A 57,671-nucleotide genomic window follows, 5' to 3' on the forward strand; every position below is an offset into this window, starting at 1 on the left:
CCCGTTATCCCGACCGTTCACTACAACATGGGCGGCATCCCGACGAACCACCTGGGCGAGGCGCTCAACCCTCGCGCGGGCGATCCGGATGCGACGATCCCCGGCCTGATGGCCATCGGCGAAGCGTCCTGCGCGAGCGTGCACGGCGCGAACCGCCTCGGCTCCAACTCGCTGATCGACCTCGTGGTGTTCGGCCGCGCGGCAGCATTGCGCTGCGCCGAGACCATCGAAAAAGGCGAGCACTCGAACCTCCCGGCCAATGCGGGCGAGGAAGCCATCGCGCGGCTCGACCGCTTCCGCCACGCCAACGGCTCGACGCCCACCGCCGTGCTTCGCGGCAAGATGCAGCGCATCATGCAGAACAATTGCGCGGTGTTCCGTCAGGCGGACGTGCTCGAAGAGGGCGTGAGGCTCATCAAGGAAGTGTGGGACGGGATCGAGGACGTTCGCGTTACCGACCGCTCGCTCGTCTGGAACACGGACCTAACCGAGACGCTCGAATTCAACAACATGATCGGCCTGGCGCTCGCCACGGTTTCAGGTGCGCATGCCCGGCAGGAAAGTCGCGGCGCGCATGCCCGCGAGGACTTCCCGAACCGCGACGACGAGAACTGGATGAAGCACACGCTCGCCTATGGCGACGACGAAAAGCGCAGCGTGGCGCTCGAATATCGCCCGGTCCATACGCACACGCTGACAAACGATGTGCAGTACATCCAGCCGAAGGCGCGCGTTTACTAGGGCATTCGTGCCCGCTGCAAGCGAACGCCGAAAAGCTTCAGGCTTCAAGAATCATGGCCGGGGATTTCCCCGGCCATTATATTTTCGGCGGCGTGAAGCCTTCACCACCGTGAGCAGAGCAGGCCGCTCTTCCGGCAGATGCCGCAGCGGATCACCTCCGCAGCAGCCGCACGCCGTTGCCGGCCCGTGGCCTCCTACGCCCGTCCGAACCAGAAGCCCGCAGCCGCCAGACAAACCAGAGCCGCCACGTTCACGTAATATGCGTTCGAAACCGCGAACCAGGCCGGGCGGCCGACGAGCTTCCGGCCGAGCAGCCAGAGCGCAACGGGAAGCGTTAGCAGCGGCAGCAGCGTCGGCGCGAACAGCACAGCGCCCAGAGCGCAGAGCACAGTGGGGATCGCGTCGTCGATGAGGGCGTCGTATCGCGTCACGACCGCGCCGGGCGGATAGGTGCCGTCCTCGAATGGCGCGATGGCATTGCGCGCCTGTCGGATGAAGAAGAGGAAGAATAACACTCCCGAAATCGCGGCGGCGTCGACAACCCAAACCGGCGGTTTCGACGAAAACACGGCAGCGCCGAAGCCGACGAAGGGCTCCGTCACCGCCCGCCACGTCTTCAGGATCGGAATGGAGAGTTCGCCGAACGCGAGCCCGAATGCTCCCTCCAATATCGACAGAAGCGCCAGGCTCTCCACGAGGAAGGCGGCGCAGAACACAGCGTCGGCCGCGATTGCCCTCAACATATCAATCGTTCCCCCCTTCGACCGGCAATGATTAAAAGACGGTAAGACTTGCCCCACGTCCCTACCCTTCCCTTTTAGCGCGGGAATTTCTCCTGCATACTCCGGGACTGACCGGAGCGGAATCTCGATGCTGTCGAATTCGACACCACCACGCTTCTTTTGAATGGGCCGATGCACCATCGTGCACCGCATCGCGCAGGGTTTGACACGAAGGAGTGTTAAACCGGTAAGGGTCTTTCGTGGCAGGCTCGGCCGCTGGCGAGACGCCCGAACATGACGGCCGCGATGCGCACCGAGCGGCGGCGCTTTCACGCTTCCGGTCAGCCAGAGCCTAAACGGGGATTTTGATGTTTCGTAGAGTGTTAGCGGGCCTTGTGCTTCTCTCCGCAGCAACAGCGGTCGCGCTGATGGCGGGGCCGTCGCCGAAGCCCGCCCCGCAGGCCGCGCTCGCGCCAGCCGCCATCGCTGTCTCCACCGTGCCCGCGCGCGTGCGCGACGTGCCCGTGCTCCTGTTAGGCATCGGCGCGGTCGAAGCATTTCAGACCGTGCAGATCCGCTCCCGCGTGGACGGGACGCTCGACAAGGTAAACTTCGCGGATGGCCAATTGGTCAAAAAAGGCGACGTCCTCGCCATTATCGATCCTCGCCTCTACCGCGCGGCGCTCGACTCCGCCAAGGCCAAGCTCGCGCAGGACAAGGCGCAACTCGAATCCGACGAGAAAGACCTCAACCGCAGCCTACAGCTTTCGACACAGCGCTTCGCCTCGCAGCAGACGGTGGACCAGCTCACCGCGAAAGTCGGCATCGGGCGCGCGCTCGTGCAGGCCGACGAAGCCGCCATCCGCACCGCTGAAACCAACCTCAGCTACACCACGATAACCGCAACCTTCGACGGGCGCATCGGCATTTCGGCGGTTCACGTCGGCAACATCGTCCGCGCGAGCGACCAGACCTTCATCGCCGAACTCAAACAGGTTGACCCGATCTCGGTTGTCTTCACCCTGCCCGAGGCGAAGCTGCCCTTGATCCGCGAGGCGCAGAAGGCTGGGCCGGTTTCGGTGATCGCCCTCGATCACGACGCGAAGAGGCCCCTGGCGAAGGGCAAACTGACGGTCATCGACAACAAGGTCGATCAGACGACGGGAACGATCCGCCTCAAGGCGACATTCGACAACAGAAACGATGCGCTTTGGCCCGGCCAATATGCCTCTGTGCTCGTCGAGGCGGGCATGCTCAACAACGCCGTCACCGTGCCAGCCGCCGCAGTCCAGCGCGGTCCCAACGGCCTTTACGTCTGGGTCGCCACACCAAAGGGCAGCGCGCAGATGGCGGCGGTCGAAATCGGCCCGAGCCATGAGGGCGAGACGGTCGTCGCAAAGGGCGTGACCGAGGGCGATGTCGTCATCGTCTCGAACCATTACCGCCTGCGCCAGGATATCCAGATCGAGCCGAAGGCGAAGCCCATGGCCGCGAACGACGCCGCGGGCCGCACATGAGCATTTCCACACCGTTCATTCTTCGCCCCGTCGCCACCACGCTCATGATGGCGGCCATCGTGCTGTCAGGCGTCGCCGCGTTCTTCTATCTGCCCGTCGCGCCGCTGCCGCAGGTGGACTTCCCGACGATCCAGGTTTCGGCACAGCTTCCGGGCGCGTCGGCTCAGACCATGGCGTCCTCGGTCGCGACGCCGCTCGAACAGCAGTTCGGCCAGATAGCGGGCGTGACGCAACTCACATCCACGAGCACGCTCGGCAATACGCAGATCAACATCCAGTTCGAGCTGGACCGCAGCATCGACGCGGCGGCGCAGGACGTGCAGGCCGCCATCACCGCCGCCGGGCGGAAGCTGCCCACGTCGCTCAGCTCGCCGCCGAGCTACCGCAAATTCAATCCGGCCGATCCGCCGATCATCATCCTGTCGGTGACGGCGGATACGCTGCCCATCACCGAAGTCAGCGATCAGGCGGAAAACATCCTCGCGCAGCAGATCTCGCAGATCCGTGGCGTCGCGAATGTGAACATCGGCGGGCAGCAGAAGCCATCCGTACGCGTGCAGGTCGACCCGGAGCGGCTCGCGTCGCGCGGCCTCACCCTCGAAGACGTGCGCGCCATGCTCGGCACGATCACCGCCGATGCCGCAAAGGGCACCGTTCAGGGCGTGGAGCAGAGCTTCACCATCGCGGCGAACGATCAGATCGTGAAGCCCGAGGACTACGACAAAGTCATCCTAGCCTACCGCAACGGGGCACCGATCCGCGTTGCCGATGTGGGCCGCGCCGTGGCCGGGCCGGAGAACACGCTTTCGGGCGCATGGGCGAACGGCAAGCGCTCGGTGCTGCTCGTCATCTTCAAGCAACCGGGCGCCAACGTCATCGAGACGGTCGACGCGATCAAGGCGGCGCTGCCGAAATTCGCAAGCGTGATCCCGGCGGGCGTCAAGATCGACATCATGAACGACCGGACGGAAACCATCCGCGCCTCGGTCCACGAGGTCGAGTTCACGCTTTTGCTCACCATCGGCCTCGTGGTGCTGGTCGTTCTCCTGTTCCTGCGCAATCTCCGCGCGACGCTGATCGCGAGCGCCATCGTGCCTATCTCGCTCATCGGCACCTTTGCGGTGATGTATGTCGCGGGCTTCAGCCTCGATAATCTCTCGCTGATGGCGCTCGTCATCGCGGTGGGCTTCGTGGTGGATGACGCCATCGTGGTGGTCGAAAACATTGTCCGCCACATCGAGAACGGCGAGCCGCCGTTCCGCGCCGCGCTGAAGGGCGCGAGCGAGATCGGCTTCACCGTGATGTCGATCAGCCTTTCGCTCGTCGCCGTGTTCATCCCGCTCCTGCTCATGGGCGGAATCATCGGGCGGCTGATGCACGAATTTGCGATGACCGTCACCGTTACCATCGCGGTTTCGGTCGTCGTCGCGCTGACGCTCACGCCCATGCTGTGCTCGCGCTTCCTGACGCCGCATGAGGAGGAGCGGCCGGGCCTTCTTTCTCGCATGATCGGCCGCTTTTTCGAGGCGCTTCAGGCGGGCTATGCGCGCACACTCGACGTGGCGCTGCACTTCCGCCGCTTCACGCTCATGGTCTTCTTCGCAACGCTTGCGCTGACGATCTATCTGTTTGTCATCATCCCCAAGGGGTTCTTCCCCGTGCAGGACACGGGCTCCATCGTGGCCATCACGGACGCACCGCAGGACATTTCGTTCGACGAGATGGTGAGGCGTCAGAAGGTGCTGGCCGACATCATCGCAGAAGATCCCGACATCGCGACCGTCGCCTCCTTCCTCGGATCGTCGCCCGGCGCGACGCTGAACTCCGGCCGCATCTTCATCCGGCTGAAGCCATGGGGCGAGCGCAAGGCGAGCGCGCTTGAAATCGTCAACAGGCTGCGCCCGAAGCTCGCCGAGGTGCAGGGCGCGGCGGCGTTCCTGTCGCCCGCGCAGGACATCACCGTTGGCGCGCGGGCGTCGCGGGCGCTTTACCAGTACACGCTCCAGGACGCGAGCCTCGAAGAGCTGAACGAGTGGACGCCGCAGATCGTCGCGAAGCTCAGGACGCTGCCCGCCCTCGCTGACGTCTCGACCGACCTCCTCATCAACGCGCCGCAGCTCTCGGTGAAGATCGACCGCGACCGCGCCTCGCTTTACGGCATCACGCCGCAGCATATCGACGCGACGCTGAACAGCGCGCTCGGCCAACGTCAGGTCGTGCAGTATTATACGCAGCTTTCAACGTACAATGTGGTGCTCGAAATCCTGCCGGAGCTTCAGACGCAGCCGGATGTGCTGAACCGCATCTATGTGCGCTCGCCGAATACGGGGCAGATGTTGCCGCTCTCGACGCTCGCCACCTTCGACACCGACAAGACCGGCTATCTGTCGATCACCCACCAGAGCCAGTTTCCGTCCGCGACCGTGTTCTTCAACCTGAAGCCCGGCGTTGCGCTCGGCGAAGGTGTCACCGCGATCAACGCGGCGATGGCGGAGATCGGCGCGCCCAAGACGTTGGTGGGCAATTTCCAGGGCAATGCGCAGGCCTTTCAGGATTCGCTGCGCACGACGCCGATCTTGATCGTGGCGGCGCTCATAACCGTCTATATCATCCTCGGCATGCTCTACGAGAGCTTCATCCACCCGCTCACGATCCTGTCGACGCTGCCGTCCGCGGGCGTCGGCGCGCTGCTCATGCTGATGGCGTTCGGCTTCGACCTGTCGGTGATCGGCATCATCGGCATCATCCTGCTCATCGGCATCGTGAAGAAGAACGGCATCATGATGGTTGACTTCGCCATCACGGCGGAGCGGCAACGCGGGCTATCGGCCGAGGAGTCGATCCGCGAGGCGGCGCTGTTGCGCTTCCGCCCGATCCTGATGACGACGGCGGCGGCGCTGCTCGGCGGCGTGCCGCTGATGCTCGGCACGGGCTCCGGCTCGGAGCTGCGCCAGCCGCTCGGCTACGCCATGGTGGGCGGTCTCGCGCTCAGCCAGATCCTCACGCTCTACACGACGCCGGTGATCTATCTTTATCTCGACAAGCTGCAAACCCGGCTTACGCGCGGGGCAAAGGCACACGAAACCGCGCCAGATGAGCCGATGGCGCTGGAATCCGAACTGGCCGACGCGCTGACCGAGCGGCCGCGCAAGGCTGCGGAGTGACAAACGTCACACCGGCGCACGTCGCCCCCCAAAATGACGCTTACTGACGCTGGGCTTCCTGATCGCAAAGCTCTGCCAGTTCGCTCTCACCGTAGCTTCCCGCCGCGCCGCTTCTTGCGACATAACGCTTCGCGCAAACCCCGATGCGCGGCGGCGTGCGCGAGGCCTCGAAAAGGTCGTATCCCCGCTTGAGGTCGCGCCAGAACTCGCCCCACGGAGCCCTATCGTGGATGGCAAGATGCGCCTCGCTCATGCGAAATGGAAAGATGTGCGCGCTGAACCGCTTTTGCCCACGATCGAGCGCGGCGGTGACAAGCTCCCAGATCTCGTCAATGACCGGGTCCGTCATGGCATAGCAGCCCACAGAGAGGCAGGCCCCATGCACCATAAGGAACGAGCCCGTTCGGCCGTTGGCGGCGTCGTACAGATTGGGATAGCCGAGATTGAAGGAGCGGCGATAGGCGCTGTTCGGATTGAGTTGGCTGCGTCCTACCGTATAGAAGCCTTCGGGCGCCTGACGATCGCCTTCGCGAAGCTTCGGCCCCAGCCCGCCTGAATGACGGCAAACGGGGTAGGACGCGAACAGCACGAAGCCGTCCCCGCGCCTCATCCAGAGTTCGAGTTCCCGCTCGCGCTTGAAGATGCGGATGAAGACCGGCGCGCCGCGCGCGAGGCCCTTTTCGGCCAGTCGCTCGTTGAGGCGGCCAAGATCCGGCGTGCCTGGCAGCGGCCATCCGAGCTTAGCGTACAGGACGCGCTGCGCATCGTGCGCAGCAAGGCGGATGCGGGCAAGCCCTTCTTCGCCGCGCCCGATGAGGTCGGGCCATAGCGTTAGCGTGAGAACAGCCAGCGCTCCGGCAAGTGCGCCTGCGATCAAAACCCGGGAAATCGAGTAAAGAAACTGCATCGTTCTCCGACTATCCAGAGGCGGCGAGACGCAGACTTATAACATTTTCTGAAAAGCGGGAAGACGTGCTCGATCCCGGAGCGGCAGATGAAATTCGGAGCGTGAACGGGCCACGCTCCGAAGTCATCAATTCGACTACTCTTCCAGCAGCGAACGAAGCATCCACGCGGTCTTTTCATGCACGTCGAGGCGCTGCGTGAGCAGGTCGGCGGTCGGCTGGTCGTTCGCCTCTTCCAGAAGCGGGAACAGATCGCGCGCCGTGCGGGCCGTCGCTTCCTGCGCGTCGACGAGATGGCGCACCATCTCAAGCGCCTTCGGCACGCCCGTCACTTCCTTGATCGAGGTCAACTTGCCGAACTCGGCATAGGTGCCGGGAGCCGGGAAGCCGAGCGCGCGGATGCGCTCCGCGATAAGGTCGAGCGCGTTCCACTGCTCGGTATATTGCTGCATGAACATCACGTGGAGCGTGTTGAACATCGGACCCGTGACGTTCCAATGGAAATTGTGCGTCATGAGGTAAAGGCTGTAGCTATCGGCAAGAAGATGCGAGAGGCCGTTGGCGATCTTCTCGCGCTGTTCCTCAGGGATACCGATGTTGATTTGGGGTGCGCGTTTCATATGCGGTCCTTTCTAGTGAACGAAATCGGAGAAGGCGGATACACAGCGCCCGGCTCATGCCGCAAAACCAGGCACGGTAAACCCACCCAGGAGGCAAACCGCCTCCAAAGCTTAAACGCGAGTCCGTTTTCCGATCAGTCGGCCTGACCGGAACCAGCCTCGGAGCGAATATAATGCTCGCCGTGGTGCTTTTTGAGGTATCGCGGCTCATCTGCCAACGGAAACTTGGCCGCACGGGTGGCCCTGCTGCCAGCGCCAAGCGGCTCCAGTCACCAGGTCGCATCAACCGGCGCGCCGTCGAGGATCTCCGCGAGCCGCCGCTTCACCGGCGCGACTGTGCCATCCGGCAGTTCGTCTCGCGCGAAAAACCGGCTCTCCGCGATTTCGTGGTTCGGCTTCGGCACGCGCGGGCGCTCCCACTCGCTTGCAACGAAAAGCGCGACGTGATCGTTCGGCATGGCGGCGAAATTCGCGAAAAAGCCGTGGAGCCGCGCCGGAGCCTTCAGGATGACGCCCGCCTCCTCGAACAGCTCGCGGGAGAGCGCCGTCTCGGCGGTTTCGCGCCACTCGATGCCGCCGCCGGGGAAATGCCATCCGGGGCGATAGCCGTGGCGCACGAGAAGCACGCGCCCAACCTCATCGATGACGACGCCTTGCGCGCCGAGCGTTGCACCTCGCGTGTAGCGCCAGTAGGTGGCGATGACGCGCATCGGGATTTTGCGAAGCATGGGGGAGTGCGGCCGATGGTTGAGCTTGGCCGGACCATGCGGCGTGCCGCCGCGCTTTGCAAGCGCGATGTCGCAACAGAGGGGGCCGCCTCGTCCGCCTCGCGCGCGCCCATCACACCCCGATGATTTGCTTTGCCCGGCGCCTGCGATACAAGTGTTCCACAAATTGCGACGGATCGCGCCAGCGCCTGCCCCCGGATGGGGGCGCGGCCGATCCGGGAGATCCTCATGCGCCGCGTGCCCACCGTCAGCCTGCTCATCGCCTGCGCGGCCATCATGCTCGCCATCAACATGGGCATAAGGCAAACCTTCGGCCTCTATATGAAGCCGATCAGCCAGGATCTCGACCTCGACCGGCAGGTGTTCTCGTTCGCCATGGCGATCATGAACCTCGTCTGGGGCGTGGCGGGGCCGTTCGCCGGCGCGGTCGCGGACAAGTTCGGCTCGCTGCGCGTGGTGCTCGGCGGCACTGCATTCTATGCAGGCGGGCTCGCGCTGATGGCAACGGCATCGAGCGGAAACCAGCTCGTGCTTGCGGGAAGCCTCGTCGGCATCGGCATCGCGGGCACCGGCTTTTCCGCCGTCTTTGGCGCGGTGGCGCGCGCGGCAGCGCCGGAACGCCGCGCTTCGGCGCTCGGCCTCGTGACCATGGGCAGCGCAATCGGCCAGTTCATGGCGCTTCCTTATGCGCATGTGATCCTCGAAGCGACCGACTGGACCTCCACGCTCTGGATCATGGCGATCACCGCCGCGCTGATTGCTCCGCTAGGCTTTGCACTGACGAGCGGCGATAGCAACGCGCACCCGAGCGCGCATCCCGATCAACGTGTGGGCGCGGCGCTGTCCGAGGCGCTGCGCTATCCAAGCTTCCTGCTGTTGACGGCGGGATTCTTCGTCTGCGGCTTCCACCTCGCGGGCATTGGCGTGCACCTGCCCGCGTTCCTTGCGGACAAAGGCTTCGGCCCCGGCCTCGGCGCGCTCGCGCTCACGATTATCGGCGCGGCGAACATCCTCGGCACATGGGCGTTCGGCCGCATCGGCGACATCGCCCCGAAACACCTGACGCTCGCGGCGCTCTATTTCGCGCGCGCGCTGATCTTCCTCGCTCTCATTTACCTGCCGCTGACCGAAACAGCGGTCCTCATCTATGCCTTTCTGATCGGGCTTCTGTGGCTCGGCACAGTACCGCTGACGAGCGGGCTCATCGTGACGTTCTTCGGCCCGCGCTGGCTGTCGATGCTATACGGCGTGGTGTTCTTTTCGCACCAGGTCGGCAGCTTCATGGGCGCGTGGCTCGGCGGCTGGTTTTATGATACGACCAACTCCTACGATCTCTTGTGGTGGGCGTCGGTCGCGGTCGGGATGATCGCCGCGCTTCTGCATCTGCCGATCCGCGAAGGCCCTGCGCCGAGGCTCGCCGCCGCGCCCGCGGAGTGAGGGAGGGACATGCCGCAAGCCCTGAAATGGAGTTTCATCGCAGCCGTCGTGGCCCTTGTCGCGGGCGCGGGGTGGCTCATGATCACACGCGGACCGGCACTTCTCCTCGATCTCGGCGGCGCGATCGCGGGATGTTTTTGACCCCGACAGCAAAGCCTGTTCGGCGCTTCCGGCGACATACCCGCGCTGGTAGAACGCGAGCCAACGCGGCTCCGCTGAACCGCTGCGGGCGTTACACACATCCAAATAGAGAAACGCATCGAAAGCCGATGATTGCCCCGCCGTTGGTTGTCATCATGGCGAAGGCGCCGGTCTGCGGCGCGGTCAAGACGCGTCTCGCGCGCGACATTGGGTTTGTGCCGGCCGTGGCCCTCACGCGCGCGCTGACGGCGCGGGTCCTTCGCGAGCTTGCCCTCGATCCGCGCTTTCGGTGTGTGCTGGCCGTGTCGCCTGCAACAGCAACGATGGCGCGCTTTGCGGCGTGGTGTGCGGGACGAGGGCGCGTGCCTCGAATAGCGCAGGCGCGTGGCGACCTCGGCGCGCGCATGCAGGCCTTGTTCGACCGATGCGGAGCGGGGCCGCTCATCATCATAGGCACCGACATACCCGGCATCACGCGCGATATCGTCGCCGACGCCTTTCGCCAACTTCGGCGGGCCGACGCGGTTTTCGGCCCAGCGGAGGATGGCGGCTACTGGCTCGTCGGGCTGAGGCGGCGTCCGAAAATCCCCGCGCCGTTCGCGAATGTCCGCTGGTCGTCGCCCTACGCGCTCGCCGATACGCTCGCCAACTTTCAGCACATTCGCATTTCCTCGAACCGCAACAAAACTCGGGTTCCTTATCTTGACGCGCCCTCTTCAGGCGAAGCGATATCCATCTCGCTCGAAAATACTCGGGGAGGCCGCCGCATTGCGTTCTCGAAAACGCTGTTCGATATCGACACGGGAGCGGACTATCGACGCTACCGCCGACTTCTAAAGCCGCATGCGACCCCATAAATGTTTGTGAAAAATTTATAGAAAATTTGCTATAAAGGTGTGGCTTGCGTTTTGCGGCAAGCCCCTCTCGCAGCGTGCCCGCCCGACACTGGCATTGCTGCACATTTCGACCGGCTGGCTCCGCTTTCGCCGGTCGGAACGTGACACATGCGGGGGCTGCGCTGCGGACAAGGCCCACGAGCCAGATCAGCCTTGATTTGACGCAGAGAAGCTGATCGACAACCGAATTTGAAGCGTCGCGCCGCATGTGATTTACCGCGCGACACTGTAGACCTTTTGCGTCAAACGCGGCAGACCGGCAGAACAGGCGGACACAGTGGCCGATAATACACCCCCCAGCGGTACCGGTGCGCCGCCTCCAGGAAGCCCGGCGGCATCACCTCCTGCTGGTTCCGCAGGCGCGACGCCCGTTGCAAATCTTGCGGTCGCTTTTGCGCAGGCATTCGCACAAGCCTCGACGCCGGCACCCGCTCCTGCTCCGGCCACCGCGAAGCCATCCACTCCCGCAGAGGCCCCGATGAATCTGCGCCCGCTATCTCTACTTTTGCTGCCCATAGCTTTGTGGGATGTGTACACAACCTACCTCGGCTTCTCCTATTTCTTCGACCTGCCAACGAATCCAGCCATCAATCCGGGCCAGTTCACCTTCGGTATAGTGGTCACGCTGATCGTATTCATTTTCGTGCTCGCGACGACCGCGATCTACTCGATGCCGGCTCATAACAGCCCCATCCTCATACTCAAGGGCGCCTGGGCGACCGCCGTGGCAATCGACCTTTACACCGCCTGGGAAGGGACGCGGCGCATCGTATTCTATGGCGAGGAAGACGCGGCGAAGGGCGTGGGTGTCGCCATTGTCGCGGCGCTGATCGTGACGTCGACGATTTTCCTGTCGCAGTTGCTGCTTGGCAAAGGCTCCAAATCCTGATGCATCGTCATGAGGCGACCCGTATCGGCCAGAATTCCATAAGCTCTTTTGATGAATGCATCGGAATCCGTTCGGCAAAACGGCCTTCAGCTAAAGAGACGTGTTCGCAAATTAGGCGAATTGACTGACCGGAGTCGCATCTCGCTTCGAGCGATTGGGCCGGACGATTACACGTCGATGAATAAGCGAGACCGGCACGCAGCGCCGCATGCACACGTTCGCCCCCGTTCGAAAGCCGGAACTTCTCACTGCTCATCTTGCACCATCCACTATTACTAGCCGTACTGCTCGACCAGCTTCTCCGGCGGCACGCCGCGCAAATAGAGCGACAGGCACCACAAATTTCGCGCTGAACGCCGAAAATAGCCCTGCTCGCGAAACCTGTCTGCGCTCGTGACCGCGTTCGTCTTCAACATGGCAAGCCGCCCGCTGCCGAGCTTGCGGATGATTTCGACGTCTTCCATCAGCGGAATCGGGGCGAAACCGCCCACCTCGTCATACAGCTCGCGCGAGATAAGAAGCCCCTGATCGCCATAAGGAAGCCGGAACAACGCACATCTCAGCGCAACGAGGCGCTCCAGAAGGCGCGGATTGAAGCCGTCGTCCGCGAGCCGGAACCGGAAAGCCGCCGCGCCACTTCCATGCTTCATGAAAGCCAGCGCCTCGTTCGTCCAGCCCGCGTCGAGCGTCGTGTCGGCATGCAGAAACAGAAGCCACGGCTTCCGCGCCGCCTCCGCGCCTGCGCGCAATTGCTGGCCGCGACCGCGTTCGACCTCGATGAGGCGCGCGCCGGCCTCCTCCGCGATCTGCCGCGTAGCATCGGTGGAGCCGCCATCGCTCACGATGACCTCGCTGACGATGCCTTCGACGGCCGCGTCGAAGATCGAAAGAAAGGTCGCCGAGAGCGTTCGCCCCGCGTTCAGCGTTGGGATGACAACCGAGATCATGTCCGTTTGTTAACCGATCGCGAGCGCTGTGGAAAGCGAAAAATGTTCTTTATTTGTTCCAAAATGCACGCTAGGGTGGAGGCATGGGCTGGAAGGAAGCGAGATGCGCGACCGAGGAAGAACATGTCGCGGCCGAGCGCAGGCGTGGGCGCGGCGCGGTATCGAATGCCACGGGCCGCTTCGAGCCGGAGCGTCGCGAGGCGGTGGACGACGGCTGGGACAGTCTGGACGACCTGCCGCCCTTCAAGACGGAGGTTCGAGAGGAGCGCGTCAAGACGATCATCGCGCGGAACAGTTCGCCCGATATCGGTTTCGACCGATCGATCAATCCTTATCGGGGCTGCGAGCATGGCTGCATTTATTGTTATGCGCGTCCCTCGCATGCCTATTGGGGCTGGTCGGCCGGGCTCGATTTCGAAACGAAGCTTATTGCGAAGGTGAACGCCGCCGAGGCTCTGGAAGCGGAACTCGCGCGCCCCGGCTACGAGCCCGCAACGATCATGATCGGCGCGAACACGGACGCATATCAGCCTGTGGAACGCGAGCGGAGGATCACGCGGGCGGTGCTGGAAGTGCTGGAACGCACGTCTCATCCGGTCGCGCTAGTCACCAAATCGGCGCTGATCCTGCGCGACATCGACATTCTCGCCCGAATGGCGGAGCGCGAACTGGTGCGTGTCGCCGTTTCCGTCACCACGCTGGACCATCGCCTCGGACGTCGAATGGAACCGCGCGCCTCTACGCCGCTGAGGCGCATCGACGCCATCCGGAAGCTCGCAGCCGCGAACATCCCCGTATCGGTCATGGCCGCGCCTCTGATCCCCGCGCTCACCGACAGCGAACTCGAATCCATCCTGAAAGCCGCAGCGGAAGCGGGAGCTTCCGACGCCGGTTATGTGCTTCTTCGCCTCCCGCTCGAAGTGAGTCCGCTTTTTCAGGAGTGGCTGCGTGCGGAGTTTCCGCATCGCGCCGACCGAGTAATGTCGCTCGTTCGGCAAACACGCGAGGGCAAGGACTACATCTCTCGCTTCGGGGAACGGCACTGCGGCAGCGGTCACTACGCGGAGCAGATCGCCACGCGATTTCAGATTGCGCTGCGCCGTCTCAGCCTCGGCAAACGCGACCTGAGCTTGCGAAGAGACCTGTTCCGGCGACCTGGCGCCCAACTCAGCCTTTTCTGACGGAGGTGCGAGGTGTAATGAGAAAAGGCGCGACGGGAAAAAGCGTGGGTATCGCGGTCTGGACGCTTGATTGCACAAGCGTAGCAGTTCATGAACAGCCGATGCCGCCTCGCACGACACAAAAGCCCACGCGCCGTCCTGATCTCGCGCTCCAGCGAAAATACGGAGGACTCATCGCCGGTGTCGACGAAGCGGGTCGCGGACCATGGGCCGGGCCCGTTGTAGCAGCAGCCGTAATCTTTCATGGCAAGCCGCCCGCAGGCATCAACGACTCGAAGAAGCTCGCCCCGGCGGAACGCGAGAACCTGTTTTCAAAGATTTTCGCTGCCGCCCATGTGGGGATCGGCATCGCGCCCGTCGGGCTGATCGACGAGATCAACATCTACCACGCCACCCATCGCGCCATGTGCGACGCCATCGAAGCGCTTGCATTTGCGCCAAACGCCGCGCTGATCGACGGTAACCGCTGCCCGAAACTCGACATTCCGTCCGAAGCGCTCGTTTCGGGCGATGCGCTTTCGATCTCCATAGCGGCTGCGTCGATCATAGCCAAGGTGACGCGCGATCGGATGATGACGGAACTCGCGAGCACATTCCCGCCCTACCGCTGGGAGCGCAACAAGGGTTACGGCACCGCAGACCATGCATCCGCGCTCGGGGAACACGGCGTCACGTTGCACCACAGGCGGAGTTTCCGCCCGGTCTGGGAGCGTTTGATGATGGAGTCCGCCGCCTGAAGCGGGATGATACTTGTGCGGTTAGATCAATGCGAGCAACGACTTCAAGTTCTCCAGTTTTCGTCACAAGCGATCTCGCACCACGATGATCGCGAGGTTCCCTTCTGATGCGCTTTTCATTCCGACTGCAATGGTTATGTTAGCGTCTGACTCTCTCCCGACACAGGTGTACGGCATGGTGGCGTGCGTGATCGTTTCTCTCATCCGGGTTTTTTATGCGTAAGCTGGTCACCTGGATCATGATTTGCGCTTTGGCGCTGGGCCTGCCCATCCCTGCTTCGCGGGCTGCTTCCGCGCAGACGCCGCGCGTCGTCACCATCGACGAGTGCCGCAACCTCACCGACACCGAAGTGCGCGACCGCATCCGCGAACTCGCCACCACCAGCCTCAAGACCGAATTGACGGCAATCGATTACATGGCGCTCGTCAATCAATACTGGGCCAAGGCCGATGTGAATGCACGCATAGACCGAGAGATTGACGCCGCCGTCGATGCGGTGCGTGCCGACTCGAGCTGGGCCGACCGCGCCTACTCCACGATCAGCCAATCGCGCGCCACGCTTTACGCGACGGCGGTGGCGGAGCGCGCCTATACGTCGCAAACCTTCCGCGACGCGATCAATGAACTGGCGACAGGCGTTGCGAAAGAAGCCGGAGCGCGCATCGAAAAGGCGACATCGCGGATCTCCAACCCGATCATCGCCTGTGTGCAGACGGCGCTTCAGTCGCGCTACGGCGGCGCGGTCGCGCAGGTCTTCGCGCAGGAGAGCCAGCGCAATCTCGACGCGGCGGCAGCCGATCAGGCACCGGCGAAGATCGATACGGGCGATCTGGTAGCGACGAACGCCGGGTCGATTTCCGGCCTCGTGCTGATCGTGACGCGGCGCGTGATCGGAAAAGTCGTGCAGAGCGTCGGGACGCGCATCGCCGGGATGGTTGCGAGCCGGATCGTGTCCTCGGTCGCGGGGCTCGCTGGTCTCGCGCTCATCGCCAAGGACATCTACGATGCGGGCGACGGCGTGTTCCCGATTATCGCGGAGCGCATGAAATCCGACGAGACGAAACTTCTCATCAGGGAAGAGATCGGCAAGTCGATCCAGACCGATATAGGCCAGCAGGTTGAAGTCATCGCAGACGAGACCGCTGAACGCATTTACACAGTCTGGCTCGATTTCAGACAGAAGTACAATCGCCTTCTTGCCCTGAGCGAGAAATCGCCAGCGTTCGCCGAATTTCTCAAGAACAGGCGGCTCGACCAGATAGGACGACTCGGGCAGATCGTCGACATCGTAAGCGGTACGGAAGGCGGCGAAGCGGCCGTGCTCGCGCGCGTGGCGAATGGTTCGCTCAACCGGGCACTGCTCGACCTCTCTGACGCAGCGCTCGTGATCGCGGAAGAGCAGAAATCCATCGACAAGGCGCTGCGCTGGACCCAGGTCGCCGGGCGAGAACTGCCGCGCGTGGTCGAACTCGGCGTTTATCGCTGGCTTCCGGTCGAAGGGCTGACCACCGAGACGCTCCAGAAGATCCTGGCAATCAACGACCGCATCGCTGTCGGGCGGATCGCCAATCTCTCGCCCGAGGCTCGTGACTTCATCCTGAGCCTCCCGGGCGATCAGGTGCGCGAATTCGCCCGACGTTTGAACGACAGGCAACTCGCGGCCTTTGCGGATTACGAACGCAATCTGGAGCCGAGCGCCGCAAAGCGTCTGCTGCGAGCTGTCACTGACGATCCGTCCGTCATGCGCGACCTCACTGCCGAGGGCATTCGCGAAGGTATTCTCGGAAGCCGTGACCAGCTTGCGGCGCTGGAAATGATGTTGCAAGAAGCACCCAGCCTCTTCGGCTATGGTCGCATTTTCAAGGACGCCGATCTCGTCGGCAGCGGTAACGTTGCATTCCGCGTGTTCTGGGAGCGCTACTGGCTCGCGGTGCTCGTCGGCTTCTTCCTCATCCTCGTCGTCATGTCATGGCTACGCCGCTTGCTCTTCGGGCGTCCCCAGCAGATCGTGATCAGAGAGCAGGGAAAATCGCGCACGCGATAGTGCTCTCGTGAATAGTTTTGCTTCACTTGTCGCACGCTCCGAGCATCGCGGGGGATATATGCAGATTTACACGGTAGAAACTCTTTCCGGGCGGCGTATCAAGGAAGGCGAATTGTTGCATGCCAGCATCGTCCTCGCTGCGAACTTGCTGCGGGATGCGCGCGAGGCGGTCACCAACGCCGTTGGCGGCAAAATGCTGCGCTACGAGCGGCTTCTCGACCGCGCGAACTCGGATGCGCTGGAGCTTCTGAAGGAAAAGGCAGCCGCCGCAGGCTACGACGGGGTGCTCGCCGTCCGCATCTCAAACCCCTTCATGGTTCAGGGCAGCGCCGCAGTCACCGTCTATGGGACCGGCTTCACGTTCCTTTCCGACGATGCCGTCGCGGTTCCCGTCCCTCATGATGAGGCTTCGACGACGCCGCGAGATTGATGGCACAACGCTGAATGTTAATGGTCTGGACGACATCAGACGAATGTCAAGGCGAGGGCCACTGCTGAATAGGAGATCGCGGCATGATGCGGTTTCAATGGATCGGACGCGCACGCACCGCGCTGAATGAGGCACTTTTTCCATCCAGTGCAAAGGCGCCCGAGTATCCGCGCCGCCATGTGGATCGCATCGATGCGGAAAAATGTCCGGGGAGGTAATGCCCATCGATTCGATCGGTGTCATGCCAGACGGCTTCATCATGCATCCGGTCGGAGGGATTTGGATAGTCTGGACGTCGAAGCCGCCGAATCCAGGTCAGTGGTCACGGTGTGGTGGCCTGGCGGAGTTACGATGTCATATTCATTTCTGACAACAAAGCTCCGCGGGCAGATATGGAAGAAGTTCTTTGTCAGTCCATAGACGGATAGGGAGATTAGATCCCCGTTAGCGCAACTATTGTATTTCAACCAGCCCGTTTTTCCTGCCATTCGAGGCAACCGGCGATCAACCACCATACAATCCACGCCAACGGCCTCTTAAGCGCTGGGGTATTCCGTGTCAGGCTGGCGGCGGGTGATCGAAGGGTAGGATGAGGCAGCGCCGCTCGTGATGCTGCGGTGTAATAGCTTATGCGCAACATTAACGCCGACGCCGCACGATTGCGCCCGCCCACGCAAAGTCAGCGCGCGGGGCTACCCGCGCGCTTGCAAATGCCAGAGAAGATATCGACCGTATTACTCGGCGGCCTGCGAGGACGGTGAATTCATGCCTTCGAGGCGCGGAGCCGTGGCGATCGGATCTTCCGAACGGCGCGACTTGCCTTCAAAGAACGCGCCCTGCTCAATTGCGAGCGACTTGTGGAAAACATCGCCCTCGACATGGCTCGAAGCCTGAAGCGTCACGCGGTTGCCGCGCACCGAGCCCATGACGCGACCGCGCACGATCACATCTTCCGCCACGATACCACCCGTTATTTGCGCCTTTTCGCCGACGATCAGCGACGAGCAATGCACGTCGCCCTGAATCTGGCCGTCGACCTGAACTTCGCCACGCGAGAGCACATTGCCCGTGACTGTCAGGTCTTCTCCGATGATGGATGGTGCCATGCGGTCTGGTCCCCTGAAGATTGGCGGCTTGGGCGCATAGACGGGCTGTCCGGCGGAAACCTGGGGAGCCGGGCTTCCGAGCGGCGCCAATCCCTGCGCGGGTTGACCGCCAATGGCTTTGCTCGTTGTTTTCGTTATCGGCTTTTGCGAATCGAAATTGCTCATATCGGTCTCTGGCTTTTTACTGAACATCAACGCGACTCCGAGGCGATGCGCGGCGGGCGCTTAACCTTTTAGAGCGGCATCTTCACCATTTCAACGCCGATCATGGCTTCGGTGCAGACGGCACGGACTTCGCGGCGAAATCGTGCCTTTTCGGGCGCTAATGGTAAGGTTCAACGCGCGCCCGCAGCCTCGCGCACGGCATCGAGCACGGCTGCGGCATGTCCCGGCACCTTGACCTTCCCCCAGCTTTTCAGAATTTTCCCATCGGGGCCGATCAGGAATGTGGCCCGTTCAACCCCCATATAGACGCGCCCATACATCTTCTTCTCGACCCAGACGCCGAAAGCCTCGATCGCGGCTTTCTCCGGATCCGAGACGAGCGTCACGCGAAGCCCATGCTTGTCGCGAAAATTCGCGTGGCTCTTCACGCTGTCGGGCGAGATGCCGATGACATCGGCGCCCGCCGCGTCGAATGCATCCTTCAGGTCAGAGAAGCTCCGCGCCTCGGTGGTGCAGCCGCTCGTGTTATCCTTCGGGTAGAAATACACAACTTTATAGGGTGCCTTCATGCCGCTCAGCGTGACGGTCTTGCCCTCAGCATCGGGAAGCGCGAAATCGGGAGCCAAATCACCATTCTGAAGCATCGGTGGGCCTTCCTTTCGTCTCTTTTTCCGGTCTATAGAGGCGAAATGCCAGAAAGAAAAGCCTCGCCGCACCGTACCGGCTCTCGTCGGATACGCGGGGACGGCGAATGGTACGCGCGGAGCAAGGCTCGCGTTCTACGCTAACGGGGGAGAAGCGGGCGTGCGGGCGGTCTGAGGCCTCTCGCATGAACCAGTCGAAACGCGATGGATGACCGTTTTTCGTCGAAAAACCCGCACCGTGAACTCGTCCCCGAAAGGCATGGCCGCAGTTTGGCGAAACCTTCCAAAGCGCAGGTCCAGCTTTCGCGTCTCTCGAAAAGCGGCAAGGTGCTCGCCGACGCGATCCCCGGGTCCGTCAAGACGGCGTCGCGGCATTCCTTCCGGGTGGGCTGGCGCCTGTCCGCTGTGCTCGCGCTCATGTTTTCGCTCGCGGTCGGCGCCCTCTACGCAAGGCTTCTGACCGGACCTATCTCGTTCGCCTTTCTGGTCCCCGCCGTGCAGGACCGGCTCAACGCCCAACTCGACGGCTATTCGCTGCGCGTCGGCGGTGCCATCCTCCGGCTGTCATCAAGCTGGGGCCTCGAATTCCGCCTTGCCGACGTCAGCGTCGTGGACGAAAACAATCAGGAAATCGCCAAGGCTCCGCTCGCCTCCGTCGATCTGAGCGAAACATCCCTGCTCAAGCTCGCGCTCGCACCATCGCAGATCAAACTGCTCGGCCCGAAGATCCTTATTTTCAACCTGCCCGGAAAAGGGCTGACGCTTACACCCGAATCAACGACACCCGCCCCGCAGCAGGGTTGGGGCGCGAGCCAGGCAGGCCTCGCGGATGCATGGCAAACCTCCGAAATCTCTCCGCCATCTCCAGAGGTTGCGGGCGTGCATCAGCTTGCTCGCCAGGGTCTACGCCTCACCGAACCTCGCGCATTCGCGTTCGACCCCGCGCCCATGCTCCGCCGCCTGTTTGCAACCATCGGCAAGCGAGGCGCGGCCTCTCAGGCGTTGAAAAGCATCGGCATGCAGGACGCGGTGGTCTACTTCGCCAACGAAAATGCCGTGTCGACATGGCGGGTCGCGGATTTCCAGCTCAACCTCGACGAGCGCGGCGGCAACAGCATTGTCGGCGGGAAGCTGACGCTCGAACGCGGCGGCGCGGCATGGCAAGCCTCGTTTACTGCGGAAAACCGCCCGCACGAGAAGCGCTATGCGGTGACGGCTTCGGTCCGGGACGTGGTGCCGAAGACGATCTGGGATAGCTGGCCGTCGATCGATGCGTTGAAGCTCGTCCAGCTTCCCGTCAGCGGCGACGCGCATTTCGACATTGGGTATGATGGCAGGCTGGCCGGTGGCGAGGCGGAAATCCGGCTCGGCGCGGGCCGCTTCTTCGCGCCGTTCGACCAGAAACATCCGGCCGTTATCGACGGAGGCACCTTGCGCGTCTCCTACGACAAGGCGAGCGAGGCGATTATCGTCCGCCCGCTGGAGATGCGCTGGGACGAAAGTCTGCTGACGATTTCGGGGCGAATAGCGCGGGAAATCGATCCAGCCAACGGGAAACCCCTCTGGCGTGCCGATTTCGATGGTCGGGGCACACGTCTTTCCGCCCCGCAATACGCGGTGGCCCCTGTTGCGCTCGACGTTTTCCGGATCGAGGGCGCGTATGATGAGGAAACCGACTCGGTCGCGCTGAAACGCTTCGAACTTGGCAGCCACGCTTCGCGACTGGCGTTTTCCGGGCAAGCCTCCCGCATCAGATCGGGCGGCGGAATTTCGCTCGTAGGCGACATATCGCCGATGCCCTTCTCCTTCCTGAAAGCAATCTGGCCCGTCTTCATGGCGAATGGCGCGCGGGAGTGGGCCGGCACGAATTTGCCCGTCGCGCAGGTCACGGGCGGAACCGTCGCCGTAAACCTGACGGCGGATCAGATCGCCGCGCTCGACGATGGCGGAGACATCCCCGAGAACGCGGTTTCGATGCGCATGGGCCTCTCCGGCGCAAAGATCTATCACATCAAGGGGCTGCCCCCCATCGAAACGCAGGATACGCAGTTGCGCATCAAGGGCCGCCGCTTCGTCTACGACATTCCGGGCGAGGCGCGCATCGAGGTGCCAAGCGGCAAGATCGTCACATTCACCGACGGCCAACTCCTCATCGACGATCTGCGCCCCGAGTTTCCCGACGCCGACATCCGCTTCAAGGGCGGCGGCGAGGTTGCGGCCGTGCTGGAACTCCTCGATCAGCCTCCGCTCGGCTACGTGAAAGCCGTGGGCTTCAAGCCGTCGCTCGTGAACGGCCAGATGCAGGCCTCGTTCGAGGTCAAGTTCCCGCTCCTGATGAACCTCAAGTTCGAGCAGATGTCCATCACCGGAAAAAGCCGCGTGGCCGATATCCGCTCCGGCGCGCTTCCGGGCGGCGTTTCTGTGAACGGCGGCGCGGTGAATTTCGACATCTCGGAGAAGGCCATCGGCGCCAACGGCGAAATCCGCGTGAACGGCGTGCCAGTGACGCTCGTCTGGCAGCGCATTTTCGACGCTCCGCCTGACAAGCAGCCGACGCTACGCCTCGCCTCGATCCTGAACGAAAAGGCGCGCGACGAGCTCGGGCTGAACGTCAACCATATGGTGAAGGGCGACCTCCCGGTGGCGCTCGCGATCGCTTTGCAGCGCGACGGCCCGCCGAGGATCATGATGGAGGCGAACCTCACCAACGCCGACCTGTTTCTGACGGCCATCGGCTGGCGGAAGCCGCCCGGCCAGAAGGCGACCGTCGCCTGCGATGTCGTTCGGCGTAACGACAACTCGATGCTGTTCGACAATTTCACGATGACGGGCGACGGCATCGCCATCAACGGCCGCGCCGTCATGAACGACAAGCACCGGCTCGCGTCATTCAGCTTCCCGGAGTTCTCGACCAACGCGCTCACCCACCTTTCCATTGCGGGCGAACTCACGCCGCAAAATATCCTGAAGGTGCAGGCGAAGGGCGCGTCCTTCGACGGGCGACAGTTCTTCAAGACGCTCCTCAGCGCCGGCAAGATCGCCGACAAGGAACCGGCACCGTTGAAGGACGAGCCGGGCCTCGACCTCAACGTCGAGATCGAGACCGTGTTCGGCTACTACGACACGAGCGTGAAATCCGTCATCGTCGACGCCAAACGGCGGGGCGGAAAATTCACCTCTATCGAGGCTGCGGGCAAGATCAACGGCGAGTCACCTGTGGCGGTTCACGTGGACCAGCGCACCCGCGATGCGCGCATCCTCTCCTCGGACGCGACCGACGCCGGTTCCGCGTTCAGGCTCGTCGGGTTTTACGGCGCGATGCGCGGCGGGACGATGAGCCTCCGCATGAACCTCGACGGTAGCGGCGGCACCGACAAGAGCGGCACGCTCGAAGTGCGCCGCTTCGCCGTGGTCGGCGACCAGGTGGTTGGCCGCGTAGTGTCGCAAGCCGAAAAGGAAGGTGCGCGCTACAAGCCGGACGCGAAGCAGCAGCATGTCTACGCGGGCGACGTCTTCCAGTTCGACCGCATGTTGGTGCCCTTCTCCATCACGCAGAGCCAGTTCCAGCTCCACGATGCGGCAATCAACGGTCCTGTGATCGGGGCAACCATCCGCGGACGCATCGACTTCGCGCGTGAGACGCTAGCGCTGTCCGGCACCTATGTCCCGCTCTATGGCTTCAATGCCGTGCTGGGCGTCGTGCCGGTCCTCGGCGAACTTCTAAAGGGTCGCGAGAACGAGGGCGTGTTCGGCATCACCTTCGCCGTGCAGGGGCGGACGTCGAACCCGGACGTGATCGTCAACCCGGTGTCGATGCTCGCGCCCGGCTTCCTCCGCCAGATTTTCGAGTTCGAGAACGCGCCCGCGCAAGCTCAGGAGCAGCCCCAGCAGGCGCCCCAGGTCCAAACACAGCAGCGCCCCGCCGCAAAGGTGAGGTAGGGCGCCAACTCGCTGTCGGCGATGCATTCAGACAGGAATGCAGTTTGTGCGAAAGCGCCACCGCACGGCGCTTCAGTCGCCTACTGCGCAGGTTTCAGCAGCACGTGGCGCTTCTTGCCGAGCGACAGCTTGATGACGCCCTCAGCATCGAGATTGGCAAGCGATACGCTAGCGCGATCGTCCGAGACCGCGACATCGTTCACCTTCAGCGCGCCGCCCTTGATCTGCCGCCGTGCGTCGCTCGTCGAGGCGACCAGACCCGCCTTCACCGCCGCGTTGAGGATGCCTACGCCCTCGGCGAGTTCGCCGCGCGGGATTTCGACTGTCGGAAGCCCCTCGGCCGCAGCACCTTCCTCGAACGCGCGCCGCGCCGTGTCGGCGGCCGCTTCCGCCGCCTCGCGGCCATGAAGCAGCGCCGTCACCTCGGTTGCGAGGATCTTCTTCGCTTCGTTGATCTCCGCGCCCTGAAGCGCCTCAAGCCGCGCGATCTCATCGAGAGGCATTTCGGTGAACAGCTTCAGGAAGCGGCCCACGTCGCCGTCCTCGGTGTTGCGCCAGTATTGCCAATATTCGTACGGGCTCAGAAGATCAGCGTTGAGCCACACCGCGCCACCGGCCGACTTGCCCATCTTCGCGCCAGACGACGTGGTGAGCAGCGGCGTCGTCAGCGCGAACAGCTCGCGCCCGTCCACGCGTCGGCCAAGCTCCATTCCGTTGACGATGTTGCCCCACTGGTCGGACCCGCCCATCTGGAGCACGCAGCCGTAGCGTCGCGACAGTTCGAGGAAATCGTACGCCTGAAGCAGCATGTAGTTGAACTCGAGGAACGTCAGCGGCTGCTCGCGGTCGAGCCGGAGCTTCACCGAGTCGAAGGTGAGCATGCGGTTGATGGTGAAGTGCCGCCCGTAATCGCGCAGGAATTCGATGTAGCGCAGGCTGGACAGCCACTCGTCATTGTCGGCCATGATGGAGTCGGCGGGGCCATCGCCGAAGATGAGGAAGCGCTCGTAAACGGTCTTGAGGCTCGCCTTGTTGAAGTCGATATCGGCCTGCGAGAGAATCTTGCGCTGCTCGTCCTTGCCGGACGGATCGCCGACCTTCGTCGTTCCGCCGCCAAGCAGCACGATGGGGCGATGCCCGCTCTTCTGCAAGATACGCAGCATCATGATCGAGATGAGATGGCCGACATGGAGGCTCGGCGCGGTGCAGTCGAAGCCGATATAGGCCGTGATGCGCCCCTCGGCCGCGCGCTTCCTCAGCCCTTCTTCGTCGGAGACCTGATGAAGATAGCCGCGCTCCTTCAGGATCTGAACGAAGTCCGAATGGGTTGCCGGTGCGGCCATGGTCTCCTCCTTCGCGCCAGCGCGCCTCGACAGGCGCTTTTCTGACGTGGTAGCAAGGGAGAACCATGTAAGGCATTCGCATTGTGCGTCAACATTCGCATTGAGCGTGAAACAGCGGGGCGGTGGGAAATGAAGGCGATCGGGCTGATGAGCGGCACTTCGCTCGACGGCGTTGATGTCGCGCTGATCGAAACGGACGGCGAGACGATCGAGGCTTTCGGGCCGGGCAACGACTTTTCCTACGACACTGTGGAAGGCCATCTTCTGCGCGAGGCTCTCGCCTCCGCCGTAGGCATCGCCAACCGCACCGACCGCAGCGGCGTGCTTTCCGTCGCCGAAATCATGGTCACGCAGAAGCACATCGCTTGCGTCAAGGCGTTCGCCTCCATTCGCGGCCTGAACTTGAGCGAGATCGACGTCATCGGCTTCCACGGCCAGACCGTCGTACACAAGCCCGAAAAAGGACTGACGATTCAGATCGGCGATGGCCGAGGCATGGCCGAATCGCTCGGCATTCCGGTTGTTTACGATTTCCGCGCGGCGGACGTGGAAGAGGGCGGCCAGGGCGCGCCCTTTGCGCCGATTTATCACCGCGCGCTCGCGCTCAGGGCCAAGCTGCCGCTTCCCGCCGTGTTCGTGAACATCGGCGGCATATCCAACATCAGCTACATTCCCGAAGGCGGCGAAGAAGACATGATCGCCTTCGACGCGGGGCCGGGAAACTGCCTCATCGACGACTGGACGCTGCGCCATACGGGCAAGCCCTACGACGAGGACGCCAAGCTCGCGCTGTCCGGAAAGGTGAATGGCGACGTGCTGCAAAAGCTGCTGCACGATCCGTTCCTCACGCAGCCGGTGCCGAAATCGCTCGACCGCCTTTCCTTCAAGCTCAAGGAAGTTGAGGGGCTGTCGCCCGCCGACGGCGCGGCCACGCTCACGGCCTTCACGGTCGCCTGCATCGCCGCCTCACGGCATTTCCTTCCCGAGCGCGCGAAGACATGGATCATCTGCGGCGGCGGCGCGCACAACCCCTACATCATGGCGGGCCTGCGCCGGGTGCTCGGCGCGGGCGACCCCGCACCCCTCATCCAGACGGCCGATGAGGCCGGGTTCAGCACGAACTTCATGGAGGCGCAGGCTTTCGCCTTTCTCGCCGTGCGCCGACTGAAGGGCCTGCCCGCGAGCTTTCCGAAAACGACGGGCGCGAGTAGGCCGGTGGTGGGCGGAATCATCGCCGAACCCGGATCCGCGAAAGGCTGATTGCGGCCGGCGCCGGACAATCGGTGAAAAGCCGCGCCCGCACCCGCTTGTTTCACGGCGAAAATCGCGTACTTTCCCGCCATGAAACCGACACACGATTCAAAAGGCCCGTCGCAGCGCCAGCTCCGCGCGGGCGAACTGCTGCGCCATGCACTGGCCGAAATTTTCAGGTTGGAAGACATCGAGGACGCTGAGCTTAAGGGCCAGCTCATCACGGTCGCCGAGGTGCGCGTCAGCCCCGACATCAAGCACGCCACCGTGTTTACGAGCGCGCTCGGCGGCAAACCGGGCGATGTCATCGCAAAGGCGCTCAACCGTCATGCGCGTTTTTTGCGTGGCGAGCTTGCAAGGCGCATCGAGTTGAAATATGTCCCGGAGCTTGTATTTCGGGCCGATCACGCACTCGATGCGGCGGAACGCATCGACGAACTGCTGCGCTCCCCTGACGTCGCCCGCGATCTCAAATAGAACTTCAAGAGAAGCGAAAAGCGATGGCGCGCCGCAACAAGGGCAACGAGATTAACGGCTGGCTCATTCTCGACAAGCCGCAAGGGCTGACGTCGAATCAGGCGCTGTCGCGCCTGAAACGCCTGTTCCACCCGAGGAAGGTGGGCCATGCCGGCACGCTCGATCCGCTGGCGACCGGCGTACTGCCCATCGCGTTCGGCGAGGCGACGAAGACGGTCGCGCATGTGGTCGATTGCGAGAAGTCCTACGACTTCACCATCCGCTGGGGCATCGAGACCGACACCGACGACGCGGAAGGCAAGCCCGTTCGCACGAGCGACGCTCGCCCGACCGCAGAGCAGGTGCAGGCTGCGCTGCCGCAGTTCGTCGGCGACATCATGCAGACTCCGCCCTGCTATTCCGCGATCAAGGTCGACGGCGAGCGCGCCTACGACCTCGCCCGCGACGGCGAAGTGGTGGAGCTTCAGCCAAGGCAGATTTCCGTCTACGAGCTTGAAATCGAGGAAACAATTTCGCCCGATCTCACGCGCCTTTTCTGCGACTGCGGCAAGGGCACCTATGTCCGCTCCATCGCGCGCGATCTCGGCCGCACGCTCGGCTGTTTCGGGCATATAGCGGCGCTCCGGCGCACGAGCGTCGGCCCTTTCCACGAAGAGAATGCGATTTCGCTGGAAACGCTCGAAAACCTGAGCAATAGTGCCGACGGCTTCGGTGCTCTCATGGGCACGATCGCTCCTGTCGAGACGGCGCTGGACGGCATCCCGGCGCTCGCCGTGAACGGAGACGATGCGGCCAGGCTGAAGCGGGGGCAGTCCATCCTCATCAGAGGGGCGACGGCACCAATCCTGAAAGGCCCGATCTTTGCGACCTCGCGCGGGGTTCTCATCGCCATTGGCGAGGTGGAACGCGGCGAAATGCATCCGATCCGGGTTTTCAACATCCCCGCATAAGCCTTTTCAGGCACACAAAAACAACGGAGATAACCGATGTCGATTACCGCAGAGCGCAAGGCCGCGCTGATCATCGAATATGCCACGAAGCCGGGCGACACCGGTTCGCCGGAAGTGCAGATCGCCGTTCTTTCCGAGCGGATTTCGAACCTCACCGAGCACTTCAAGACCCACAAGAAGGACAACCACTCGCGCCGCGGGCTTCTGAAGCTCGTCAGCCAGCGCCGCCGGTTGCTCGACTATGTGAAGGGCAAGGACGACGCGCGCTATCGCGAAATCATCGGCCGTCTCGGCATCCGCCGCTAAACGACCTTCGCCGATTGCTGAATTTCAATGCCGGAGCGGGCCGCCGTTCCGGCATTTTTCGTATGCGGTTGCACATTCGACTAAGGCTCAGTGACAGCCGAAAGCCCAGCACAACCGGAAGCGGTGCACATTTCTCCGCTAGGAGCCGGGCGCAAACTGCGGTAAGTGTGGCCTCGCGCACAAGCAAATGACGCACATGATATGAGCCGGGGGAAGGGCCTCCGGCTTGAGCTGTTGGAAAAGAATAAAGATGTTCGATATCTTCCGCGAAGAAGTGGAATGGGGCGGCCGCAAGCTGACGCTCGAAACGGGCCGGATTGCACGGCAGGCAGATGGCGCGGTGCTCGCGCATTATGGCGAGACGAGTGTGCTCGCAACCGTGGTCGGCGAACGTGACGCGGACCCGTCGAAAGACTTCTTCCCCCTCACGGTGAATTACCAGGAAAAGGCCTACGCGGCCGGCAAGATCCCCGGCGGCTATTTCAAACGCGAAGGCCGCCCGACCGAACGCGAGACGCTCGTCTCCCGCCTCATCGACCGCCCGATCCGTCCGCTTTTCGCGCACGGCTTCAAGAACGAGACGCAGGTCATCGTGACCGTGCTCAGCCACGACATGGAGAACGATCCCGATATCGTCGCCATGGTCGCCGCTTCGGCCGCGCTGACGATTTCCGGCCTCCCCTTCCTCGGCCCGATCGCCGCTTCCCGCGTCGGCTACTCGAAGGGCGAGTATATCCTCAACCCGACCTCCGACCAGATCAAGGCGAGCGACCTCGACCTCGTCGTTGCCGGTACGGTGGACGCCGTGCTGATGGTGGAATCGGAAGCGAAAGAGCTGTCGGAAGACATCATGCTCGGCGCGGTCGTCTTCGGCCAGCAGGGCTATGGCCCGGTCATCAATGCCATCATCGGCCTCGCCGAACAGGCCGCGAAAGAGCCCTGGACGATCCCAGACGCGAAGAACGAGTTTGAATCCAAGGTGAAGAAGCTCGTCGAGAAGGACCTCAAGAAGGCATTCCAGATCGCGGGCAAGCAGGAGCGGCAGGCCAAGGTCGCCGAAGCGAAGGCCAAGGCCGTCGCCGAATTCGTCAGCGCGGAATCGACCGCCGGCGAAAAGAACAAGGTCGCCGAGGCCTTCAAGGAAATCGAGAAGCACGTCGTTCGCACGAGCATTCTCAAGACCGGCAAGCGCATCGACGGCCGCGACCTCAAGACCGTTCGCCCGATCCTTTCGCAGGTCGGCGTGATCCCGCGCACGCACGGCTCGTCGCTGTTCACGCGTGGCGAGACGCAGGCGCTGGTTGTCGCGACGCTCGGCACCGGCGAGGACGAGCAGTGGATCGACTCGCTCGAAGGAACCTACAAGGAATCCTTCCTGCTGCATTACAACTTCCCGCCCTACTCGGTCGGCGAGACGGGCCGCATGGGTTCCCCCGGCCGCCGCGAAATCGGCCACGGCAAGCTCGCCTGGCGCGCGGTTCATCCGATGATGCCGGATAGCGACAAGTTCCCCTACACGGTGCGCGTCGTCTCCGAGATCACCGAATCGAACGGCTCGTCCTCCATGGCGAGCGTGTGCGGTGCCTCGCTGTCGCTGATGGACGCGGGCGTGCCGATCAAGGCGCCGGTCGCGGGCATCGCGATGGGCCTTATCAAGGAAGCCGAAGGCGTGGCCGTCCTCTCCGACATCATCGGCGACGAAGACCACCTCGGCGACATGGACTTCAAGGTGGCCGGTTCCGCAAATGGCGTGACCGCGCTCCAGATGGACATCAAGATCACGGGCATCACGACCGAGATCATGAAGACCGCGCTGGAGCAGGCCAATGAAGGCCGCCTGCACATCCTCAACGAAATGTCGAAGGCGCTCAACGCCGCTCGCGGTGAGCTCGGCGAATTCGCCCCGCGCATCGAGACGATCACCATCCCGACCGACAAGATCCGCGAAGTGATCGGCTCGGGCGGCTCGGTCATCCGCTCCATCGTGGAAGAATCCGGCGCGAAGATCGACATCTCCGACGACGGCACGGTGAAGATCGCGGCCGCGAACCTCAGCTCGATTCAGGACGCGATCAACCGCATCAAGTCCATCGCGTCCGAGCCGGAAGTCGGCGTGATCTACAAGGGCAAGGTCGTGAAGATCGTGGAGTTCGGCGCGTTCGTGAACTTCTTCGGTTCGCGCGACGGCCTCGTGCACATCTCGCAGATGGCCGAACGCCGCCTGAAGCACGCGTCCGAAGTCGTCAAGGACGGCCAGGAAGTTTTCGTGAAATGCCTCGGCTTCGACGAGCGCGGCAAGGTCCGCCTCACGATGAAGGGCATCGACCAGACCGACGGCAAGGAAGTTGCCGCCGCCCCGGCCGAACAGCCCGCAGGCTGAGGCTGATAGAAACATATGAATGCGAAAAGCCCCGGCATGCCGGGGCTTTTTTTGTTTGCCACGCCATCGATTCAATTTTAACTTATGGGCTTGAACGTAGCTATTGATTGAGCAGCGGAGTTCGTCCGTGTCTGACCGTTCTTTCGACCATGATATTCAATATTACTTCGACACCGCGTCGTTTCTCGTCAAGTCTGCGGAAGCCATCGACCGAGAACTTGCGGAGAAGACCGGGAAGAACTTCAATATTTTCGATGCTCTCGAACTAAGTTATGAAAATCATATCTCGCGCATACTACGCGACCTGCTTGATCCTCACGGAAGCCACGGACAGGGTACTCGTTTTCTCCAAGCATTTTTCGATGAGTGCGAGAAGCAATGCGCTGGCGTTGTGGCTTGGGCTGGGAATGTTTCCGATGCGAGCGTCATGACCGAAGTAGCCACGCAGGAAGGTCGTCGCATAGATATCGTGATCAGCTTACCCCACAATCGCCTGATCGGGATCGAGAACAAGCCATTTGCAGCCGAGGGGCATGAGCAACTCGACGCTTATGCGGAAGACCTTGAGATACGAAGCGGAAGTACGCGTGGCCCCAAGGGCGGCGGGACCGAACGTAATTTCTATCTCATTTATCTCTGCGGCCATGCCGGATTGCCTTCGACGTTGAAGCGCTACGCTTGGCTGAAAAGCGAGCACCATTTTGTCGACATGCGCTACAACAGGCGCGACGAAGGCCCGTCCCTCAAACTCTGGGCAAACCGCTGCGTGCAAATTGCGGAGGCCGACAAGCTGCGGATCTTCATGCACGACTTTTCTTTTTGGATTGCAGCGAAATTTAACGAATTCTCCGAGGGAGATTGCGCAAATGTATGAAGCGGAGAAGCACGCGCTTGAGGAGTATATTTTCAATTTGGTAAAAAGTAATAACAGTCGAGCATTGAAGGTTGCGGTCCTCACGCGAGATATCTCCTCAAAAATTGAGGAAATTATAATCGATGACTTTATAGATAAACTCGACTTAAAACTAAATAAAAACGGCATCCGCCGCTCTCCACCTTTGCTCCATTCTTTTTATAAACAGTATGATAGCATCAGGTGGCGATCTCCCGACTGGAGAAAAGGCTGGTTTATAGGAATCGAATTCGGCCTTCCAAATCTTCGGGAAGCCGGGTTCGGTTTCTGTGCTCCCGATTCGGTTGCCGCTAGAGACCCCGCAGCAAAAGATTACGATACTATGGATGGAGAACTTAGACTCAAGCTTGTTGCTGATATTAGAAAAACGAGTTTCAAGAGCGGGCTTCATCGAGAATGGCCATGGTGGCCAGCTTTTTTTCAGGCTGCAGGACTCAGGAACTGGCTCGAGACCGAATGTCTGCTCAAGCTTGCCGGAGTTGAGCTTCACGACGGGGTGTCTTTTGTCGACTGGCTCGCAGATGATCTCGATTTGTTATATCGCACCGTCGACAAAGTGCTTTCCGAACAGGCTCCGCCGCCCACCTAAACCGGCAGCGGCACCCCCGTCGCCTTGAACGCCGCCTCCTGCCGCGCACCCACCTCATCGCGGCGGAAATCCTCGATCACCTCGTTGAACGCGCGATAGAAATTCATCTCCGTTTGCAGGTGCAGGAACACCGCGCCAAGCCCGATCGCCGCGCGGTCCATGAACACGAACTCGCGCGGGATCTTCACCGGCCCCTTCTCGCGAAGCCCCTGATGCACGCGGAACACCTCACGGCGGCCATATTCGTTCGGCGCGACGCCCTCGGCCACCGAGCGCACGCGGTCGTCGAGTAGCGGCCCGTAGATGAAGCCCGCCCAGATGTTCAGGATGTCGATCAGTTCGTTTGACAGGCCCTTGAAGCCCCACGTCTCGTAAGCGTGCACGATCAGCGCGCGGTCGTTCGTGCGCAGGCCGTTGTAAAGGTCGATCACGCCGCCGACGAATTTCGGCTTGAAGGTGCGGATGCAGCCATAGTCGAGCAGGTTGATGCCCGCCGCGCGGCCGTCGTCGTCCTCGAAGATGGTGTAATTGCCGAGATGCGGGTCGCCGTGGATGACGGCGTAATGGCTGAACGGATACCACCAGGCGCGGAAAAGCGCGCGCGCGATGGTGTTGCGCTCTTCGAGCGGGCGCGCCTTGTAATCGAGGAGCTTACGGCCCTCAAGCCACGTCATGGTGAGGAGCCGCTTCGTGGACAGGTCCGGCAGAAGCTCCGGCACGCGGATCGTCTCGTCGCCCGCGAAGAAATGCGCGTAAAGCGCCATGTGCCGCGCTTCGAGCGTATAGTCGAGTTCCTCGCGCAGCCGCGCGCCGATCTCGCCCACCATTTCGGAGGTGTCGAGCGCCGCATCCATGCGCTTGTAGAGCCCCATCACGATCTGAAGCTGGTTCAGGTCGGCTTCCACGGCGGACTGCATCTCGGGATATTGCAGCTTCACCGCGAGCGAGCGGCCATCGAGCGCGCGCGCCTTGTGCACCTGCCCGAGCGAGGCGGCAGCGGCGGCTTCGTGGCCGAAATCGGCGAATTTCGCCTGCCAGTCGGGGCCGAGTTCCGCGCTCATGCGGCGGCGGACGAAGGGCCAGCCCATCGCGGGTGCCTGGTTCTGAAGCTGCGCGAGTTCGGCGGCATATTCCGGCGGGATCGCGTCGGGCACGGTGGAGATGAGCTGCGCGACCTTCATCAACGGCCCCTTGAGGCCGCCAAGCGCCGCCGCTAGCGATTGCGCGTTCTTCTGCCGATCCGCGCCGCCCATGAGATAGGCCGCGCCGAGCCGAGCCGCCACGCCGCCTACATTCGTGCCGACGCGCGCGTACCGCTGAACGCGCTGCGAAAGGCGGTTGCCCTCGCGGTCTTCGCCGTCGAGACGGCTGCTCGTTGCGTCGTTGTTGTCCTGCATTGCCCTCACCCTCAGGTCTTACCACGGAGATAAGGCGCCCAGCGCGAAAAGCCAATGGCGAGAACGGTTCTTGCCGACGCGCTCCTTCTGCATCTTCGCCTGCGTCGTCACGCCGTCTGGCGAAACATTGACTGGCTCGGCAACGTCGCTAGGCTTATGCGAAGCATTTTTTTGAACGGTATCGTGATGCTCAATAAGACCTCGACTACATTCGAGATGATACTAAGCCAATTCAATAGGAAAGAGCGACACTGGGGGCTCCACGCATTACTCGCTTCGGTGGAAATTGACGATCAATTCAGGTCTCTTATCAAAGAAAAGATCGACGTTGACGTCCCCCCAACCGCGTGGTGGGCGATAGATTATCATTTCGACTGGCTCCATGCAGCATTAACCTGCTTTGAGCAGCAATTGGAACCTTTAGAACTTCGGCCTCAATCAAATGCTCGGCAAGTTATCAAGGGAAATCAGGAGGACATTGATTTTATCATCGCCTTTGATGAAACAGTTTTGTTAGTATAAGTAAAGTGCGTCGGACGTTGGAATAAGAATCAGATGCTATCTAAGTCAAAGCGTATAAAAAATTTGCCACCTCGCAATAAATTAAATTTATATCTCGTATTGATGTCTCCTTATCAGCCAAACGATACGTTTATGAAATCCGGCTGGAACACTAACGTTGAAGATAGTGAGATACCTACTTGTTGGATTCCGCTACCATTTGGTGATGGCTCGCCGTTTTTTGCTGTTGAACGATGCAAAGTGAACCCACAGCAGCGTACGAAAAAGAACAAAAATGGCGGGCATTGGCGAATTACGCCAAAGAGCAAGCTAGGCAAGCACAATAATGTGTATGAAAAGACTGATTAAAGGTACCGGCAGCGCCAACGCGCTGCCCGCGAAAGACGCTACCTAAGCGCCCCTTCCTCCAGCGTCTCAAGCTCGGAGATCATGTCCTCGATCACCGACAGGCCCATCGACCAGAAGCCGGGGTCCGTCGCGTCGAGGCCGAACGGCGCGAGAAGCTCGGTGTGATGCTTCGTGCCGCCCGCGCGCAGCATATCGAGATAGCGACCCTCGAAGCCTTCCGGCGCGCGCTCGTAGGCCGCGTAGAGCGAGTTCACTAGGCAATCGCCGAACGCGTAGGCATAGACGTAGAACGGCGAGTGCACGAAGTGCGAGACATACGTCCAATAGGTGTCGTAGCCCTCGTTCATGATGATCGCGGGGCCGAGGCTCTCGGTCTGCACCTGAAGCCAGAACGCGCCGAGTTGATCCGAGGTCAGTTCGCCCTGCCGCCGCGCCTCATGCACCAGCCGCTCGAACTGGTAGAACGCGATCTGGCGCACGACGGTGTTGATCTTGTCTTCCACCTTCTGCGCGAGCAGCGCGCGCTTCTCGCGCGGGTTCTCCGTCTGGTTCAGCAGCGCCTTGAAGGTCAGCATCTCGCCGAACACGCTGGCCGTCTCTGCGAGCGTCAGCGGCGTATAGGCCATCAGCGCGCCCTGCGCATTCGCCAGCACCTGATGCACGCCATGGCCAAGCTCATGCGCGAGCGTCATCACATCGCGCGGCTTGCCGAGGTAATTCATCATGATGTACGGGTGCGCGGAAGGCACCGTCGGATGCGAGAACGCGCCGGGCGACTTGCCGTCGCGCACGGGCGCATCGATCCAGTTCTTCTTGAAGAAGCCGTCCGCGACTTCGGCCATCTTCGGCGAGAAGCGGTGATAGGCGGCAATCACGGTCGAATGCGCATCTTTCCAGGCGATGACCGGCTCCGGGTCGCGGCTGATGGGGGCGTTGCGGTCCCAATAATTCAGCGTATCCACGCCGAGCCACTTCGCCTTGAGCGCGTAATAGCGGTGCGACAGGCGTGGATAGCTCGCGCGCACGGCTTCGACGAGCGCATCCACCACTTCCGGCTCCACGCGGTTCGCAAGGTGCCGCGATGAGGCGACATCCGGGAAACCGCGCCAGCGGTCGGAGATTTCCTTGTCCTTCGCGAGCGTATTCATGACGAGCGTGAACAGCCGCACATTCTCCTTCAGCACCTTGCCGATGGATTGAGCGGCGGCGGCGCGGCGCACCGGGTTCGCGTCGGAGAGAAGGTTCAGCGCCGGTTCGAGCGTCAGAATCTCGCCATCCACGTCGAAGCGCAGGCTCGTCAGCGTCTCGTTGAACAGGCGGCTCCACGCGGCGGGGCCGGTCATCGCCTTTTCGTGGAACAGCCGCTCGATGTCGTCGGCAAGCTGATACGGACGCTCCTTGCGCAGATCGGTGAGCCACGGGCGATAATGGCCGAGCTTCTCGTTCGCGATCGCCTTGTCCATCACCGCGTCGTCGATGCGGTTGAGTTCCAGCTCAAAAAACAGAAGCTCTGTGCCGATGACGGTGAGCTTGTCGCGCACGTCGCCGAAAAGCTTGGCTCGCGCCGGGTCGCCCGTATCGGTGACATAGTTCAGATAGGAATAGGAGCCCACGCGGCCCATGAGGTCGGAGAGGCTCTCATAAGCCGCCAGCGCGCCCGCGAGGCCTGCCGGGTCGCGCTCAGCGAGATCGCCGAGCTTGCCCGCGTAAGCCGCCTTGAACTCTCCAGCGCGAGCCTTGGCGGTCTCGATGTCGGATGCGAGTTTCGCCTCATCGGGATAGAGATCGCCGAGATTCCAGCCGGGGATTTCCTCCGCCTTTTGCGGCGCGACTTCGAGAAATCCGCGATCCGCCTCAAGAGCGCCAACCGGTTGCGTAACCATCGCCCGCAAAGTCGAAAACATGCGCCGTCCTTTCGTGACCTTTTCCCTTTCCATTTGGCCATTTGAGCGGGCGGGTCAACCGTCATCGGCGCATTCGCCACCGAAAACGGACGGCCGCGCCTCCGGCGACAAGGCGCTTTAACGTTTTATTCAGGTTTCCATTTCGCTAAGCGGCGATTGGCTTACGTAGGCGCTTTTCCACAGACGTGGAAAATTTCTCGCCGCTCCAATAATTTAGCTTGAGCGATGCGGAAATGTCATAACCAGATCCCGCCGCGCCTTCTTTTTCTCTCATTTCTTTCCTAACGGTTTGTTTACCAATTCGAGCTTATCTACTAAGGCGTGTGCTTTTGCTGACATCAACCCGGCGGCACCACAGTCGAGTAGAGAACACCAGCGCTTGTTGGCGCGAAACAGGGGTTCAACTGGTGATAGTTGTTGCGTTTGGCGGCGTACGCGGCCTGATGAAGGCTGCGGTTGTATCATTATGCGTTGCGTTCAGCTTCCTGGCGGCGGGAGTATCTTCTGCCGAGGAACGCACGATCTCGATGTACAACATCCACACGAAGGACAAGATCTCGATCACCTTCAAGAAGGATGGGCGCTACATCCCTGAAGCTCTTGAAAAACTCAACTACTTCATGCGCGACTGGCGCCGGAACATGACGATCAGGATCGATCCGGGCCTCATCGATCTCATGTGGGAGTTGCACAACGAACTCGGCTCCAAGGAACCTATCCATCTGATTTGCGGCTACCGTTCTGGCGGCACGAACGAGCTTCTGCGACGGACACGCGGCGGACAGGCGCGCAACAGCCGCCACATCACCGGACAGGCCGCCGACCTCATGTTTCCCGACGTGCCGCTGAAACAGCTGCGTTATTCGGCGCTCGTCCGCGAGCGCGGCGGCGTCGGCTATTACCCTGAATCCGGCCTCCCCTTCGTGCATGTGGACACGGGCAACGTCCGCCACTGGCCGCGCATCACACGCCCTGAACTTGCGGTGATCTTCCCGAACGGCCGCTCGAAGCACGTCCCCTCCGATGGCCGCCCTCTGACGCCGCAGGACTCGCGCTTCTATCTCGCCCAGTGGAAGGAAAGCGGCAAGGAACTGCCGTGGGTCGTGACGCACAAGCGCGCTTCCACCACCATGCTGGCGAGCCTTGTGCCGAACGAGGCGCCGCTGCTGCGCCGCGCCAGCCTATCCGTGCCCGACGCCGCGCCCGCCAAGGCTGAGAAGCCCGCGCCGAAAGACACCGAGCGTTTACCTGCATCGATCATGCGTCTGCCGGAGACGCTCGCGAAGCCCGACAGCCTCGCCCGCGATCCGGAAGAACTGCCGCAAATCGCCGAGGAAGGCGAGGAGCAGGATGACGACATCGCCTTCGAGCCGCTGCCCTCCGACACGCTGCTGTCCGAAAAATCGCTCGCCTACGACATCATGAAGGACGTGCCGGAACAGGCCCCCGTGTTCCAGAACGTCAAGCTTCTGATGCTGTCGCCGTCCGCGATAACGGGCGAGGACTTCGATCACGGGCTTCAGATCGAGGCGATGTACGAGGCGCACATGTTCAAGGGACCGGCTATTCAGGTGGCCTTGCGCAAGAGCGTGGCGAGGCTTGCCGCCGCCAATGCAGGCGTCACGCAGGCAAGATAAAACCGCCACCGCACTTTTCGGCGCGATGGCCTTTTCGTGTCGCATCGCGTGATCCGAAAACCGCCACCGCACTTTTCGGCGCGATGCGATGCTCAGACCGCGCCGTTCGCGAAAGTTGCGGCCAAAGCATTGGCGATGGCCTGATCCTGGTCCGAAGCGAGCCCGCTGATACCCACCGCGCCCGCGATTGCCCCGCCCGCCGTCTTCAGGACCGCGCCGCCCGGCAACGCGGTGAGTTTCTCGTCGCAAAACCACGCGATCTCGACGCCGTCCGCCGCGAGCTTTGCCTTCACCGCGTCCGTGTTGGCCTGCATTCGCGCGGCCGAATACGCCTTGCCCTGCGAGATCGCGATGGAGCGCAGCGGCGATCCCTCCGCGCGAGCAAATGCCAGAAGCGCGCCGGACGCATCGCAGACCGCCACGCAGATGGGCTTGCCGTAGTCAGCGGCGGCTTTGTCGATGGCGAGCCGGATGAGATCCGTGGCGCGGGCGAGCGTAAGTTCGGTCATGGTCGTTTCCTCCGTCCTTTCCGCCATGATATGCGACGCGCGATAAGGAAAAACAGCGGCCTCAGCTTTTGCGGAGCGCCGCCGCGCGGATTTCGGAGAGCGATTGCTTCGGGTTGATCGCCTCGGGATCGATGCGCAATTCGAGGATCGATGGCAGACCGGAAGCGCGCGCTTCCTCGAAGGCCGCAGGGAAATCCTCCGTCCGCTCGACCACAGCGCCGTGTCCACCGAACGCGCGCGCATAGGCGGCAAAGTCGGGATTCCGCAGCGAGGTGCCTGATACGCGCCCCGGATAATGCCGCTCCTGATGCATGCGGATGGTGCCGTACATACCATTGTTCACGACGATGAAGATCACGGGCGCCCCATGTTGTACGGCGGTGGCAAACTCCTGCCCCGTCATGAGGAAATCGCCGTCGCCCGCAAACGTGACGACCGTGCGCCCCGGATGCACGAGCTTCGCCGCGACGCCCGCCGGAACGCCGTAGCCCATCGAGCCGGATATCGGCGCGAGGCCCGTGCCGCATTCGCGATAGGTGTAGAAGCGATGGACCCAGGCGGCGAAATTGCCCGCACCGTTGGCGATGATCGCGTTGCCCGGCAGCGTCTCGCGCAAATAGGCCACCACCTCGGCCAATTGCAGCGCGCCCGGCGTCTTTTCCGGCGCGATCCACGCCTCATAGTCCGCGCGCGCACTTTCGCGCCATGCCGCCCAGGCCGCGCCGTCGAGCGGCTTCATATCCTCCAGCGCGTCGGCGAAGGCGTGCGGTCCGGCGTTGATGGCAAGGTCGGCCTGATAGACGCGGCCAAGTTCCTCCGCGCCCGCATGGATGTGGATGAAGGGCTGCTTCGGCTTCGGGATGTCGAACAGGGAGTAGCCCTGGCTCGGCATTTCGCCGAGGCGCGGGCCGACCGCGATGATGAGGTCGCTTTCGTCGATACGCCGCTTCAGCGCCGGATTGAGCGAGATGCCGAGGTCGCCGACATAACACGGGCTCGTATTGTCGAAATAGCTCTGACGCCGGAACGAAGCGGCGACGGGTAAACCCGAGTGTTCCGCGAACGCCTTCACCTTGAGCGCAATGTCCTTGTCCCAGCCACCGCCGCCGACGATCATCAGCGGGCGCTCCGCCGCCGAAAGGCGTTTGCGAAACTCCGCCATCTGCGCACGGGCCGGCGCCGCTTCCACGCGACTGTATGGCAAGGCGTCGGCCACGGTGGCGCGCTCGCGAAGCACATCCTCCGGCACAGCCAACACTACCGGACCCGGCCGCCCGCTCGTCGCGGTGGCAAACGCACGCGCCACATATTCCGGGATGCGCGCCGCCTCCTCGATCTCGGCCACCCACTTCGACACCTCGCCGAACATGCGCCGGTAATCGATCTCCTGAAACGCCTCGCGGTCGCGCATGGAGCGGCCGACCTGCCCGACGATGAGGATCATCGGCGTCGAATCCTGCCGCGCCACGTGAAGCCCCGCGCTCGCATTCGTCGCGCCCGGCCCGCGTGTGACCATGCAAATGCCCGGCTCGCCCGTCAATTTGCCGTAAGCCTCCGCCATCATCGCCGCGCCGCCTTCTTGCCGACACACGATGTACGGCATATCGCGCTCGTGATCGTAAAGCGCGTCCAGCACCGCGAGATAGCTTTCGCCGGGCACACCGAAAATCATCCGCGCACCATGCAGACGAAGCTGGTCCGCCAGAATCCGTCCCCCGCTTCTCGATATCTCGGACACGCAACCTCCGGTTTCTCTCGTGGCGCCCTATATTTTGGAGGGCATCGCGCGTTTGCAACATGGGGCCGATAATGTGGCTAACGGCTGGATCTCGTTCCGGTCGCGCCGATTCGGCCCAAACCGGTCGTTTACGGCGCCCTTATTCCTTGCCGGGATGCGTTAAGCGCGGGTAACAAGGCAATTAACAGAATCTAAACCACGAACCGGCTAGGTTGCGCACTTGGCTTAAGTGCGCCTTCGCCAAAAGGAGCCATCCATGAAATTTTTCGTCGATACGGCCGATGTAACCGAAATCCGCGACCTCGCGGAAAAGGGACTGCTCGACGGCGTAACCACGAACCCGTCGCTCATCGCCAAGACGGGCCGCAACTTCCTCGAAACGATCCGCGAAATCTGCGCCCTCGTGCCCGGTCCAGTCAGCGCCGAAGTGTCGTCCACCGACGCGGAAACGATGATCGCGGAAGGCCGCAAGCTCGCGCGCATCGCTGAAAACGTCACCGTGAAAGTGCCGCTGACGTGGGACGGCCTCAAGGCCTGCCGCACGCTCGCGAATGAAGGCACGATGGTGAACGTGACGCTGTGCTTCTCCGCCAATCAGGCGCTGCTGGCGGCGAAGGCTGGCGCGAGCTTCGTGTCGCCGTTCGTCGGCCGCCTCGACGACATCGGCGAGGACGGCATGGGCCTGATCCGCGACATTCGGCAGATCTACGACAACTACCCCGATTTCGGCACGGAGATCCTTGCCGCCTCGCTGCGCAGTCCACACCACGTGACGGAAGCAGCCCTCGCGGGCGCCGACGTTTCCACCATTCCGCCCTCCATCATGAAGATGCTCGTCAATCATCCGCTCACCGAGAAGGGTCTCGCGACCTTCGTCTCCGACTGGGCGAAGACGGGCCAGACGATCCTCAACGATGACGACCTGCGAACCGTCTGACGCATGCCTGGAGGAGCGTTCCGCGCTCCAGCCCTCTCCCGTCGAGGGAGAGGGCATTTTCGCGCCTGACGACCTGGCCCACCCGGACGGATCGGATTGCGACGATGCCTACGGCCCCGAAACCTGCACCGCGCCCGACGTCCGCGATGCGGTGGCGGGCTGGCTCGCCTACCTTCGTGACGCACGCCGCTATGCCGACAACACGCTCGAAGCCTATGAGCGCGACTCGCGGCAGTTCCTCGCCCACCTCGCGGGGAAGGACGCACGGCCCGTTACGCTCGCGCGGCTGAACGCGCTGACGCCCCACGATTTCCGCAGCTTCCTCGCCGACCGGCGCGACGATGGCGCGCAAAGCCGCTCGCTCTCGCGCACGCTTTCGGCGCTGCGATCGCTGTTCCGCACGCTCGAACGGACAGGCGCGCTGCAAAACCGCAGCATCCTCGCCGTCGCCCTGCCGAAGCTGCCGCCCCGCCTGCCGAAGCCCGTCACCGAAGCGAAGGCTAAGGAGGTGGTCGACGAGGCGGCGCTCGACGGCGAGCTCTCCGCGCATCCATGGACGGGCGCGCGCAATCAGGCTGTGCTGCTGCTGCTCTACGGCTCGGGCCTTCGCATTTCCGAGGCGCTCGGCCTCAACCGCAAGGACGCGCCGCTCGGGCCGCGCGATGTGCTGCGCATCAAGGGCAAGGGCGGCCGCGAACGCCTCGCGCCGGTGCTTCCCGTCGCGCAGACCGCCATCGCGGATTATATCGAGCAGTGCCCGCACAAGCTTGAGCCACAGGGGCCGCTGTTCGTCGGCGTGAAGGGCGGGCGGCTCAATCCGCGCATCGTGCAGCTTCTCCTCGCGCGCCTGCGCACCAACCTCGCCCTGCCCGCGACCGCCACCCCGCACGCACTGCGCCACTCCTTCGCAACCCACCTCCTGAGCCGGGGCGCGGACCTCCGCGTGATCCAGGAATTGCTGGGACATGCCAGCCTTTCGACTACCCAGGGTTACACGGCGGTTGACCGCGACCGCCTCTTTCAGGCTTACTCGAAAGCGCACCCGCGGGCGTAAGTTGTGTACACTTGGCTCGCGCGAACCTTAACGACACGTCTCGGCTGACCGAATCGCGTATGCGCGCCGGAGGTGTCTCGTAAAGAGAGGGCGCGATGGGCATCCTACTGACAGTCGCCAACCGCAAGGGTGGCGTGGGCAAGTCGACGATCACAACCATGCTCGCGCATGGCTTCGCCGCGACGGGGGAGCAGCGCGTGCTTGTCGTGGATCTCGACACGCAGTGCAATTCCTCGATCATCCTGACCGGCGGCGAGAAGTGGGACTGGGCGCGGCGCGACCAGAAAACCATCGCCGACTTCGTCAATGAGCGCTACGACCGCCCGCGCCTGCGCCCGGACGAGTTCATCCTGCACGACGTGGGCGACATCGAAGCGCCGGTGGGCCAACTCTCGGTGCTCTCCGGCTCGCTCGACCTCGAAGACGTGGAGAACGAGCTTCTGCACAACCGCGCGCGCGCCGGGCAAGACCTCCATGCCGCCGAGCAGGGCATCATTTCGCGCTTCGGCACGATGCTTGAGGAATTCGCCGATGCGTTCGATGTCGTGATATTCGACTGCCCGCCGGGCCTTTCCTTCTCGGCGCGGGCCGCGCTGCGGATTGCACACAAGGTGATCGTGCCGTTCCGCCCGGACTTCGTGTCGAGCTACGCCATCGACCGGATATCGACGGTGATCGAAGAAGGCAGCGACCTTCACACCGTGCTTTCGGTCCCGAAGGAAAAGCGCCGCTATATCGGGCTCGTAAACTTTTGGCGCGACGGCAATTTCCAGCGCCTGCATTACGGCAATGTCGCCGCCGCGCATCCCGTTATGCGCACCGCGATCCCGCAGGACGACGGCATCGCCGAAGCCTTTGAATATCGCGGCGAGCCGCTTTCGCTCGACGAGAAATACGGTTCGGCGGCAAGCGTGGTGCGCGCGCTCTGCGGCGAAACCGTCGATTCGATCATCACGCGTTATGAGCGCGAGGCCGCAGCATGAGTGAAGCGCAGACAAAGGCGCTGCTCCTGAAGCTGCGCGCACTGTTCGACACCATCGCCAAAGAGGCCGCGACGAACCCCGCTTTCGCCCGGCAGGTCGAGGCGTCGCTCCACAGCATCATCGACCGCGCCGCCGCCGAGGCGAACGCCGAAACCATCGCCCGCCGGTTCGCGCCCTCCCGCCGTGCGTCGTCGCCGCCGCCGCCGCCATGGGCGTCTCCGGCCCCGTCATATCCGCCCGCGTCGCCGCCCCGCGTAGCGCCCGCTCCATCCACGTGGAATCCCCCATCGCCCCTAGCCAGAGGCACACCGGACAGCCCATCCATGCTGGACGGCGTGACATTCGATCCGCTGGAATGCCATATCGAGGCGGCGGTGATGGGCGGCCGCGAGCAGGAGGCGCGCGCCTTTCTGGGGCGACTCGACCGTTCGCAGCTCGAAGAGGTTGTGAAGGCGCAGCGTCTGCCCGGTCAGCGGTCGCTGACGCAGGCCATTCGCGATGCGGAACAGACGTCCGCCGTGAACGCCATCGTGGACAGCGCGGCCGAGCGCGTGAAGCGGCGGTTTTCCGCCACCGGGTAAGACGATGTCGAGCGTCTTACCCGTCGCTTGAGGCGTGCGACAAGCGGCGTGGACGCCGCCGCTTGTCATGAGGCTCTGTCTACTTCAAAGGCTCGTAGCTCGAACTGCTGCCGAGGCGATAGTTCAGGCCGATCTTGGCGGTGTGGAAGGACGTCTCCGGGCCTTCGATCGTGCCCGCGGCGCTCGAAAGATCTTCCTTGCCGAAGTCGACATACTGATATTCGCCCTTCAGCGACCAGTTCCCGGAGACCTTGTATTCAATACCCGCGCCAGCGGTCCAGCCGGTGCGCGTATCGTCGTTCGAGAACAGGACGTCGGCATAGGTCAGCTTCTGGTTCACGCCGCCATAAGCGAAGCCGCCCGTACCGTAGAGCAGCGTGTTGCCGAAGGCGTAACCGAGGCGGCCGCGCAGCGTGCCGAACCAGTCGGTGCTCTCCTTGCTCGCGTAGTCGTCGGACTTGCCGGTGATCCGCCCGGCCTGAAGGTCGGTTTCAAGGCCGTAGACGAAATTGCCGCTTTGGAAGTTGTAGCCGATCTGACCGCCGCCGAAACCGCCTGAGACGTCGCCGCGCATTGTATCGTCGTCGCCAGCGCCCCAGGCGTAGCCGCCGTTGACGCCGACATAGAAGCCTGCCCAGGTGTTGGGCTGAACGATCGGCGGCGGCGGCGCGTATGTGGTGGGCGCGGGCGCGCGATAGATGTCGGCGGCGTTGGCGCCGAGCGGCACCGTGACCGCAGCACCGATGATCGCAAGACAGAGAGACCGATAACGAACTGTATGCATTTTCCGAGAATCCCCCTCAGCGGAGCGCGTCCGAAAAGACCGCTCCCTTGATGTCGGATGGTTAAGCGTTGATGAAAACAACAGCCGAACTTGGGCGATGGCAAGGCACGAGCAAGGTCAAGCGGCGAAAGAGGCGGCGGCGCGGGGCTGAAGGCGCGAACGAGCCGCCGAAAACTCATAGAAAAACAGAGGTATAAGCCTTCGCCCTGCCTCCGTCCCGATTGCGTTGCATGCGGGCCGGAATGCCTGCCACCCGCCGACGTTGTACGTCACACCTCGGATCGGCGTGGCTCGACGGCCACCTCCACCGGCCCAGCTTCGACCGGCACGCCGCCATTATCGAGCGCTGCATGCAATTTCTGAATGTCGAGCTGCCCTTCCCAGCGCGCGATAACGAGTGTCGCCACCGCGTTGCCGATAAAGTTGGTGAGCGCGCGGCATTCCGACATGAAGCGGTCAACGCCGAGGAGCAGCGCCATCCCCGCGACGGGGATCTCCGGCACGGCCTGAAGCGTGGCCGCGAGCGTGATGAAGCCGCCGCCCGTCACCGCCGCCGCGCCCTTCGAGGTCAGCATGGCGACGCCGAGGATGAGAAGTTCATGCTGGAGCGTTATATGCGTGTTCGTCGCCTGCGCGATGAACAGCGTCGCTAGCGTCATGTAGATGTTCGTGCCGTCGAGATTGAAGGAATAGCCGGTCGGGACCACCATCGACACCACCGGGCGCGATGCACCGGCCGCCTCCATCTTGCGCATCAGCGCGGGCAGCACGCTTTCCGACGACGACGTACCGAGCACAATCAGCAGTTCCTCGCGCAGATACCGCAACAGCTTGAAGATGTTGAAACCGACGAGTTTTGCGATAAGGCCGAGCACGATGCTCACGAACAGGAACGCCGTGAAATAGAAGGTGAGGATCAGCCCGACGAGATTGCCGAGCGATTGCACGCCGTAAGCGCCGATGGTGAACGCCATCGCGCCGAACGCGCCTATGGGCGCAAAGCGCATGATCATGCCGACGATGCTGAACACGAGGTGTTCCACCAGGCGAATGCCCTTCAAGACCGGCTCGCCCTCCTTGCCCATCGCACTCAGCGCAAAGCCGGTCAGGATCGAGATGAAGAGCACCTGGAGGATTTCTCCGCTCGTCAGCGCCGAGAAGATCGTGTCGGGGATGATGTGGATGAGGAAGTCGACAACCGAGGTGTGCCCGGTCTGCGATGTGATCGATGTCACACCTTTCGTGTCGAGCGACTGCACGTTGACATCGAAGCCGGCGCCCGGCTGGACGGTACGCGCGACGATCAGGCCAAGAACCAGCGCGAAGGTGGACACCACTTCGAAGTAGATGAGCGCCTTACCGCCGACGCGCCCCACGCGCTTCACGTCGCCCATCTGGGCGATACCCACCACCACGGTACAGAAAATCACCGGCGCGATGATCATCTTCACCAGCCTGATGAAGGCGTCGCCGAACGGCTTCATCGAAGCGCCGAGATTGGGGTAGAAGTAACCAAGCAAAATGCCGATGGCGACGGCGATCAGAACCTGGACATAAAGTATCTTGTAGAAAGGTTTCTTCTGCATTGGTTTCCGACCGCGCGAACACCGTGCCGAGAAATCTTGTTTCCAGGCGGTTTGTGCCGAGCGGTTCCCGCGAATTCTGTTCGATTGCCGTCGTCTGCTGACGACGCGCTACCCGATCCCTTCGGGCGAATGGCGCGGCACCCCTTACACCTATGTGCGGCGGCTTAACAGTCATAAAAATGCGAACGTCGCATCCTGTTCAGTCAGCTTTTTCTTCGCGGATAAACTTAAGCCAACGAAAAGGGGCGAAACGGAGCTTCCGTCCGCCGAGCCCTGACTAAACCGCAACGGAGCCTTGATGCAGGCGCACCGCCGCTCCGGCCTCGTTCGCCATCCAGAAGCCAGGGGGCGCAATCTTTCTGCGCGGCCGGGCGCGACTCGAAATGCGCCGACACGAGTCGGATGGCGCGCGCGACAGAAAATGTCGGCATTCCTAAAACCCTACAGTCGTTCCGGGCCGCGCGGCGAGAAGCGAAGATTTGCGAAGCCGCAAGTATTCGCCTCAGGACGCAAGCGGGCGGCACCGTCGCGTCCTGCATAACCGTTCTGATGGCGCATCCCAGCGCGGCCGGTCCCGTCAGGCGACGTTAGCAAGCCGCTGAAGCGCCGCCTTGAGCCGCTCGGCGGCGGCTTCGGCCTCGGCGCGGCGCTCGCGGTTATCCTCCAACACTTCTTCGGCCGCTTTCGCCACGAACTGCTCGTTCGCGAATCGCGCGTCGATCTTGGTGATCTCCGACTCGTGCTTGCCGATCTCCTTCTTCAGCCGCTCGCGCTCGGCCGCAATGTCGATCACACCCGCCAGCGCCAGCGCCATGGTCGCCTCGCCGAGCACGAACTGCGCCGAGCCTTGCGGCGGTACATCCGCGAAGCCGATGTCCGACAGGCGCGCCATGCGCTTCAGGAACGCCTCGTAGCGAGCGGCGCGCGCCTTCGTGTCTTCCGTCGCGCCGGAAAGAGTGAGCGGCAGGAGCGTCGCGGGGGGCACATTCATTTCGGAACGCAGCGAGCGGATTTCGCTGATGAGGTCGATCACCCAGTCGATCTCGGCGAGCGCGGCGGCATCGGTGTCGCGCGCGGGCAACGGCCATGAGGCCAGCGCCAGCAGCGATTCGCGCGCGGGCCCTTCTTCGCCCGTCACCGTCCAAAGCTCCTCGGTGACAAAGGGCATGAACGGATGCAAAAGCTTCAGGATCTCGTCGAGCGCCCAGGCCGCCATCGCCTGCGTCTCGGCCTTCGCGGCTTCGTCGTCGCCCATGAAGACGGGCTTGGCGAATTCGAGATACCAGTCGCAGAAACGGTTCCACACGAAGCGGTACACCGCGCCCGCCGCGTCATTGAAGCGGTACGCCTCGATGGCTTCGGTAACGGCGGCTGCCGTCGCTTGCGACTCGGCGTAGATCCAGCGGTTGAGCGTGAGCTTCACGGCGGCCGGATCGAAGCCCTCCTTGCGCACGCAGCCGTTCATCTCGCAGAACCGCGCGGCGTTCCAGAGCTTCGTCGCGAAGTTGCGGTAGCCCTCGATGCGCTGCATGGAGAGCTTCACGTCGCGCCCCTGCGCCGCCATAGCCGCCATGGTAAAGCGCAGCGCGTCCGCGCCGTAATTGTCCATGACGCTCAGCGGATCGACGACGTTGCCCTTCGACTTCGACATCTTTGCGCCCTTCTCGTCGCGGACGAGCGCGTGAATGTAGACGTCGCGGAACGGCACCTCCTTCTTAAAGTGCAGGCCCAGCATCATCATGCGGGCGACCCAGAAGAAGATGATGTCGAAGCCGGTGACGAGCACCGACGTCGGGTAATAGCGCGCGAGTTCCGGCGTCTCGTCGGGCCAGCCGAGCGTCGAGAACGGCCACAGCCCGGACGAAAACCACGTGTCGAGCACGTCTTCGTCGCGAACAATCTTCAACATCCTTGTTTGGTTCGCGTTCTTTATGGAATCCTCCATTTCCTGCCGATCACCGGCGATGGAAATTTTGATCCCTAGATCCCCCAATGGTCCTGAATTGTAAATTTCTTCGGCTTGTTGAATAGCTTCTTCTTCGTTGTGAGCGACGAAGAGAAAAGACTGAGTGAATTTACCCGGATCTACGGCTGGATGCGGAAGCATAGCCGGTCCATACCAAGCGGGGATCTGATGCCCCCACCAGAGCTGGCGCGAAATACACCACGGCTGAATGTTCTCCAGCCACTGGAAATAAACGGTGCGCCAGTTCTCCGGCACGAAGCGCGTCTTGCCCTCGCGGACGGCGGCGAGCGCGGGCTGAGCCAGCGTCTTCGCGTCGACATACCACTGGTCGGTCAGATACGGCTCAATGACGACATTCGAGCGGTCGCCATAAGGCACCTTCATCAGGTGCGGCTCGATCTTCTCGACTAGTTCCATCTGTGCAAGACGGACAACAACGCTCTTCCGCGCCTCAAAACGATCAAGAGCGTTTAGGCCGAGCAAAAAGTTCCACTCCAAGGGTGTCGGCTTGTCTCGCTTAAGACCCGGATTGCCCGCTATCTTTAGTTTGGCTTCGGCATCAAAGAGGTTGATCGGCTCATCCATCCCGGTGGCGGCCTTGATCTCAGCGCGGTGCCTTTTCCAAACCTCGAAGTCGTCCGTGTCGTGCGCGGGCGTGATCTTCACCGCGCCGGAACCCTGCTCCGGGTCAGCGTGCTCGTCGGCGAGGATCGGGATTTCGCGGCCCACCAGAGGCAGGACGACCGTCTTGCCGATATAGGGCTTCCAGCGCTCGTCCTCGGGGTTCACCGCGACGGCCATGTCGCCGAGCATCGTCTCGGGCCGCGTGGTGGCGACGACGACAAACTTGCGGTCGAGGTTTTCCGCGTCCTTGATCGGATATTTGAAGTAGTAAAGATGGCCGTTCGGATCGCGGTCGATGATCTTGCCGAAGGCAACCGCATCGAAGGGCTTTTCCTCGGCGGTCTTCTCAGACCACGAGAAATTGCCCTTCTTCTCGACCGAGAGCACCTCAAGATCGGAGATCGCGGTTTGCAGCTTCGGGTCCCAGTTGACGAGCCGCTTGTCCTTGTAGATCAGCCCATCATTGTAGAGGTCGACGAAAACCTTGACGACGGCGCGCGACAGCCCTTCGTCCATGGTGAAGCGCTCGCGCGACCAATCGCACGACGCGCCAAGCCGCTTCAGCTGGTTGACGATGGTGCCGCCGGAATGCTCCTTCCACGCCCAGACGCGGCGCAGAAATTCCTCGCGGCCGAGGTCGCGGCGCGACGGCTCCTGCTTCTCCGCCAACTGGCGCTCGACGAGGCTTTGCGTGGCGATGCCCGCATGGTCGGTGCCGGGCTGCCAGAGCACGTCGCGACCGCGCATGCGGTAGAACCGCGCGAGCACGTCCTGCAACGTGTTGTTCAGCGCATGGCCCATATGAAGCGAGCCCGTCACGTTCGGCGGCGGAATTACGATCGAGTACGGCTCCGCCTTCGGATTGACTTCGAGCGCTTTCCCGGCGCGGAAGGCTTCTGCGTCCTCCCAGGCTTTGGACATGCGCGGTTCGATGGCGGCGTGATCGTAAGTTTTTTCCAACATTGGCGTGAGCGCCTGACTTGAATGAGCTTGAAGGTCCGGTAGATGTAGAAAAACGACAAGCGCGCGGCAACCGCTAATGCGGGCCGCGCCGGGTTACCTTGTGCATCGCAGACTGAAAGCCGCGAGGATGCAAGCGAAGGCGAGCCAGCGCTCGCCTATACCTGATCGTCCGGCTTCGGCAAGACGCCGCGCGACGCGATTTCCTCGCGGATGGCGCTTTCGAGGATGCGCGGCATGTTCTCGTTGAGCCACTGTACCAGCATCGGGCGCAGCATCTCGCGGACGGCGGCTTCGAGCGGCCCCGATGCGGCTGGCGGAACCGCGGCGGCCTGAGACGGCGCGGGAGCGGGAGCGGGCGCTTGCGGCGCGACGACCGGCGGCGGCGCGTATGAGGGCGACGGCTCAGTGACAATTTGCTGCGCGTAGGAAGACGGCTGTGCGCCGATGAAGCGGGCCTGCGCAAGCGGCGGCTCCGCCTCTTCGCGCGCGGGCTCCGGTTGCGGCTCCGGTTCCCGTTCCGCTTCCGGCTCGGACGCCAGAAAAGCCGAAGCAGGCTCGTCATGCACCGGCGACGCCACCAGCCATGGCGCGAAATCCGGTCGCGGACCGCGCTCCACGGGAGCCTCGAAACGCGGCTCAAACTCCTGTTCGAAATGATCTTGCTCGACGCTCGGCTCGTCGGTCGCAGCTTCGTCGGCCTGCGCTTCTTCCGAGGGGAGATCCGCGGAGCGGGCCTCTTCAATCTCGCGGAAATACTCCGTCTCGAAGACCGGTTGCGCGGCTTCCGGCTCCGCATCTTCAACCGGAGTGGTGTCGACAGCCTCGGTTGGTGCGTCGATCGAAGCGTCCTCGGACTCCGCCGGGGCGTCGTGCGCAATCTCCGGCTCGGAAGCAGCGGCGGCGTTGCGAGCCTCCGTCTGGTCGTCCTCGTCTTCTTCCGCATCGCGGCGGAAATCGTGGCGCAACACCTCGTCCAGCAAGCTCGGAAGCGGCTGGCCCGAATTGCCCTCGCTTTGGCGCTCGATGGCGCTGGCGAAGCTCTCGGTCACGTCGGCCTTCCGTTCGTCCTCCAGCGCTGCGAAATCGACTTCGCCGGCCTGCGTGAGTTCCTCGGCATCCATCGCGCTGACGGCGTCGCGGGCGAGCCGTTCGGCCAGCATGGCCATCGCCGAATCTTCCGGCTCTGCTGCGGTTGCCTCGTGTTCCGGCGCTGCAACGGTCTGAAGCTTTGCCGCCTCATCGACGCGCGGTTGGATGTCTTGCGGAATGAGCGGCACCGGACCTCCGGCAGGAATGGGCATATGGATGTCTTCGGCCCAGCGCTTCTGCGGCCTCGCGGGAGGCTCCGCGGCCGCGCGCGGCGTCACGGGCAAGGCGGGAGCGGGCGCTGGCGAGCCGGGCATTTCGCGTCGCGACCAGATCGAGCGCGGTGTCGCCTGCGCCGGGCGCGGCTGAGCTTCGCGCGGATCGGCTTCGGGACGGGGGGGCTCGGGGCGATAGGTTTCCGGGCGGGGCGCTTCGGGATGCGGCGTTGCGAGATGCGCGGCGACGCGCTCCATGGGCGGCATGGCCTGCGCGCTTGCGGCCCGGGCGCCAGAATGCGCTTCCTGCGTGGACGCGATGGTGTGGGCTGCGGGTTCCGGTTCCGCCCGCTCTGCCGCTTGGCGATTCGGCTCAACAGCGCCGTGCCGCGAATCAGACGCGGCAGGCTGTGCGTCGAATCGAGTCCGATTCAACGCAGGCTGCTCTGGCGCGGACGAGACGGGAGGCGTCGAAGCCGCCGCCCTTTCCACCGGAAAGACGAGTTCCTCGGTGAGGTCGAGAACATCCTCCTCGACGGGCGCTGCGAGAGATCCGGCTGGTGCGGCACGCGCGCTCTCGGCCGCGGACGGTTTACCGTCGTCGGCGATAATCGAGCGGATGGAGGCGAGGATCTCCTCCATCGACGGTTCGGGAGCCTGATCTGCGCGGTTCATGCCAATCACCCTATACGAGCGCGCCCGCTTCGTGAGCGGGCGCGTTTGACTTATTCCTTCGAAACCAGCCGCATCAGGCTAGTTTCATCGGAACGGCTACGCTACCCGTTTCACGGTATTTGCGGCAGTTTTTGGGTATAAGCGGGGCCATCGCCCGAATCCTGGCTCGGAAGGAGGCCGGGATCCTCGACCGGAGCGACACGTGGGTCTTCCTGGCTTTCGACGGAGGCACCCCAGCCGTACCATGTATCCTTGACCTGGCTGTAATAGCGGGTGGGATCGTAAAGTTCCGCCTGAAGCGAGATATCGGATGCCGTGAGGCGTCCCATTCCCGAAAGCACCGAGTACGACGCCACGACAAGGTCGCGGCGGAAGGACACGAGGTTGACCTGCGCGTTCAGGTTCTGCTGCTCCGAATTCAACACGTCCAGCAGTGTGCGCTGGCCGACGCGCTCTTCCTCGCGCACGCCCTGAAGTGCGATCCGCGTGGCTTCGACAGCGGCCTCGCCAGCGGCGACGTTGCCTTTCGCGGCGATCAGAAGGCCCCATGCCGAGCTGACCTGCTGGCGGGCGATTTCGCGCGCTTCGTCGATCTGCTGACGGCGCTGCGACAGCGTCTCGATCTCGGCGCGAATGCGGGCCGAAACCTCGCCGCCTTCGTAGATCGGGATGTTGAGGTTGCCGACGATGCGCGCATCGTCATACTGGTTGATGAGCGGGCTCTGCGTCTGCGCGCCCTTCGTATAGCTCGCCTCGACGGTGAGCTGCGGCAGGAGTTCGCCCTTCACCTGCTTGACCTGATGCTGCTGCGCGCGCTCGCGAAAGAGGGCGGAGAGAATCAACGGGTTCTCCGACTGGGCGACGGCGATGGCTTCGTCGAGCGTCTTCGGCAGGAGGTTGGTGGCCGGACCGGGGTCGCGAAGCGTTCCCGGCGGATGGCCGATATACTGCGCGAATCGGGCCTGGTCGCCATAGAGCGTGCCTTGCGCGATGGACAGGTCGGCCTGCGACTGGGCGAGACCGGACTGCGCCTGCGCGACGTCGGTGCGCGTCACCTCGCCAACCTTGAAGCGGTCTTCGGTGGCGCGGAGCTGTTCGGCCAGCACCCGCACGTTGCTCTGGCGGAGGTTAACGATGGCCTGATCGCGCACCACGTCCATATAGGACGTTACCGCGTTGAGGAGCATGGTCTGCTCGGAATTGCGCACATCCTCGCGGCCCGCTTCAACGGCGGCTTCAGCGCCCTTGATGTTGTTGTAAGTGCGGAACCCGTCGAATATGTTCTGCTGCACCGCGATCTGCGCCGTGCGGGGATTGTAGACACCGTTAGAGGCTTCCACGTTGCTGAGGGTGCCAACCGAAACGGGCGCCAACCCCGTACCATCCGAATTTATGCTGCAATTCGCGTTAAGGCAGCCAGCGAGCGATCCAGCATCGACGCCGCTGTTGTCATACCGCGTGCGTGTATCGGCACGGCCAGCCTGAAGCGTGGCGTTGACGCGGGGCCTGTAGCCCGCCTTGGCGCGCGCAACCTGGTTATCAGTCGAGCGTAATTGCGCCCTCGCCGCCTTCAGCGTCGGATTGTATAGATAGGCCGCCGTTAACGCTTCCTTGAGGCTCTCGGCGCTGACAGGCGCTCCAAACGCTATGCTCAAGGCCAAGGCCGAGCAAAGGGTCCTGGACGCTCTGACGAAACGGGAGGAAAGACGTTGTAACGGCATGGACTGCTTCCGTTGTTCGAACCCGCACCAACGCATGCACCACATCGTAAAACGCGGCACATGGGAGTGTGCCTGCGGAAAGCTATCCATGAGAAGGCATAAGCAAAAGTAAAATCGCTTCGTAGCCTGTGCATTTTAGAAGCTTTTGCCAAGCGCCGTTGCTCAGTTGCCGCAGCGGCGATGTTTCTGTGACAAGACGTTACGTTCTACGAAAACCCTGCGACGTATTCTTACAATTGTATCAAACTTCGTAGCGATTCGTTTATCGTGGAACCGGCGCCAACTGCCACGACGAACGGCAGATGGCCCGTATTCACCGAATCGATACCCGGAAAAGCCAATCAAGCCGAAAAGCGGCGCAGGGGATCCGATGTCAGGCGCCGTCGCGGCAACCGCAACGCAGCGCGCCCATGATCGGCCTATCCTATTTGATCGAAAAACGCATGAGCGCGGTGATGGTCAGCGGCGCGCCGGGCGGTGGAGCCGGCAGCGGAGAAGCGCGCCTCGATCGAGCGCTTCCGCGTCGAGATCCCGATGGCCTGAAGGTTTCCGCAACGAAGCCGAAAGCATCTTTCCCGAAGGATCGAGACTACGAGCTTACGTGGTGGTGGATGCGGCTCTCGGCGGGTATCGAGGGCGCGGGCGACCTCATCGCCGACCTGCGGCAGGCGTTGGAGCGCGCGTAAGCGCTCTTTGCGGGAGGCGTGTCACTTGCTCGCCTCCCCGTCGCCGCCTCCCCGGCTGCGGCCCCTTGCGTCAAAAACGAGCGCCGCCCGATCTCGCAGCGCCGCAAACCCTTGTTATCGAAGTGCCTTTCCACCCGCAAAAGCTGCGACTGGATGGCGAGGCGATCCTTGGCGCTCGCGCGTGCTTGAAGCCGCAACGCGCAGTGATTAGGTTGCCGCAAACACCTTTCCATCGGGGATCGAACATGACGCAGACGACAGGCCGGTTTTTTGACGATATCGCCAAGTTCATGACGGACGCGGCCGGTGCGGCTCAGGGCGCGCGGCAGGAATTCGAGACCGCCGCACGCAGCCAGGCGGAGCGCTTCTTTCGCAGCATGGACCTGCCGCAGCGCGAAGAATTCGAGGCGGTGAAGGCCATGGCGCTGAAGGCGCGCGAAGAGAATGAGCGCCTTGCAAAGCGCGTCGACGAGCTTGAGGCGGCGGTCGCCCGCTTGCAGGGCGCGCCGACGATTGACGGCGGAACTTTCTGACGCGGCGCGCATCTTTCGGGACTTGCGTTACATCTAGCCGGACGGCGTGAGCGGCGGCTTCAACTCGCCGCACCGCTTCTCGGTTTGCGCCGCCGGTTCGCCGGAATCGATGCTGGGCACTTTATGCCGTCGCTTCGTGAGAAGGCGCGCCTGCGAGAGCGTTCGCCCACGTATTCCACGCAGATGCCGCCCGGACGCGCCGCGGCGTCTCTCCTTGCGCTCGCCCGCAATCGACACATTGGCAACACTGTCAAGTTAACGCCCCTGCCACGATGTTTTCCCCGTGGAGAAAGTGTTGACGCGATTGCGCGTGACAGGCGGATCACCTCATAGGCAGGGAAGCATATGCGGTGAGACCGGGCGATTACGGCGGTTGTCGTAAAGGGGCATGTCTGGAACATTCTCGCCGCAGCTCAGAAGGGAATTGGGATGACCACTGCCGGGCAGGATTACAACCGACTTTCACACCCCGTGGACCTCGTGGAACAGATTGCGTGCGTGCAGGATTGGACCTTCGAGCGTTCGAGCGAAGATGAGTTGACGGTATCCGTAGCGGGCGAGTGGTGCGATTATCATATCTCGTTCAACTGGCGCGACGACCTTGAAAGCCTGCATATGGCCTGCGCTTTCGACTTCAAGGTGCCGCGCAACCGCATACCCGAGATCTATCGCCTCCTGGTGCTGATCAACGAGCAATTGTGGCTCGGGCATTTCGACATCTGGTCTTCGGAAGGCCTGCTGCTTTACAGACAAGGGTTGATGCTGAACGGTGCGGAGCCGACGGCTAAGCAGTGTGAGGCGCTTTTGCAGGCTGCCATCGACACGTGCGAGCGCTATTATCAAGCCTTCCAGTTCGTCGTGTGGGCTGGAAAGCGCGCGGAGGACGCGTTGGCAAGCACCATCTTTGAAACCGAGGGACAGGCGTGACCGACACAGGGCGGACTTCATCGATCTTTCTCGTCGGAGCGGGCCGCATGGGCGGCGCGCTTCTTCGCGGCTGGCTTCGTGCAGGATTTCCGCCCACCGCCATCGCCGTACGCGAGCCGCAACCTTCAGCGCAAATGACCGCGCTTCTTCAGGACAAGGGCATTCCGATGCTCCCCGAAGATGAGCCGGATGTCATGGTTCTTGCGGTGAAGCCGCAGATACTGCCGGAGGTGCTGCCCGAGGTGGTCAACCATGTCGGCCCGCATACGGTGGTGCTGTCCATCGCGGCGGGACGGACGGTGTCCGGCATCGCGAGCCAGTTCCGCGAGGGCACGGCCATCGTGCGCGCCATGCCGAATCTGCCAGCCGAGGTCGGGCGCGGTGTGACCGGCGCTTTCCCGAACGCCAATGTGACGGATGCCCAGCGCGATCTGTGCGACAAGCTTTTGCGCGCTGTCGGCGAAGTTGTCTGGGTCGACGATGAAGGACAGCTCGACGCGGTGACCGCCGTTTCTGGCTCCGGCCCGGCCTATGTCTTTTATCTCGCCGAGTGCCTTGCGCATGCCGCCGAGGAAGCCGGGCTTCCGAGCGATATGGCAATGAAGCTCGCGCGCGCCACGGTTGAAGGCGCGGGGGAACTCATGCACCGCTCGCCGCTCGAAGCCGCGAAACTGCGCGAGAATGTCACCTCGCCCGGCGGCACCACCGCCGCCGCGCTCGCGGTCCTTTCGCAAGACGAGGGGCTCAAGTCACTCATGCGCGAGGCCATCGCAGCCGCAGCGCGGCGCTCACGCGAACTATCGCAGTAGAGCCGCGGGCTTTCACGTACAATTGCGGGCTATCGAATGGGCGGCGGAAGCCGCCCTTATGTTGCGCCCTGTGCATCTGATGACCTCTCCTGCTGCCCGTCATCACAAAAGCGTGCGTAGAACAAAAGAGCGCATGGCTTCAGGTTCCGGCATCGAACGCAACGGATCGGCACCATGAAAAGACACCTCCTGGCGGCAGGCGCGCTCGCGCTTTCGGGCGTCGCCGCAGCTTCCGCGCACTCCTATTTGCAAAACGGCATCTCGATCCTGCATCCGTGGGCACGGCCGACCGCCGAAGCCGCGAAGACCGGCGCTGTGTACCTCTCGCTCAGCAACAGGGGCGATGCCGCCGACACCCTCGTTTCCGCCTCCACGCCAGTCGCGGCCAAGGCCGAGATCCACGAGCACGTCGAGGAGAACGGCGTTCTCAAGATGCGCGCCGTGCCGGGCGGTCTGAAGCTCGCAACCGGCGCTTCCGCCGAATTCAAGCCGGGCGGTCTTCACATCATGCTTTTCGGCCTGAAGCAGCGGCTTGAGGAAGGCACGTCCTTCCCCCTCACGCTGGTTTTCGACAAGGCCGGCCCGATGGCTCTTGAGGTGAGGGTCCAGCGCGGCCAGAGCGGAGATGCGGTGCCCGCCAATGCGTCTGGTTCCCACGGCGCGCATCAATCGGGGGATCACTAAAGCCACTGACGTGTTGATAAGTTTGCGCAGCATAGGCGAAGGCAAAGCGTCTGCGGCTTTTCATCAGGCAGCTTGAAACGAAGCCGCAGGCGCTATCCTGCGGCTTTTCCATTCAGGGAGATTTCGAATGCCCTCCGAAGTAACGGGAAACATGTTGAAAGCAGGCGCGGCGATGCTCGGCTTTCATCTCGACCGGGAAGGGGGAACCTTCTCCCTTCCGCCGCTTCCGTACGACTACAACAAGAACGAGCCTGCCATCGATGGCGAAACCATGCGGCTTCATCACGACCGCCATCACGCGTCCTATGTGCAGAAGTTCAAGGCGGCGGCGTCCAAGGGCGGTGCGTGGACGAAGAAGCCGCTGCATGAGATCTTGGCGTCGCTGCCTTCGGTGCCTGAATCGGTACGCGCGGCGGTTCGGACGAATGCAGGCGGCCATGCCAATCACACCATGTTCTGGCAGATCATGGGCGGCGACGGCGGCAAGCCGACCGGCGAACTGGCGGTAGCCATCGCGCGCGATTTCGGCAGCTTCGAAAATCTTCAGACTGCGTTCAACAACGCGGGCGCGAGCCACACCGGTTCGGGCTGGGTTTTCGTCACCGTTGACGGGGACGGCAAGCTCGGCCTGACGACGAAGCCGAATCAGGACACGCCCTTGATGGATGGCGAGCGCGTGCTGTTCGGCAATGATGTGTGGGAACACGCCTATTACCTGAAATACAATGATCGCCGCGCCGATTATCTGCGCGCGTGGTGGTCCGTACTCGATTGGGACAAGATCGCCGAGCGCTACGAGGCGGCGAAGCGCGGCGCGCTTACCGTTTGACGCCGCACGGAAAGAGGGAGCATGATCTGATCGCACAACCGGCAAACACTTTTGCGGTTCATGCTCTGACGCTGGCCGGTGCGTCGGCTTCCCTGTACAACGCAACTGTGGAAGTCTTGGTTGCGCCGATTTGGAAGACGCGCGTGAGCGGGCGAAATCTGGCACAATCCGAATCGGGGTCGACGCTTGTGTAAAGAGCGATTTCGCCCGTGCCCCTTGCAAGCCTTCTTTTAGATCGATACGTCAAGCTCGAAGCACGGCGCGCGTTCTTCGTACTCCTGATCAAAGAGGAATCGTTTTGGGCCGCCTCCTGGCAACATTCGCGACGTTTCTGGTGCTGCTCATCGGCGCGGCCTTCACCGTGCCCGCTTTTCTGGACTGGAATGCACTTCGGCCGGACATCGAGGAGGCGGCATCGACGCTGTTCGGCCAGAAGATCCGGATCGTCGGCGATATCGACATCGCACTCCTGCCCGAGCCGCATGTGCGCGCCGCGAAGATTGCGACCGATCCCGCGCCGGGCGACAAGCTCGCGCTGAGCGCCGAAGCGCTCGATCTCTCGCTTTCCCTTCAAGGGCTGATCGGCGGCCATGTCGAGGCGAGCCGCCTGAAGCTTGTGCGGCCGGTGGTCATCGTTCAGGCGGCGCGGCGCGGTGCCAGCGGTGCGGGCGCAAGCACGGCGGGCCTCGGGTTGCCCTTCACGGCAGATGTCCGCTCGCTCGAAGTCGAGGGCGGCCGCTTCACATTTGTGCCCGAGCACGGCGCACCCCTCACACTTTCCGGCATTGACGGGAAGGTCACCGCGCCAAC

General features: G+C 62.7%; 49 protein-coding genes (1 of these 49 running past the window's edge). 32 read left to right on the top strand and 17 right to left on the bottom strand.

The genetic code is table 11. The features are described from left to right. The coding region (locus tag T281_RS02175; RefSeq protein ID WP_037233457.1) for an FAD-binding protein at positions 1-741 on the top strand (741 nt) is incomplete at its 5' end. A 194-nt stretch (positions 742-935) separates the two neighbouring features. On the opposite strand, the gene T281_RS02180 is transcribed toward T281_RS02175, so the two are convergent. Continuing rightward, positions 936-1,484: a hypothetical protein gene (locus tag T281_RS02180; RefSeq protein WP_037233460.1), complete on the bottom strand. Its 549-nt coding sequence runs from the start codon at positions 1,482-1,484 to the stop codon at positions 936-938. Positions 1,485-1,831: 347 nt separating this feature from the next. Here T281_RS02180 and T281_RS02185 point away from each other — a divergent pair, with 347 nt between their 5' ends. After that, a complete protein-coding gene (locus T281_RS02185; RefSeq protein WP_081796534.1) occupies positions 1,832-2,980 on the top strand; it encodes an efflux RND transporter periplasmic adaptor subunit in 1,149 nt (382 codons plus the stop codon). Continuing rightward, positions 2,977-6,144 (top strand): multidrug efflux RND transporter permease subunit, encoded by a 3,168-nt coding sequence (locus T281_RS02190; RefSeq protein ID WP_037233463.1) that lies wholly within the window; start codon positions 2,977-2,979, stop codon positions 6,142-6,144. The genes T281_RS02185 and T281_RS02190 overlap by 4 nt, the downstream gene beginning before the upstream one ends. Positions 6,145-6,184: 40 nt before the next feature. Here the strand turns inward: T281_RS02190 and T281_RS02195 are convergent, their stop codons facing one another. The 3 genes from T281_RS02195 to T281_RS02205 form a co-directional block, all read right to left on the bottom strand. Continuing rightward, the gene (locus tag T281_RS02195; RefSeq protein ID WP_037233466.1) at positions 6,185-7,051 is read right to left on the bottom strand and encodes a L,D-transpeptidase family protein; all 867 of its coding nucleotides are present in this window, start codon (positions 7,049-7,051) and stop codon (positions 6,185-6,187) included. Positions 7,052-7,186: 135 nt separating this feature from the next. Further along, positions 7,187-7,669, bottom strand: coding sequence for a Dps family protein (locus T281_RS02200; RefSeq protein WP_013417785.1), 483 nt, complete (start codon positions 7,667-7,669; stop codon positions 7,187-7,189). 269 nt (positions 7,670-7,938) lie between these two features. Continuing rightward, positions 7,939-8,397, bottom strand: a complete 459-nt coding sequence (locus T281_RS02205; RefSeq protein ID WP_037233469.1) for an NUDIX domain-containing protein — start codon at positions 8,395-8,397, stop codon at positions 7,939-7,941. Between the two features lie 228 nt (positions 8,398-8,625). Between T281_RS02205 and T281_RS02210 the strand changes: the two genes are divergently transcribed. From T281_RS02210 to T281_RS02220, 4 genes are all read left to right on the top strand, one after another. Beyond that, positions 8,626-9,834: an MFS transporter gene (locus T281_RS02210; RefSeq protein WP_037233536.1), complete on the top strand. Its 1,209-nt coding sequence runs from the start codon at positions 8,626-8,628 to the stop codon at positions 9,832-9,834. Positions 9,835-9,843: 9 nt separating this feature from the next. Continuing rightward, entirely contained in the window at positions 9,844-9,975 is a 132-nt protein-coding gene (locus T281_RS19705) for a hypothetical protein (RefSeq protein ID WP_276324608.1), read from the top strand. A 155-nt stretch (positions 9,976-10,130) separates the two neighbouring features. After that, positions 10,131-10,832, top strand: a complete 702-nt coding sequence (locus T281_RS02215; RefSeq protein ID WP_199502531.1) for a TIGR04282 family arsenosugar biosynthesis glycosyltransferase — start codon at positions 10,131-10,133, stop codon at positions 10,830-10,832. A gap of 517 nt (positions 10,833-11,349) precedes the next feature. Next, positions 11,350-11,760: a hypothetical protein gene (locus tag T281_RS02220; RefSeq protein ID WP_155955010.1), complete on the top strand. Its 411-nt coding sequence runs from the start codon at positions 11,350-11,352 to the stop codon at positions 11,758-11,760. 275 nt (positions 11,761-12,035) lie between these two features. Here T281_RS02220 and T281_RS02225 read toward each other — a convergent pair whose 3' ends face one another. Continuing rightward, positions 12,036-12,707, bottom strand: a complete 672-nt coding sequence (locus T281_RS02225) for a TIGR04283 family arsenosugar biosynthesis glycosyltransferase (RefSeq protein WP_037233478.1) — start codon at positions 12,705-12,707, stop codon at positions 12,036-12,038. Between the two features lie 83 nt (positions 12,708-12,790). Between T281_RS02225 and T281_RS02230 the strand changes: the two genes are divergently transcribed. The 4 genes from T281_RS02230 to T281_RS02245 all read left to right on the top strand — a co-directional run bounded on the left by T281_RS02230 (position 12,791) and on the right by T281_RS02245 (position 17,100). After that, on the top strand, positions 12,791-13,888 hold the full coding sequence (locus T281_RS02230) for a PA0069 family radical SAM protein (protein ID WP_037233481.1): 1,098 nt from the start codon (positions 12,791-12,793) through the stop codon (positions 13,886-13,888). A gap of 101 nt (positions 13,889-13,989) precedes the next feature. Beyond that, on the top strand, positions 13,990-14,625 hold the full coding sequence (locus T281_RS02235) for a ribonuclease HII (protein WP_037233538.1): 636 nt from the start codon (positions 13,990-13,992) through the stop codon (positions 14,623-14,625). Between the two features lie 215 nt (positions 14,626-14,840). Next, positions 14,841-16,670 carry a hypothetical protein gene (locus T281_RS02240; RefSeq protein WP_037233485.1) on the top strand — a complete coding sequence of 610 codons (1,830 nt, stop codon included), beginning with the start codon at positions 14,841-14,843 and terminating at the stop codon, positions 16,668-16,670. 58 nt (positions 16,671-16,728) lie between these two features. Beyond that, positions 16,729-17,100 carry a YbjQ family protein gene (locus T281_RS02245; protein WP_081796535.1) on the top strand — a complete coding sequence of 124 codons (372 nt, stop codon included), beginning with the start codon at positions 16,729-16,731 and terminating at the stop codon, positions 17,098-17,100. A 734-nt stretch (positions 17,101-17,834) separates the two neighbouring features. On the opposite strand, the gene T281_RS02250 is transcribed toward T281_RS02245, so the two are convergent. Both T281_RS02250 and bcp read right to left on the bottom strand, forming a co-directional pair. Continuing rightward, a complete protein-coding gene (locus T281_RS02250) occupies positions 17,835-18,206 on the bottom strand; it encodes a bactofilin family protein (RefSeq protein ID WP_081449544.1) in 372 nt (123 codons plus the stop codon). Between the two features lie 335 nt (positions 18,207-18,541). After that, positions 18,542-19,015, bottom strand: coding sequence for a thioredoxin-dependent thiol peroxidase (bcp, locus tag T281_RS02255; protein ID WP_037233547.1), 474 nt, complete (start codon positions 19,013-19,015; stop codon positions 18,542-18,544). Between the two features lie 270 nt (positions 19,016-19,285). On the opposite strand from bcp, the gene T281_RS02260 reads away from it, so the two are divergent. Then, entirely contained in the window at positions 19,286-22,954 is a 3,669-nt protein-coding gene (locus T281_RS02260) for a DUF3971 domain-containing protein (RefSeq protein ID WP_162173092.1), read from the top strand. An 80-nt stretch (positions 22,955-23,034) separates the two neighbouring features. Here the strand turns inward: T281_RS02260 and tyrS are convergent, their stop codons facing one another. After that, a complete protein-coding gene (gene tyrS, locus T281_RS02265) occupies positions 23,035-24,297 on the bottom strand; it encodes a tyrosine--tRNA ligase (RefSeq protein ID WP_037233492.1) in 1,263 nt (420 codons plus the stop codon). A 147-nt stretch (positions 24,298-24,444) separates the two neighbouring features. On the opposite strand from tyrS, the gene T281_RS02270 reads away from it, so the two are divergent. From T281_RS02270 to T281_RS02300, 7 genes are all read left to right on the top strand, one after another. Beyond that, positions 24,445-25,557, top strand: a complete 1,113-nt coding sequence (locus T281_RS02270; RefSeq protein WP_245269130.1) for an anhydro-N-acetylmuramic acid kinase — start codon at positions 24,445-24,447, stop codon at positions 25,555-25,557. A gap of 81 nt (positions 25,558-25,638) precedes the next feature. Then, positions 25,639-26,025 (top strand): 30S ribosome-binding factor RbfA, encoded by a 387-nt coding sequence (gene rbfA, locus T281_RS02275; RefSeq protein ID WP_037233496.1) that lies wholly within the window; start codon positions 25,639-25,641, stop codon positions 26,023-26,025. Between the two features lie 23 nt (positions 26,026-26,048). Next, complete coding sequence (gene truB / locus T281_RS02280; protein WP_037233497.1) at positions 26,049-26,975, top strand: tRNA pseudouridine(55) synthase TruB; 927 nt, start codon at positions 26,049-26,051, stop codon at positions 26,973-26,975. Between the two features lie 36 nt (positions 26,976-27,011). Continuing rightward, on the top strand, positions 27,012-27,281 hold the full coding sequence (rpsO, locus tag T281_RS02285) for a 30S ribosomal protein S15 (protein ID WP_013417767.1): 270 nt from the start codon (positions 27,012-27,014) through the stop codon (positions 27,279-27,281). Positions 27,282-27,531: 250 nt separating this feature from the next. Continuing rightward, complete coding sequence (gene pnp, locus T281_RS02290) at positions 27,532-29,661, top strand: polyribonucleotide nucleotidyltransferase (protein ID WP_037233498.1); 2,130 nt, start codon at positions 27,532-27,534, stop codon at positions 29,659-29,661. Between the two features lie 127 nt (positions 29,662-29,788). Further along, a complete protein-coding gene (locus tag T281_RS02295) occupies positions 29,789-30,535 on the top strand; it encodes a PDDEXK-like family protein (protein WP_162173093.1) in 747 nt (248 codons plus the stop codon). Beyond that, positions 30,528-31,163 (top strand): hypothetical protein, encoded by a 636-nt coding sequence (locus tag T281_RS02300; protein WP_037233500.1) that lies wholly within the window; start codon positions 30,528-30,530, stop codon positions 31,161-31,163. The genes T281_RS02295 and T281_RS02300 overlap by 8 nt, the downstream gene beginning before the upstream one ends. Here T281_RS02300 and T281_RS02305 read toward each other — a convergent pair. Continuing rightward, positions 31,160-32,560, bottom strand: coding sequence for an ABC1 kinase family protein (locus T281_RS02305; RefSeq protein WP_037233501.1), 1,401 nt, complete (start codon positions 32,558-32,560; stop codon positions 31,160-31,162). The genes T281_RS02300 and T281_RS02305 overlap by 4 nt on opposite strands. Positions 32,561-32,614: 54 nt before the next feature. Here T281_RS02305 and T281_RS02310 point away from each other — a divergent pair, with 54 nt between their 5' ends. Beyond that, complete coding sequence (locus tag T281_RS02310) at positions 32,615-33,082, top strand: hypothetical protein (protein ID WP_155955014.1); 468 nt, start codon at positions 32,615-32,617, stop codon at positions 33,080-33,082. Between the two features lie 386 nt (positions 33,083-33,468). Here the strand turns inward: T281_RS02310 and T281_RS02315 are convergent, their stop codons facing one another. Further along, positions 33,469-35,334 carry a M3 family oligoendopeptidase gene (locus T281_RS02315; protein WP_037233550.1) on the bottom strand — a complete coding sequence of 622 codons (1,866 nt, stop codon included), beginning with the start codon at positions 35,332-35,334 and terminating at the stop codon, positions 33,469-33,471. A 407-nt stretch (positions 35,335-35,741) separates the two neighbouring features. Between T281_RS02315 and T281_RS17330 the strand changes: the two genes are divergently transcribed. Next, on the top strand, positions 35,742-36,971 hold the full coding sequence (locus T281_RS17330; RefSeq protein WP_245269131.1) for a peptidoglycan L,D-endopeptidase MepK: 1,230 nt from the start codon (positions 35,742-35,744) through the stop codon (positions 36,969-36,971). A gap of 92 nt (positions 36,972-37,063) precedes the next feature. Here T281_RS17330 and T281_RS02325 read toward each other — a convergent pair whose 3' ends face one another. After that, the gene (locus tag T281_RS02325; RefSeq protein ID WP_037233556.1) at positions 37,064-37,480 is read right to left on the bottom strand and encodes a GlcG/HbpS family heme-binding protein; all 417 of its coding nucleotides are present in this window, start codon (positions 37,478-37,480) and stop codon (positions 37,064-37,066) included. A 61-nt stretch (positions 37,481-37,541) separates the two neighbouring features. Then, on the bottom strand, positions 37,542-39,218 hold the full coding sequence (locus T281_RS02330; protein ID WP_037233503.1) for a thiamine pyrophosphate-binding protein: 1,677 nt from the start codon (positions 39,216-39,218) through the stop codon (positions 37,542-37,544). A gap of 256 nt (positions 39,219-39,474) precedes the next feature. Between T281_RS02330 and fsa the strand changes: the two genes are divergently transcribed. The 4 genes from fsa to T281_RS17335 all read left to right on the top strand — a co-directional run bounded on the left by fsa (position 39,475) and on the right by T281_RS17335 (position 42,773). Further along, positions 39,475-40,155: a fructose-6-phosphate aldolase gene (gene fsa, locus T281_RS02335; protein WP_013417758.1), complete on the top strand. Its 681-nt coding sequence runs from the start codon at positions 39,475-39,477 to the stop codon at positions 40,153-40,155. Then, a complete protein-coding gene (locus T281_RS02340) occupies positions 40,133-41,209 on the top strand; it encodes a tyrosine recombinase XerC (protein ID WP_245269132.1) in 1,077 nt (358 codons plus the stop codon). The genes fsa and T281_RS02340 overlap by 23 nt, the downstream gene beginning before the upstream one ends. A gap of 95 nt (positions 41,210-41,304) precedes the next feature. After that, positions 41,305-42,192 carry a ParA family protein gene (locus tag T281_RS02345; RefSeq protein WP_037233504.1) on the top strand — a complete coding sequence of 296 codons (888 nt, stop codon included), beginning with the start codon at positions 41,305-41,307 and terminating at the stop codon, positions 42,190-42,192. Beyond that, entirely contained in the window at positions 42,189-42,773 is a 585-nt protein-coding gene (locus T281_RS17335) for a hypothetical protein (protein WP_052036933.1), read from the top strand. The genes T281_RS02345 and T281_RS17335 overlap by 4 nt, the downstream gene beginning before the upstream one ends. A 79-nt stretch (positions 42,774-42,852) precedes the next feature. Here the strand turns inward: T281_RS17335 and T281_RS02355 are convergent, their stop codons facing one another. The 5 genes from T281_RS02355 to T281_RS02375 all read right to left on the bottom strand — a co-directional run bounded on the left by T281_RS02355 (position 42,853) and on the right by T281_RS02375 (position 52,327). Continuing rightward, positions 42,853-43,557 carry an outer membrane protein gene (locus T281_RS02355; protein ID WP_052036934.1) on the bottom strand — a complete coding sequence of 235 codons (705 nt, stop codon included), beginning with the start codon at positions 43,555-43,557 and terminating at the stop codon, positions 42,853-42,855. 269 nt (positions 43,558-43,826) lie between these two features. Continuing rightward, positions 43,827-45,143 carry a dicarboxylate/amino acid:cation symporter gene (locus T281_RS02360; RefSeq protein WP_037233506.1) on the bottom strand — a complete coding sequence of 439 codons (1,317 nt, stop codon included), beginning with the start codon at positions 45,141-45,143 and terminating at the stop codon, positions 43,827-43,829. 577 nt (positions 45,144-45,720) lie between these two features. Next, on the bottom strand, positions 45,721-48,696 hold the full coding sequence (locus tag T281_RS02365; RefSeq protein ID WP_037233507.1) for a valine--tRNA ligase: 2,976 nt from the start codon (positions 48,694-48,696) through the stop codon (positions 45,721-45,723). A gap of 155 nt (positions 48,697-48,851) precedes the next feature. Beyond that, positions 48,852-50,672 (bottom strand): DUF2497 domain-containing protein, encoded by a 1,821-nt coding sequence (locus T281_RS02370; RefSeq protein ID WP_037233509.1) that lies wholly within the window; start codon positions 50,670-50,672, stop codon positions 48,852-48,854. A gap of 110 nt (positions 50,673-50,782) precedes the next feature. Next, complete coding sequence (locus T281_RS02375) at positions 50,783-52,327, bottom strand: TolC family outer membrane protein (RefSeq protein WP_052036935.1); 1,545 nt, start codon at positions 52,325-52,327, stop codon at positions 50,783-50,785. A gap of 476 nt (positions 52,328-52,803) precedes the next feature. On the opposite strand from T281_RS02375, the gene T281_RS02380 reads away from it, so the two are divergent. The 7 genes from T281_RS02380 to T281_RS02415 all read left to right on the top strand — a co-directional run. After that, entirely contained in the window at positions 52,804-53,079 is a 276-nt protein-coding gene (locus tag T281_RS02380; protein WP_037233511.1) for a hypothetical protein, read from the top strand. Between the two features lie 245 nt (positions 53,080-53,324). Then, positions 53,325-53,612, top strand: a complete 288-nt coding sequence (locus tag T281_RS02385) for an accessory factor UbiK family protein (RefSeq protein WP_037233513.1) — start codon at positions 53,325-53,327, stop codon at positions 53,610-53,612. Between the two features lie 429 nt (positions 53,613-54,041). Beyond that, entirely contained in the window at positions 54,042-54,539 is a 498-nt protein-coding gene (locus T281_RS02395; RefSeq protein WP_013419486.1) for a type III secretion system chaperone family protein, read from the top strand. Beyond that, positions 54,536-55,348: a pyrroline-5-carboxylate reductase gene (gene proC / locus T281_RS02400; RefSeq protein ID WP_037233521.1), complete on the top strand. Its 813-nt coding sequence runs from the start codon at positions 54,536-54,538 to the stop codon at positions 55,346-55,348. Before T281_RS02395 ends, proC begins: the two co-directional genes overlap by 4 nt. Positions 55,349-55,522: 174 nt before the next feature. Continuing rightward, positions 55,523-56,032 (top strand): copper chaperone PCu(A)C, encoded by a 510-nt coding sequence (locus T281_RS02405; RefSeq protein ID WP_037233523.1) that lies wholly within the window; start codon positions 55,523-55,525, stop codon positions 56,030-56,032. A 127-nt stretch (positions 56,033-56,159) separates the two neighbouring features. After that, the gene (locus T281_RS02410) at positions 56,160-56,861 is read left to right on the top strand and encodes a superoxide dismutase (protein WP_037233527.1); all 702 of its coding nucleotides are present in this window, start codon (positions 56,160-56,162) and stop codon (positions 56,859-56,861) included. A 298-nt stretch (positions 56,862-57,159) separates the two neighbouring features. Next, positions 57,160-57,671: the 5' end (the start) of an AsmA family protein gene (locus tag T281_RS02415; RefSeq protein ID WP_037233530.1), read on the top strand. It continues 3,130 nt past the right edge of the window; only the first 512 of its 3,642 coding nucleotides appear in the window; it begins with the start codon at positions 57,160-57,162; the stop codon falls past the right edge of the window.

It is taken from the genome of Rhodomicrobium udaipurense JA643, assembly GCF_000636015.1.
In the GTDB taxonomy this organism is placed as follows: Bacteria; Pseudomonadota; Alphaproteobacteria; order Rhizobiales; family Rhodomicrobiaceae; genus Rhodomicrobium; species Rhodomicrobium udaipurense.

Excerpts from the sequence above, each read along its gene's own strand:
- T281_RS02180 (WP_037233460.1), bottom strand. The coding sequence starts at position 1,484 with ATGTTGAGGGCAATCGCGGCCGACGCTGTGTTCTGCGCCGCCTTCCTC.
- T281_RS02185 (WP_081796534.1), top strand. The coding sequence starts at position 1,832 with ATGTTTCGTAGAGTGTTAGCGGGCCTTGTGCTTCTCTCCGCAGCAACA.
- T281_RS02190 (WP_037233463.1), top strand. The coding sequence starts at position 2,977 with ATGAGCATTTCCACACCGTTCATTCTTCGCCCCGTCGCCACCACGCTC.
- T281_RS02195 (WP_037233466.1), bottom strand. The coding sequence starts at position 7,051 with ATGCAGTTTCTTTACTCGATTTCCCGGGTTTTGATCGCAGGCGCACTT.
- T281_RS02200 (WP_013417785.1), bottom strand. The coding sequence starts at position 7,669 with ATGAAACGCGCACCCCAAATCAACATCGGTATCCCTGAGGAACAGCGC.
- T281_RS02205 (WP_037233469.1), bottom strand. The coding sequence starts at position 8,397 with ATGCTTCGCAAAATCCCGATGCGCGTCATCGCCACCTACTGGCGCTAC.
- T281_RS02210 (WP_037233536.1), top strand. The coding sequence starts at position 8,626 with ATGCGCCGCGTGCCCACCGTCAGCCTGCTCATCGCCTGCGCGGCCATC.
- T281_RS19705 (WP_276324608.1), top strand. The coding sequence starts at position 9,844 with ATGCCGCAAGCCCTGAAATGGAGTTTCATCGCAGCCGTCGTGGCCCTT.
- T281_RS02215 (WP_199502531.1), top strand. The coding sequence starts at position 10,131 with ATGGCGAAGGCGCCGGTCTGCGGCGCGGTCAAGACGCGTCTCGCGCGC.
- T281_RS02220 (WP_155955010.1), top strand. The coding sequence starts at position 11,350 with ATGAATCTGCGCCCGCTATCTCTACTTTTGCTGCCCATAGCTTTGTGG.
- T281_RS02225 (WP_037233478.1), bottom strand. The coding sequence starts at position 12,707 with ATGATCTCGGTTGTCATCCCAACGCTGAACGCGGGGCGAACGCTCTCG.
- T281_RS02230 (WP_037233481.1), top strand. The coding sequence starts at position 12,791 with ATGGGCTGGAAGGAAGCGAGATGCGCGACCGAGGAAGAACATGTCGCG.
- T281_RS02235 (WP_037233538.1), top strand. The coding sequence starts at position 13,990 with ATGCCGCCTCGCACGACACAAAAGCCCACGCGCCGTCCTGATCTCGCG.
- T281_RS02240 (WP_037233485.1), top strand. The coding sequence starts at position 14,841 with ATGCGTAAGCTGGTCACCTGGATCATGATTTGCGCTTTGGCGCTGGGC.
- T281_RS02245 (WP_081796535.1), top strand. The coding sequence starts at position 16,729 with ATGCAGATTTACACGGTAGAAACTCTTTCCGGGCGGCGTATCAAGGAA.
- T281_RS02250 (WP_081449544.1), bottom strand. The coding sequence starts at position 18,206 with ATGGCACCATCCATCATCGGAGAAGACCTGACAGTCACGGGCAATGTG.
- bcp (WP_037233547.1), bottom strand. The coding sequence starts at position 19,015 with ATGCTTCAGAATGGTGATTTGGCTCCCGATTTCGCGCTTCCCGATGCT.
- tyrS (WP_037233492.1), bottom strand. The coding sequence starts at position 24,297 with ATGGCCGCACCGGCAACCCATTCGGACTTCGTTCAGATCCTGAAGGAG.
- T281_RS02270 (WP_245269130.1), top strand. The coding sequence starts at position 24,445 with ATGAGCGGCACTTCGCTCGACGGCGTTGATGTCGCGCTGATCGAAACG.
- rbfA (WP_037233496.1), top strand. The coding sequence starts at position 25,639 with ATGAAACCGACACACGATTCAAAAGGCCCGTCGCAGCGCCAGCTCCGC.
- truB (WP_037233497.1), top strand. The coding sequence starts at position 26,049 with ATGGCGCGCCGCAACAAGGGCAACGAGATTAACGGCTGGCTCATTCTC.
- rpsO (WP_013417767.1), top strand. The coding sequence starts at position 27,012 with ATGTCGATTACCGCAGAGCGCAAGGCCGCGCTGATCATCGAATATGCC.
- pnp (WP_037233498.1), top strand. The coding sequence starts at position 27,532 with ATGTTCGATATCTTCCGCGAAGAAGTGGAATGGGGCGGCCGCAAGCTG.
- T281_RS02300 (WP_037233500.1), top strand. The coding sequence starts at position 30,528 with ATGTATGAAGCGGAGAAGCACGCGCTTGAGGAGTATATTTTCAATTTG.
- T281_RS02305 (WP_037233501.1), bottom strand. The coding sequence starts at position 32,560 with ATGCAGGACAACAACGACGCAACGAGCAGCCGTCTCGACGGCGAAGAC.
- T281_RS02310 (WP_155955014.1), top strand. The coding sequence starts at position 32,615 with ATGGCGAGAACGGTTCTTGCCGACGCGCTCCTTCTGCATCTTCGCCTG.
- T281_RS02315 (WP_037233550.1), bottom strand. The coding sequence starts at position 35,334 with ATGTTTTCGACTTTGCGGGCGATGGTTACGCAACCGGTTGGCGCTCTT.
- T281_RS02325 (WP_037233556.1), bottom strand. The coding sequence starts at position 37,480 with ATGACCGAACTTACGCTCGCCCGCGCCACGGATCTCATCCGGCTCGCC.
- fsa (WP_013417758.1), top strand. The coding sequence starts at position 39,475 with ATGAAATTTTTCGTCGATACGGCCGATGTAACCGAAATCCGCGACCTC.
- T281_RS02340 (WP_245269132.1), top strand. The coding sequence starts at position 40,133 with ATGACGACCTGCGAACCGTCTGACGCATGCCTGGAGGAGCGTTCCGCG.
- T281_RS02345 (WP_037233504.1), top strand. The coding sequence starts at position 41,305 with ATGGGCATCCTACTGACAGTCGCCAACCGCAAGGGTGGCGTGGGCAAG.
- T281_RS17335 (WP_052036933.1), top strand. The coding sequence starts at position 42,189 with ATGAGTGAAGCGCAGACAAAGGCGCTGCTCCTGAAGCTGCGCGCACTG.
- T281_RS02355 (WP_052036934.1), bottom strand. The coding sequence starts at position 43,557 with ATGCATACAGTTCGTTATCGGTCTCTCTGTCTTGCGATCATCGGTGCT.
- T281_RS02360 (WP_037233506.1), bottom strand. The coding sequence starts at position 45,143 with ATGCAGAAGAAACCTTTCTACAAGATACTTTATGTCCAGGTTCTGATC.
- T281_RS02365 (WP_037233507.1), bottom strand. The coding sequence starts at position 48,696 with ATGTTGGAAAAAACTTACGATCACGCCGCCATCGAACCGCGCATGTCC.
- T281_RS02370 (WP_037233509.1), bottom strand. The coding sequence starts at position 50,672 with ATGAACCGCGCAGATCAGGCTCCCGAACCGTCGATGGAGGAGATCCTC.
- T281_RS02380 (WP_037233511.1), top strand. The coding sequence starts at position 52,804 with ATGATCGGCCTATCCTATTTGATCGAAAAACGCATGAGCGCGGTGATG.
- T281_RS02385 (WP_037233513.1), top strand. The coding sequence starts at position 53,325 with ATGACGCAGACGACAGGCCGGTTTTTTGACGATATCGCCAAGTTCATG.
- T281_RS02395 (WP_013419486.1), top strand. The coding sequence starts at position 54,042 with ATGACCACTGCCGGGCAGGATTACAACCGACTTTCACACCCCGTGGAC.
- T281_RS02405 (WP_037233523.1), top strand. The coding sequence starts at position 55,523 with ATGAAAAGACACCTCCTGGCGGCAGGCGCGCTCGCGCTTTCGGGCGTC.
- T281_RS02410 (WP_037233527.1), top strand. The coding sequence starts at position 56,160 with ATGCCCTCCGAAGTAACGGGAAACATGTTGAAAGCAGGCGCGGCGATG.